The organism is Kitasatospora sp. NPDC023120, from assembly GCF_055560835.1.
Window position 1 is genome coordinate 1 of record NZ_JBVHHY010000047.1, and the last position, 41061, is coordinate 41061.

Below are 41061 nucleotides of genomic sequence, written 5' to 3' on the forward strand. Positions count from 1 at the left end.
GTGCTGTGGGTGGGGGGTTGGGCGTCGTTGGCAGTCTGAAAATCACCCGCAACGCCCCTCTCCGGACCACCCCCTGCGCCGCCCCCTCCCGCAGCACGTCCCTCTCGCCAGAGGGGAGGGGAGGGGAGGGGAGGGGAGGGTGGGGAGGGGGTGGTGATGCGGGGTGGTGCGGGTGGGGGGTGGTGGTGGGGGTGGTGCGGGGTGGGGGGTGGTGGTGCGGGGTGGTGGGGGTGGTGCGGGGTGGCGGGGTGGCTCAGGTGGTGGGGATTCCGGGGAAGGGTTGGTCGGGGGCGCCCCAGTGGTGGGCGCGGAGGGTGCAGTCGCGGAGGGCCAGGGCGGCGGGGAGGCGGTGGGGGGTGGGGACGGCGGCGACCAGGTCGGCGTAGATGGTGGTGAGGCGGGCTTCCAGGTGGGCGGCGAGTCTGGTGGCGTCGGTGGGGGTGGTCACCGGGAAGGGGAGTTGGTAGCCGGCGGCGGCGGGGGTGGGGGCGACGCCGAGGGAGGTGAGGAGGCGTTGCCAGGTGTCGCGTCGGGCCTGGTGGGCGGCGTAGGTGGTGCGGGCGTCGGTGCGGTGGGGGTCTTCGGGGAGGTGGGCGCCGACGATGCCGTAGCCGTAGATGGCGGCGTGTTCGGCGCTGAGGGCGTTCTGGAGGGCGGTGAGGGCGGCGCCCGGTGTGGGGCCGGGTGTGGCGGTGACGGAGGGTTGGTCGGGGGCCGGGGGGACGGGGGCGCCCAGGACCGTGGCGTGGACGGTGTTGGCGGCGGCGACGGAGGCGAGCAGGCGGGCGAGGGACGGGCTCGCGGCGTCGAGGTCGGCGAGGTGGGACTCGCCGGTCTGGCGTTCCAGCAGGGCCAGGGCGGTGGGGGTGGCGGTCACGGGTGGTGACGGGAGGGCCGAGGCGGGCAGACCTTCGGCGAGGGCGGCGCGGTGCTGGGCGTTCTCGGCGCGGAGGTCGGCGCGGGGCGCGGGCTGGGCGTCGTACCCGGCGAGGAGGGTGTCGGTGGCGGCGATCGCGCGGAGGCGGATGGGGGCGTCCGGGTCGGGGCGGGGGCTCGTGGTGCCGGGTGTGGGGCCGGTGTGGTCGGTGGTGCAGGCGGTGAGGGTGAGCAGTCCGAGGGCCAGGAAGGTCCGTCGGCTGGGCGGCTGCATCGGGGTCACTCCGGGGCGTGTACGGGAGGACGGCCTCCCCGCCTGCCCTCGTCAGCGTGAATGATTACAGAATCCCCACGTCCTCGGGCCTGGTTCGGGCACACCGGGTTACGGGCGGGCGGGTGTGAGCTTGCTCGCAGTGGGTGGTGTGCGAGCGGTCGGGCATGGTCCGGAATCGGTGGTTGGGGGCTTCACCGGATAGGCTTTGGGCCGAGCTGCCGTGACCCGGTGTGGCGCCGAGGGCGCGGGGCGACCTTCTGACAACAGCAGACGCGGCCGAGGAGTCCACCCGGATGAGCACCACCCACACCGACCGGCTGCGAGCGTTGCTGGAGCCGCTGGCCGCGCAGGCCGGACTGGACCTGGAGGACGTCAGGGTCACCAAGGCGGGCAGCCGCCGGCAGGTGCAGATCGACGTCGACACCGACGGCGGCGTGGACATGGACACCATCGCCGAGTTCAGCCGGGTGGTCGGTGAGGCCCTGGACGAGTCGGACCTGATGGGGGACGAGGCCTACCTGCTGGAGGTCGGCTCGCCGGGTGCGGAGCGTCCGCTGGTGCTGCCGCGGCACTGGCAGCGGGCGGAGGGTCGGCTGGCCAAGATCCACCTGGTGGACGGCGGGGAGATCGTCGCCCGGGTGCTGGAGGCCGACGAGGACGGCGCACTGGTCGAGGTGCAGCCGGTCAAGGGGCGCGGCCGTCCGAAGGAGCGCCGTCTGGAGTACGGCGAGGTGGCCCGGGCACGGGTCCAGGTCGAGTTCAACCGCAAGGAAGACGAGACGCTCCTGGACGAGGCCGCCGACTTCGACGAGGGGGACGACGGCGCCGAGTGACCCCCGGGTGCCGTACGACCATGACGAACGTGACGAAAGACGAGGAGGCGTAGCCGTGGACATCGACATGAGTGCCCTGCGCACGCTGGTCAACGAGAAGAACATCCCCTTCGACCTGCTGGTCGAGTCCATCGAGTCCGCCCTCCTCACCGCGTACCACCGCACCGAGGGCTCGCGCCGCCGCGCCCGGGTGCACCTGGACCGCAAGAGCGGCCACGTCACCGTGTGGGCCATGGAGGACCCGACGGAGCTGGACGAGGGCGTCGAGCCGAAGGAGTTCGACGACACCCCGAACGGCTTCGGCCGGATCGCGTCCAGCATCGGCATCCAGGTGATGATGCAGCGCCTGCGTGACGCCGCCGACGACCAGACCTTCGGCGAGTACGCGGGCAAGGAGGGCGACATCGTGACCGGTGTCGTCCAGCAGGGCAACGACCCGAAGAACGTGCTGGTCGACATCGGCAAGCTGGAGGCCATCCTGCCGCCGCAGGAGCAGGTCCCGGGCGAGGACTACCGGCACGGCACCCGGCTGAAGTGCTACGTGGTGGCCGTGCGACGGGGTGTGCGCGGGGCGTCCGTGACGCTGTCGCGCACGCACCCGAACCTGGTGAAGAAGCTCTTCGCGCTGGAGGTCCCGGAGATCGCGGACGGCAGCGTGGAGATCGCCGCCATCGCCCGTGAGGCCGGCCACCGGACCAAGATCGCTGTCTGGTCGCGCCGCCAGGGCCTGAACGCCAAGGGTGCCTGCATCGGTCCGATGGGTTCCCGGGTGCGCGCCGTGATGGGCGAGCTGCACGGCGAGAAGATCGACATCGTCGACTGGTCGGAGGACCCCCGCGAGATGGTCGCCGCCGCGCTGTCCCCCGCGCGGGTGACCAGTGTGGAGATCGTGGACGCGGCCCAGCGCTCCGCCCGGGTGATCGTGCCGGATTACCAGCTGTCGCTGGCGATCGGCAAGGAGGGGCAGAACGCCCGCCTGGCCGCCCGTCTCACCGGGTGGCGGATCGACATCCGGCCGGACACCGAGGGCCAGTCGGAGGACGGCGTCCGCCCCCAGTAGGAAAAAGTGGGTGGCGAAAAGCCGGTAGTCGGTGCTGTCCTAGCCGTCCCTGCGGGTCCCCCGGGATCTGTGGGGCGGCGCCATGTCGCTTCGGAGGGGTAGACTTGCCTTCGTCTGGCCGGACGCACGTCCGAGCACGCCCGGAACGCACCTGCGTGGGCTGCCGCAAGCGCGCGGCCAAGCACCAGCTGTTGCGTGTCACGGCGGTCGAGGGCGAGTGCGTCCCCGATCCCCGTGGCGCACTGCCGGGCCGGGGCGCTCACCTGCACCCCGATCCGGCCTGCCTCGACCTCGCGGTCCGCCGTCGGGCGTTCCCCCGGGCCTTCCGGCTCCAGGGCGCGCTCGACACCGAGCGGCTCCGCGAGTTCATCGGGGAGCGGGCAGGCGGAGCCTCTTAGACGGGCCACCTCCCGCGACGGCCGCCGCTCCACGCGGCGGAGAACCACCGCAACAAGCACAGCGCTCGGGCAGCCGCGCGCCGTGCCACCAGTCAGGTACCTCGCGATGTGGAAGTAGGTCGAGATTGCGATGAGCACTCGATGAGTACGCGATGAGTACGCGATGGGTACGCCCATGAAGTAGCGACAGTCCGGCGGACGAGACCCCCGGACTCATAGACAGGAGTGAAGTGGCTAAGGTCCGGGTTTATGAACTCGCCAAGGAGCTTGGTTTGGAGAGCAAGGCCGTCATGGCCAAGCTCACCGAGCTCGGTGAGTTCGTCCGTTCGGCGTCCTCGACGATCGAGGCGCCGGTCGTGCGCAAGCTGACTGACGCGCTTGGTGTGGCCCCCACCGGTGGTGGCGCTGCCAAGCCTGGCCCGCGGAAGCCCGCGGCGCCCCAGCCCGCGGCGGGTGCCGCGGGTGCACCCAAGCCGGGTGCTCCGACCCCGGGACCGCGCCCTGCCGCGGCCCCCGGTCCCCGTCCGACCCCGGCCGCTGCGGCTCCCGCCGCTCCGGCCACCCCCGCCGCCCCCGCTGCCCCGCGTCCGGGTGCGCCGACTCCGGGCCCGCGCCCGGCCGCGCGTCCCGCCGCTCCGGCGGCCCCGGCGGCTCCGGCCGCGCCCGCGGCCGAGTTCTCCTCGCCGGCTCCGGCGGGTGACGCCCCGCGTCCGGCCGCCCAGGCCCCGCGTCCGAGCGGTCAGGCCGGCGGCGGTGCCCGTCCGGGCCCGCGTCCGGCCGGCCCGCGTCCGGGCAACAACCCGTTCACCTCGGGCAGCGCCACCGGCATGGGTCGCCCCGGCGACCGCCGCCAGGGCGCCCAGGGTGGCGCTCCGCGTCCGGGTGGTCCCGGTGCCGGTGCTCCCCGTCCGGGTGGCGACCGTCCGCGTCCGGCCGGTGCCCCGGGTGCCGGTGCTCCGCGTCCGGGTGCTCCGCGTCCGGGTGGTCCCGGTGCCGGTGCTCCCCGTCCGGGTGGCGACCGTCCGCGTCCGGCCGGTGCCCCGGGTGCCGGTGCCCCCCGTCCGGGTGGTGCCCCGCGTCCCGACGGCATGCCGCGTCCGGCCGCGCCGCGTCCCGGCGGCCCGACCCCGTCCGGCATGCCGCGCCCGAACCCGGGCATGATGCCGCAGCGTCCGGCCGGCCCGCGTCCGGGTCCGGGTGGCCGCGGTCCGGGTGGCCCCGGCGGTCGTCCGGGTGGTCCGGGTGCCGGCGGTGCCCGTCCCGGTTTCCAGGGCCGTCCGGCCGGTCCGGGCTCGCGTCCGGCCGGTGGCGGCTTCGGCGGCCCGCGTCCCGGTGGCGGTGCCCCGGGTGGTGGCGGTGGCTTCGGCCCCCGTCCCGGTGGCTTCGGCGGTCGTCCCGGCGGCCCGGGTGCCCGTGGTGGCACGCAGGGCGCCTTCGGTCGTGGCCCGGGCGGTCGCCCGGCGCGCGGTCGCAAGTCGAAGCGGGCGAAGCGCCAGGAGTACGAGGCCATGCAGGCCCCGTCCGTCGGCGGTGTGATGCTGCCTCGCGGCAACGGCCAGACCGTTCGCCTGTCGAGCGGCGCCTCGCTGATGGACTTCGCGGAGAAGATCAACGCCAACCCGGCCGCGCTCGTCTCCGTCATGTTCAACCTCGGTGAGATGGTCACCGCGACCCAGTCGGTCTCCGACGCGACCCTCGAGCTGCTGGCCGGCGAGATGGGCTTCCAGCTGGAGATCGTCAGCCGGGACGACGAGGACCGCGAGCTGCTGGAGTCGTTCGACATCGACTTCGGTGCCAACGAGGGCGACGAGGACCAGCTGGCCCCGCGCCCGCCGGTCGTCACCGTCATGGGTCACGTCGACCACGGTAAGACCCGCCTGCTGGACGCCATCCGCAAGTCCAACGTGGTGGCCGGCGAGGCCGGTGGCATCACCCAGCACATCGGTGCCTACCAGGTCGTCACCGAGGTGAACGGCGAGCAGCGTCCGATCACCTTCCTCGACACCCCGGGTCACGAGGCGTTCTCCGCCATGCGTGCCCGTGGTGCCAAGTCCACCGACATCGCGATCCTGGTGGTCGCGGCCAACGACGGTGTCATGCCGCAGACGGTCGAGGCGCTGAACCACGCCAAGGCCGCCGGTGTGCCGATCGTGGTCGCCGTCAACAAGATCGACGTCGAGGGCGCCGACCCGACCAAGGTCCGCGGTCAGCTGACCGAGTTCGGCCTGGTGGCCGAGGAGTACGGCGGCGACACCATGTTCGTCGACATCTCCGCGCGCCAGGGCCTGCACATCGACCAGCTGCTGGAGGCCGTGGTCCTGACCGCGGACGCCTCGCTGGACCTGCGGGCCAACCCCGACCAGGACGCGCAGGGTATTGCCATCGAGGCCCACCTCGACAAGGGCCGCGGTGCCATGGCGACCGTCCTCGTCCAGCGCGGTACCCTCCGCGTCGGCGACTCGATCGTCGTGGGCGACGCCTACGGCCGCGTCCGCGCGATGCTGGACGAGAACGGCAACAACCTCACCGAGGCCGGCCCGTCCCGCCCGGTGCTGCTGCTCGGTCTGACCTCCGTGCCCCGCGCCGGCGACAGCTTCATCGTCGTCGACGAGGACCGCACCGCCCGTCAGATCGCCGAGAAGCGCTCGGCCCGCGACCGCAACGCCGCCTTCGCGCAGCGTCGGGTCCGGGTGTCCCTGGAGGACCTGGACAAGGCCATCGCCGCCGGCTCCATCGAGCAGCTCAACCTCATCATCAAGGGTGACGTCTCCGGTTCGGTCGAAGCCCTCGAGGACGCCCTCGTCAAGCTGGACGTGGGCGAGGAGGTCGAGCTCCGGGTCCTGCACCGCGGTGTGGGTGCCATCACCGAGTCCGACGTGGACCTGGCGATGGGCTCGGACGCCATCATCATCGGCTTCAACGTGCGCGCGGAGGGTCGTGCGCGCGCCGCGGCCGACAAGGAAGGCGTGGACGTCCGGTACTACTCGGTCATCTACCAGGCGATCGAGGAGATCGAGAACGCCCTCAAGGGCATGCTCAAGCCGGAGTACGAGGAGGTGCGCCTCGGCGCCGCGGAGATCCGCGAGGTCTTCCGCTCCTCCAAGTTCGGCAACATCGCCGGTGTCCTGGTCCGCGACGGCATCATCCGCCGCAACGCCAAGGCCCGCCTGCTGCGCGACGGCAAGGTCGTGGCGGAGAGCCTCACCATCGAGGGTCTGCGCCGCTTCAAGGACGACGCGACCGAGGTCCGCGAGGGCTTCGAGGCCGGTGTCACGCTCGGGTCGTTCAACGACATCAAGGTCGAGGACGTCATCGAGACCTACGAGATGCGCGAGAAGCCGCGCGCGTAAGCGAGTGGTGTCCGGGGCCGGTCGACGGGTGGTATTTCCGTCGACCGGCCCCGGTCTCGCTGTGTAGGGTCCGGGGAGCGGCCCTGTTCCGGGCTGCTCCCCGAGGCCTTCCAGGTCGGCGAGACCTGTCATACATGTTCGTGGGAACACTCACCTTCGACCTGCTGCTGGGCGACGTCCACTCGCTCAAGGAGAAGCGTTCGATCGTGCGGCCCATCGTGGCCGAACTGCAGCGCAAGTACAGCGTGTGCGCTGCCGAGACCGGGAACCAGGATCTGCACCGCCGGGCCGAGATCGGCCTCGCGGTGGTGTCCGGCGATGCCGGGTACGTCACCGAGGTCCTGGACAGCTGTGAGCGGTTGGTCGCCGGCCGCCCCGAGGTGCAGCTCCTCTCCGCGAGGCGGCGGTACCACAACGACGACGACGAATGAGAGCTGTGGAGCCGGCCGGCGGAAGTCGCCGTTCTCACACAGATCAGGACCGAGAGCGCCCGCAAGGCCGGGCGCGGGCCGGTACTTTGGGGCGTGGGCCCCGACGGGTGCGCAGCTCGCCCGGGTACCGGGCCCATTGCACGAGGAGGCAACGTGACCGACACCGCAAGGGCGCGCAAGCTCGCCGACCGCATCCAGGTGGTCGTCGCCCAGACCCTGGAACGGCGGATCAAGGACCCGCGACTGGGGTTCGTGACCATCACCGACACCCGGGTGACCGGCGACCTGCGCGAGGCCACCGTCTTCTACACCGTCTTCGGTGACGAGACCGAGCGCGAGGCCACGGCCGCCGCGCTGGAGAGCGCCAAGGGCGTGATCCGCTCCGAGGTCGGCAAGATCGGGGTGCGTTTCACCCCGACGCTGACCTTCGTCGCGGACGCGCTGCCGGAGAACGCCCGGAACATCGACGATCTGCTCGACCGGGCGCGGGCCATCGACGCGGCGGTGCGCACCACCGCCGCGGGGGCGGCCTACGCCGGTGACGCGGACCCGTACAAGGTTCCGGCGTCCGAGCGTGACGACGAGGACGAGTAGTCATGGCAGGTGAGCCGGCGAAGGCCGCCTCGCGAGCCGGATCGACCACGGGGGCGTCCTCCACCAGCACGGTGGAGGGTGCCCTCGCGGCGCTCCCGGGGCCGCGCGCCGAGGAGAGCGGGTTCGAGCTGCTCTGGCAGCAGGTGGTGACGGAGATCGGGCGGGCCCGTTCGATCGACCTGATCTGCCACATCTGCCCGGACGGCGACGCGCTGGGCTCCTCGCTGGCGGCCGCGCTGGCGCTGCGCGCCCTCGGCAAGCAGGTGCGGGTGTCCTTCGGCGACGACCCGCAGATCGTGCCCGAGTCGCTGGCCTTCCTGCCCGGCCAGGAGCTGATCGTGCCGGCCGCCGAGGTGCCGGACGTGCCCGAGCTGGTGCTCTGCTTCGACGTGGCCGCGGAGAGCCGGCTCGGCCTGCTGCACGACAAGGCCTTCGCCGCGCCCGTCCTGGTGGTGTTCGACCACCACGCCTCCAACCCGGGCTTCGGCACCCACCAGCTGATCGACCCGACCGCGCCGGCCACCGCCGTGCTGGTCGACGAACTGCTGAGCCGGCTCGGCGTCGAGCTCGACCGGGACCTGGCCACCTGCCTCTACACCGGTGTCGCCACCGACACCGGCTCGTTCAGGTACCGGGCGACCACGCCCGCCACCCATGAACTCGCCGGCCGGCTGCTGGCCACCGGCATCCGGCACGACCTGATCTCCCGGCAGCTGTGGGACACCTCCTCCTTCGGCTACCTCAAGGTGCTCGCGGGCGCGCTCGACCGGGCCGTCTACGAGCCGGAGGCGGCGGACGGGCTGGGCCTGGTGTGGACCTGGGTGCCGTACGAGGACCTGGCGCTGTTCAGCGTCACGGTCGAGGAGATCGAGGGGCTGATCGACATCCTGCGCCGCCCGGCCGAGGCCGAGGTGGCGCTGGTGCTCAAGCAGGACCCGGACGGCACGCTGCGTGGCTCCTCGCGCTCCAAGGGCGCGGTGGACGTCGCCCGGGCCTGCGCCGAGCTGGGTGGCGGGGGGCACGTCTACGCGGCCGGTTTCAGCGCCCGGGAGGACGTGGCCGCGGTGGTCGAGCGGTTCCGCGCCGCCCTGCGACCGGTACGTTGATCATCCGTTGATCGTCTCCTGACGTTTTCCGACGTTCTCAGAGAAAGAACCCGATGAAGCGCAAAGGCACCGGCCCGGACGGCCTGGTGATCGTCGACAAGCCCGAGGGCATCACCTCCCACGGGGTCGTCGCCAAACTTCGGTGGCTGGCCGGCACGAGGAAGGTCGGGCACGCCGGCACGCTGGACCCGATGGCCACCGGCGTCCTGGTGATCGGGGTCGAGCGGGCCACCCGGCTGCTCGGCCACCTGATGCTCACCGCCAAGACGTACGAGGCGACCGTCCGGCTGGGCCAGACCACCGTCACCGACGACCGGGAGGGCGAGGTCACCGCCTCGACCCCGGCCGGCGCCGTCACCCGGGAGGCGATCGACGCCGGGATCGCGGCGCTCACCGGCGAGATCATGCAGGTGCCGTCCAAGGTCAGCGCGATCAAGATCGACGGCAAGCGCTCGTACGCGCGGGTGCGCGAGGGCGAGGACTTCGAGCTCGCGGCCCGGCCGACCACGATCCACTCCTTCACCGTGCACGACCAGCGCGCGACGGTCGCCGAGGACGGCACGCCGGTGATCGACCTGGACGTGACCGTCGAGTGCTCCTCCGGCACCTACATCCGGGCGCTGGCCCGGGACCTGGGCGCCGGGCTGGGCGTCGGCGGGCACCTGACCGCGCTGCGGCGCACCAAGGTCGGGCCGTACGGGGTGGAGTCGGCGCGCACCCTGGAGCAGCTCGAGGAGAAGCTCGAGGTGCTGCCGATCGCCGAGGCCGCGGCGGCGGCCTTCCCGCGCTGGGACCTGGACGAGGCGTCGGCGGAGAAGCTGTCGCACGGCTCCCGGCTCAAGGCGCCCGGGCTGGGCGTGGACGGACCGATCGCGGTGTTCGGGCCGGACGGGCGTTTCCTCGCGCTGGTCGAGGAGAAGGGCGGGCAGGCGAAGCCGGTCGCGGTCTTCGTCGGCTGAGCCCCACCGCTGCTCGGAAAGCCCCCCGTCGGGAGTCCTCCTGACGGGGGGCTTCCGCGTACCGGGACCCTTTCACCCGAACGGGGAGCGTTCACTCGCGCGAGGGAGCGCACGAGGTGAACGCCCGTGGTGAGCGGCGTGGGCGCGGTGGGCGCGCCGCCCCGGCGGGCAGGCTCCCGGCGGTGAGCGAGCGACGGTCGAGGGGGCACTCATGCCGGGGTTTCAGGAGGGCGATCCGGAGCGGTACCTGCTGCGGATCCGCGACCTCAACGGGCGGCTGCACGGCTTAGGGTTCGTCGCCGACGCGCAGGGCTGGGTGCTGACCGCGCACGAGAGCGTGGCCGGGCTGGACCGGGTCGTCCTGCACACCCCCGGCGGGCAGACCCGGGTGCTCGGCCCGGACGCCGTCCTGCCGCTGCCCGAGCACGGGCTCGCGCTGCTGCGCACCGACGGGGTCGGCGGGCTGCCGGTGCCGCCGCTGCCGGTGGCCGCGGTCGGCGACGGGCACGAGGTGCTGCTGGCCGCGCTGGCGGGCGAGGACGGACGGGCGGTCGCGCTGCGCTGCGGGCTGCTCGGGGTCACCGGCGCCGGGTACGGCGGGCACCCGCTGGGCGGTGTGCTGCTGCTGGACGTGCCGGTGGTCGGCGGCGTCGCGGTGCCGGCCGGCTCGCCGGTACTGGACGCCCGCAGCGGGGCGGTGATCGCGCTGGCCGCGCCCGCGGTCCGGGGCCCGCAGCACGGCGGAGCGCTGCCGGCGGTCGGCGCCGGCGGCGGCGCGGTGGAGATCGCCGAGGCGCTGGCCGGGCTGCTGGCGCGCAACGCCGCGGCGGTGCCCGCGTACGGTCCCGCGCTCAACCTGGCCGGGGTGCTGCGGCTGACCGCCGTCCAGCTGGCGGCAGCCGGGGCCGGTCCCGGGCGGGTGGCCGCACTGGCCGCGGACCGGGTGGACCGGCCGGACGGCCTGGCCGGGGACGAGCCCGCCGCGACCGTCACCGCGCTGGTCGGCGCCTCCGGCAGCGGGCGCTCCACCGAACTGGCCGCGCTGGCCGCCCGCCGCACCGGCGGCGCCCACCCGCTGCCCACCCTCTGGCTGCGCGGCGCCGACCTGCGCGCCGGGGACCGTTCGTTCGCCGAACCGGTGGAGCGGGCGCTGGCCGCGGCGGCGGCCGAGCTGGGCACCCCGACACCCGCGCCGGAGCCACTGGCGGCGCTCTGCGCGGCGGCCGGGCGGCCGCTGCTGGTCGTCCTGGACGGTCCGGAGGAGGCCCCGGCGCGCCTGGACGAGCGCTGGCTGCGCGGCGCCGGGCAGTGGCTGACGGGCTGCGGGGCGCGGCTGTTGACCGCCTGCGGGGAGGAGCTCTGGGAGCGGCTGGCGGCCGAGCCCTGGGGCAGCGGCACGCCGGACGCCGCCCGCGCCGAGGATCCGCACCCGGACGGCGACCTGAGCAGCGCCCCCACCGTGCGGATGGACGGCGTCGGCCCGGGCGCGCCGAGCCTGGCCGGGCACCGGCTGGGCCCGCTGCCCGTCGAGGCCGCCGAGCGGGTGCGCCGCCGGTACGGGCTGCCGCCCGGCCGTCCGTCAGCCGCCGAGGACGCCCGGCACCCGCTGGCCGTACGGCTGGCGGGGGAGCTGTGGGCCGAGGGGCTGCGCGACGGGCCGGTGGGCCGGGGCGAGCTGTTCGGCGCCTTCCTGGACCTGCGCTGCCTGCGGGTGGCCCAGCGGCTGGCCGAGGACGGCCGGCCGCGCCGCCCGGGGGCCCACCGCCGGGGCGCCGCCCGGCCCGGCGGACCGCGCCAGGGGCGGGTGCGCCGGCTCGCGGCGGCGGTGGCGGGCCGGGTCCACGAGGCGGCCCGGCGGATGCTCGGCAGCGAGCCCGGCGGGCTGGACCGGGCCGTCTTCGAGGAGCTGTTCCCGGTCGACGGCGGCTGGGCCACGGCGGTGCTCGCCGAGGGTCTGTTCGTCCCCGCCGGGCCCGGATACCGCTTCGCCCACGGGGAGTTCGCCGACTGGCTGCAGGGCCTGCACCTGGACCTGGACGCGGCGCTGCGGCTGCTGCTCGGCGAGGCCGCGGACACGCCCCCCTCACCCGCCGGCGGTCCGGACGCGCCCGGCCGCGCCGCCGGGCCGAACCCCGTTCCCCGGCACCGGATCGGCCCGGTCGCCGCCGCGCTGCGCCGGGTGGCCGAGACCTGGGGCGCGCCCGCCCTGGACCCGTGGCTGCACCGGATCTGGCGCGCGCTGGACCTGCGCCCGCCCGGCAGCGAACCCGCCTGGTGGGCGGCCCGACTGCTCGCCGCGGGGCTGGCCGCCAGCCCCGACCCGGCCGAACACCGGGCACTGCTCGACCAGTTGGCCGGACGGATCGCCGAGCGGGCCGTGGCGGCGGGCGGGGCGGCGGCGCTCCCGGGCGCCGGGCTGGGCCACTTCGGCCCGGCGTTCTGGACCGGCCTCGGCCTGCCGGTCGAGGACGAACTCGCCCTGCTGCGGCGCCTGGTGGCCGCCGACGGCCCCGGGCAGCGCTTCCTCGGCACGGTGGCCGGGCGGCTGCGGTCCGACCCCGTCACGGTGTTCCCGCTGCTCTGCGCCTGGCTCGACGACCGGCGCGGCCTGCCGGGCCGTCCCGGCAGCACCGTCGCCGACCTCGCCCACGACCTGCTGCACGCCCACCGGCGGCTGGCCCTGGACGAGTTGGCCGACGCGCTGGCCGCCGCCGCGCACCCGCGGGCGGACGCGCTGCTCACCGTGCTCGCCGTCGAGGAGCCGTCCGCGCTCTGCCGCGCCGTGGACCGCTGGAGCCACGACCGGCGGCCCGAGCGGCACGTCGCGGCCGCCGTGCACGCGCTGCGGACCGCCCCGTACGCGACCGGGGCCGGGGCCGAACTGCTGCGGTTCACCGCGCTGACCCTGCTCGCCCGCGAGGACGAGCCCGGACTGCACGGCGCGGCGCTGGCCCTGCTGGTCGGCGATCCGGCGACCAGGGCCGAGCACCTCCCGGCCGCGCTCGCCCTGCACCGGGCGGGCGGCGACCCCTTCCTCACCCCGAGGGCGCTCGCCCCGGCCCTGGAGAGCGACCCGGAGCCCGTCCTCGCCGCGCTCGCCGACCGGCTCGCGGCGCCCGGCCCGGCCACCGCCGAGACGCTGCGGGTGCTGGCCGACGCCGCCGCCCCGGTGGCCGTGCGGCGCGGCGCCGAACTGGCCGCCCGGCTGCTGCGCGGTCACCCGGGGCTCGCCGGTCCGGTCGCCGCCGACTACCTGGGCCGTCGGCTGGCGCGCGCGGCGGCCGTCGGCCCGGCCGACCGGCTGGAGCTGCGGCTGCTGCTGGGTGCCGCGCTGGCCGCCCGTACGGCGGCGGTGCGGCGGCCGTTCGCCGAGGTGCTGTCCGTCCCGGTGCCCGACCCGGCGGCGGACGCGCTGCGCTGCGAGCTGCTGGACACCCTGCTCGCCGCCGAGAGCGACCCGGCGGTGCTGACCGCCGCCGTGGAGCGGCTGGCCGAGCACTGCGCGGCCGAGAACCCTGTCCGGGCCCGCGCGGTGCTGGCCCGGACCACCCCCGCGCTGCCGGGCGCCGACGAGCTGCTGGTGCGCTGCGCCGGACGCTCCGCGGCCTTCGCCCGGCTGCTCGTCCGCTGGCCGCGGGACGCCGCCCCGACCGCGCCGGACGGCCCCCGGCTGGCCCGGATGCGGGCCCTGGTGGCGGCCGGCCGGGATCCGCAGTACGCCGCCGCGGAGGCCGAGCGGACCGCGCCCGACCGGGCCGCGGGGCCGACGGGGCGCTCAACCCGTATTCCGGTGCCTGAGCCGGGGCAGGCGCATGGCACGCTATAGGGGTTCGGGTTTTGAGCGTTTGAGCGTACAGAGGGTACGCACCGTACGGAACAAGGAGCGGTCAGGTGCAGCGCTGGCGTGGCCTGGAGGAGATCCCCGGTGACTGGGGACGCAGCGTCGTCACCATCGGCTCGTTCGACGGGGTGCACCGCGGACATCAGCTGATCATCGGGCAGGCGGTCGAGCGCGCCCGCGAACTCGGCCTCCCCTCGGTCGTGGTGACCTTCGACCCGCACCCGCGCGAGGTGATCCGCCCGGGCAGCCACCCGCCGCTGCTCGCGCCGCACCCGCGGCGGGCCGAGCTGATCGCGGAGCTCGGCGTGGACGCGGTGCTGGTGCTGCCGTTCACCACCGAGTTCTCGAAGGAGTCCCCGGAGTTCTTCGTCCGGCAGGTCCTGGTGGACGCGCTGCACGCGCGGGTCGTCATCGAGGGCCCCAACTTCCGCTTCGGGCACCGGGCCGCCGGGGACGTCGCGCTGCTCGCCGAGCTGGGCAGGGCGGACGACTTCGAGGTCGAGGTGGTCGACCTGCAGGTGTGCGGCACGGCCGGGGACGGCGAGCCGTTCTCCTCCAGCCTGACCCGCCGGCTGGTCGAGGCCGGGGACATGGCCGGCGCCAACGAGGTGCTGGGCCGCCCGCACCGGGTCGAGGGCGAGGTGGTGCGCGGCGCGCAGCGCGGCCGCGAGCTGGGCTACCCGACCGCCAACGTCGAGACCGTGCCGCACAGCGCCATCCCGGCCGACGGCGTGTACGCGGGCTGGCTGACCGCCGACGGCGAGCGGATGCCCGCCGCGATCTCGGTCGGCACCAACCCGACCTTCGACGGCACCGCCCGCACCGTCGAGGCCTACGCAATCGACCGGGTCGGCCTGGACCTGTACGGGCTGCACGTCGCGGTGGACTTCCTGGCCTACCTGCGCGGAATGGAGAAGTTCGACTCCATCGAGGCGCTGCTGGACCGGATGGCCGACGACGTCAAGCGCGCCCGCGAGCTGACCGACGGGGTCTGACTCCCGCGATGACGCGCGAAGGGCCCGCCGACCTGCTGGTCGGCGGGCCCTTCCCGTGCCGTCACTGCTGCGGGGGCGCCTGCGGCGGGTAGCCGTAGCCGGGCGGCGGGGGCTGGTAGCCGTCCGGGGCGGGCGCCGGCGGCTGGCCCTGGGCGGGTGGGTAGCAGTCGTAGTCGTAGCCCGGCCGTGGAGTGCCCTGCTGTGGCTGCGGGTAGCCGTACCCAGGCGGGGGCGGCGGGACCTGGCCGGGCTGCGGCGCCCACGGTGCGCCGGGAGCGGGCTGCGGGGCCTGCGCCTGGCCCTGGTAGGGCTGCGGCTGGGGGGCGGGCGCCTGCGGCTGCTGCCAGGCGGCCTGCTGTGCGGCGGCCTGCTGGGCCCGGACGATGTCCTCGCCGACCAGGGTGGCCAGCTCGAAGTACGCCTCGCGGACCTTGGGCCGCATCATGTCGAGGTTGACCTCGGCGCCCGCCGCCAGGCTCTCGTCGAACGGCACCACGACCACGCCGCGGCAGCGGGTCTGGAAGTGGGCGACGATGTCCTCGACCTTGATCATCTTGCTGGTCTCGCGCACCCCGGAGACCACAGTGATGCTGCGCTGCACCAGGTCCGCGTAGCCGTGCGCGGAGAGCCAGTCCAGGGTGGTCGAGGCGCTGGAGGCACCGTCCACGCTGGGGGTGGAGACGATGATCAGCTGGTCCGCCAGGTCCAGCACCCCGCGCATCGCGCTGTACAGCAGACCGGTTCCCGAGTCGGTCAGGATGATCGGGTACTGGCGGCCCAGCACGTCGATGACCTGGCGGTAGTCCGAGTCGTTGAAGGTCGTGGAGACCGCCGGGTCGACGTCGTTCGCCAGGATCTCCAGGCCCGAGTGCAGGTCCTGCGAGGTGAACTGACGGATGTCCATGTAGCTGCGCAGGTGCGGGATGGCCGTCACCAGGTCGCGGATGGTCGCGCCGGTCTGGCGCTTCACCCGGCGGCCCAGGGTGCCGGCGTCCGGGTTGGCGTCGATCGCGATCACCTTGTCCTGGCGCTCGCTGGCCAGGGTCGCGCCGAGCGCGGTGGTGGTCGTGGTCTTGCCGACCCCGCCCTTGAGGCTGATCACGGCGATCCGGTAGCAGCTCAGCACCGGGGTGCGGATGATCTCCAGCTTGCGGGCCTTCTCGGCCGCCGCGGCCTTGCCGCCGAACTGGAACCGCGGCTGCTGGCGCTGCTGCTTGGGCTGGCTGCGCAGCAGCCGGTCCGAGGACAGCTCGACGGCGGCGGTGTAGCCGAGCGGCGCGCCGTGCGCGGTCTGCTGCGGGGCGGCGGCCTGCTGGAACGCGGCGGGCTGCGGAGCCGGCTGCTGCTGCCAGGGCTGCGCGGGGCCCGGCTGCTGCGGCTGGACGGGCTGTCCCGGCTGCGGCTGACCGGGCTGCGGCTGCGCGGCCTGCGGCTGGTAGGCGGCGGGCTGCGGCCAGCCGCCCTGACGCGGGTCCACCGGACCGGGCTGCTGCTGCGGTGCCGGGGCCTGCTGTGACTGCCCCGCCGCCTGCTGGGCAGCCCACGCGGCCTGCGGGTCCCACGCCGCCTGCTGGTCCTGCGGCGTCTGCGCGCCCTGCGGGGCCTGCGGCGGGACCGGCTGCGGGTAGGCCTGCGGCGGGACGGGCTGCCCGGGCTGGGCGCTCGCGGCGGGCGTCGGGGCCGCCGGGTACGGCTGCGGCGCGGACGGCTGCGCGAGGGCCTCCGCCGTCGGCCAGGCCGGAGCGGCGGGCTGCGGCTGCTCGGCGACGGGGGCAGGGGCGGGGGTCGGCGCAGGGGCAGGAGCGGGGGAGGGCGCCGGGGACGCCATCGGGAACGGGACGTGCTGCGCCTCGGCCTGGACCGGCGGCACCGGGGGCACCGGCGCGACGGGCACGGGCGCCGGGACGGCTGCCGGTACGGCGGCCGGTGCGGCCTCGGCCGGGGGAACCGCGGTCGGAGCCGGAGCCGGAGCGGTGACCGGAGCCTGGGCCTGGTGCGGTACCGGAGCCGGGGCAGCCGCAGCCTCCTCGGCGGCGGGCGCAGGTACGGGCGCGGGCGTCGGCGCAGGCGCGGCGGGCGGCGCGTCGGCCGATCCGCCCGCCGGAGCGGCAGCCGGAGTGGCTGACGCGCCCGCCGGCCCCTCCGTCTGCACGTACCAGGACGGGGGAGTGTAGTCAGGCGCGTCCGACCAGTCGTCGTCGTCCTCTGCCGCGTTGTCGCCGACGTAGACGCCGTCCCGATCGCTGCTCACTCTGGCTCCCTCGTGTTCGCCGCCGCTTGTTCAGCGGTGCCGTTGCCGCATCACAGACTAGGCCGTACGGCTACCCCTGTTGAAGGCGGCTTCGGTTCCGCGGCGGCCCGCCTGGTGCGGCGAGCCGCTGCTCAGTCCATCCGGCGCGGGCCGCCGAGCACCTGCTGTTCGGCCTGTCCGGCCACGGCCCGTACGTACTGACGCCGCATCCGGGTCGCCCACAGGGTGAGGTCGTCGCCGAGGGTGGGCAGCGTGGCCACGTCCTCCGGCGGGAGCGACAGCACCCGGCCCGTCAGCTCCGCCTCCTGCGGGGAGATCCGCTGCACGCCGACCAGGTCGGCGGCGTTGAGCACCCGGGCGGCGTTCGGGCCCAGGTAGGGCAGCAGCGTCAGGGTGGTCTGCCAGGGCGCGGCGGAGAGCCGGCTGCGCGGCGGGCGGGCGCCGAGGTCGCGCACCACCAGGACCGGCGAGGCCACCGAGGCGCCCTGCGGGCCGAGCCGGCCGACCTGGTGGATCGTCACGCACGGCTGTCCGCCGCCGGCGGCCTGGGCCATCGGGCCCCACAGCTGTCCGCGGGCGGTCTCCACCGCGACCCGGGCGCCGATCGCGGCCGCCCGCAGCGCGATGACCTGCGCCGTCCACATGCCGCCGACCAGCACCAGGTCGTACGCGCTGGGGCGGAAGAGGCCGAGCACGGCGGGCAGCCCCTGCGGGTCGACGCCGATGACCACGCCGTCGTCGCCGACCGGGAAGGACAGCGCGGCGAGGTCGGCCGGTTCGAGCACGTGCTTCTCCCGGCGCGGGCCGCGCAGTCCGAAGCCGGGCAGGATCCGCGGCCGGACCCGGCGCCGCTCGGCGCCGGGCTGCGGGCCGAGGGCGGGATAGGTCTGGTAGGCCATCAGGACGCTCCTCCCAGCGGCAGGGTGGCGAGCATGCCGGGGGCCTGCTCCAGGTCGAGCCGGACGAGGCCGAGGCCGGCGCTCTGTGCCCGGGTCTCCACCTGGCGGCCGACCTGGCCGACCTCGCTCTCGCTGCGCCCGGTCACCCGCAGGTGCCCGCTGACGGTCACCGAGCCGCCGGTGCCGTGGCCGGCGGTCAGGCTGAAGGTGCTGGCGAGGGCCGGGGAGCCGGTGATCAGGTTGACCAGGTCCGGGGCGCCGATCCGGCCGGGGGCGCCGCCGGGGCGGCCGAGCTGCGGCCAGCGGGAGACCCAGTAGGTGGTGTGCCAGCGGTCGTCGATCCGCCAGAACCGGTTGCCCTCCTGGGTGCGGCGGGTGGTGCCGCCGCCGCTGCCGGTGCCCTGCCGGCCGGCCACCGCGATCGGGTTGGCGCAGGTGGAGATGGCCAGCGCGGCGATCAGCTCGCGCTCGTCCAGCACGGTCGCGTTGAACCCGGCGCTGTTGAGCCGCCCGGCGAGCTGGTCGGTCACCCGCTGCAGCGCCTTGCGGGCGCCCTCCTCGCCGCCGCCGCGGGCGCGGACGGCGGTCGCCGCGCGCTCCGGGTCGAGCTTGAGGGCGACCCAGGTCAGCCGCAGCCCGGGGGTGGAGGTGCCGTCCGGCAGCTCGCGGTAGGCGCGGGCGGCCAGCGACTGCTCTGGCAGGTGTGGGGCCGGGGCGGGCTGGGTGTGCTGGACCAGCTGCACCGACTCCAGGGTGATGTCGTCCACCGTGAGCGCCGAGCAGATGACGTCCAGCGGCAGCGGCAGTGCGGTGCGCACCGGGCGCAGCGGCTGGTCCTTGGCCTGGACGAGCAGCACCGAGCTGAGGAAGGTGCCGTCGCCGACCATGCCGGTCTCCCGGCGGACGGGGCGGCCGCCGAACTCGGCCTCGGTGGCGTGGGTGCAGGTGCGCAGCCCCGGTTCGAGCTCCAGCGCCGGTGCCAGGGCCGGGTCGGTGCCGGCCGGCGGCAGCAGCGTACGGGCCTGCTTGCGGCGGGACTTGAGGGCGGAGCGGACCTGCAGCAGCTCGGGGATGGTCCGGCCGCGCAGCGGGACGACCGCGAGGACGAGCAGCACCAGCGCGACCGCGCCGAAGCCGGCCGCGACCGGGCGGCTGATCGTCCAGCCGACCGCGACCAGCGCGACGGCGACCTCGACCAGGACGAGCTGCTGCAGCTTCAACCGGCCGCCGAGCAACCCCGGTCGGGGATTGACCCGCACCTGGACGGCGCCGCCGCCACCGGTGTTCGGCTGCGGCAGGCCCGTCCCCGTCTCGGCGGGCGGGCCGCCGCGCTGCGCCCGGCCGGACCGGCGCGACCTCCCACCGCCCGCGCTGCGGCGGCGTCCTGGAGCGGTCTGGCTTGGCATCCCCCGGTGGCCCTCTCTGATCCGTTGTCGCGGCCCGGCTGGCTGGTTCGCGGACCGTACCCGTACCGTACTCACCGTCTGCTGCCGCATCGTAGAGGGTTCGTGCCGGTTCGCGCCCGGCGGGTGGACCAGAGGCAGGTCGGTCTGACAACGTCCGACAACGTCTGACTAGGGGGACGACGAGGATGGCATCGCGCCGGGACGAGCTCAACGCGTACACCTTCGCCCGCAAGCGAACGGTGGGCGCCTTCCTGCTGCCCGCCGGCGGCGGCAGCGACGAGGACGCGCCGCGTCCGGTGAAGGCGGTGCTGCCGAGCATCCTGGTCGGCGCGGTGGCGGTGGCGGGGTTCGGGGTCTGGGGGGTGTTCAAGCCCAGTGCGCCGCTGAAGTGGGACGACGGCAAGAACATCATCCAGGGCAAGCAGTCGACCACCCGGTACGTGGTGCTGACCGATCCGGACGGCAAGACCAAGCGGCTGCACCAGGTGCTCAACATGTCCTCGGCGCGGCTGGTGCTGCCCGTCGACGCCAAGGTCGTGGTGGTCGACGACGGGGTGCTCGACCGGTACCCCAACCACGGTCCGACCATCGGCATCCCGTACGCGCCGGACAAGTTGCCGACGAAGGACAACGCGAGCCAGTCGATGAAGTGGGCGGTCTGCGACCGCCCGGGCTCGGACGAGAAGCGGGAGACCGTCAACCAGGCGGTGTTCGTGGCGTCCGGTCCGGACGCGGCCGCGCTGGCGGCGAAGGACCGGATGCTCGGCCCGGACCAGCTGATGCTGGTGCAGCAGGCGGACGAGCAGCAGGTCTCCGCGGCGCCGGCGCCCGGTCAGCAGGCCGCGCCGGGCGCGAAGACCTACCTGGTGGACGCTCAGGGCCGCAAGCACGAGATCGGCTCCCCGCAGTCGGACGAGAAGGAGCGCAGGGCGCTGATCACCGCGGTCTTCGGGCCCAACGCGGTGCCGCAGCGGGTCAAGCGGGACTGGCTGGACACCCTGGTGAACGGCACCCCGATCACCTTCCCGCAGGTCGACGGGGCGGTGGACAGCCAGAACCCCAACTCCAACGTGGGGCTGGGGAACGCCGCCGACCGCAGGATCGGCCGACTGGTGCACTACCAGGACCGCCACTACGTGGTCGGCAAGGACCGGCTCTTCCTGGTGACCCCGTTCCAGGCGGAGCTGATCCGGCAGAACCCGGCGTTCCAGATGCTCTACAAGTACGACCAGGACAAGAAGCCGCGCAGCGACGAGATGACGCCGCTGGACCACTCGCAGAACGTCAGCGAGACCCCACTGCCGGGCACCGCGCCCGACTGGCCGCTGAAGTCCGGTGCGCCGGTGAACAACTGGCAGGACCGCCAGGACGCCCGGCTGGTCGTGTGCAGCACCTTCGACGGCGTCGCGGAGGACGGCAAGACGCCCAAGCGCAGTGTCTGGGCCGGGACTTCGTACCCGGCGCAGTACAACAACGGCGCTGGCGCCGCGTACGTGACCCCGGGTCACGGCCTGTTCTACCGGGCGCTGAACAACACCACCGGCGGCTCCGGCACCGACTTCCTGATCACCGAGACCGGGCTGCGCTACGCCGTCCCGGCGAACGGCGACGGCGGGCGCGGCGCGACCCCCGCGCCGGGCGGGCAGCCCGGGCAGAGCGGCGCCCCGAAGGTGCCGACCCCGCAGCCGAGCACCCCGAACCCGGGGGCACCGGACCAGCAGGGCGGCCAGCAGCCGGGCCAGCAGCAGGAGGAAGTCGGCGGCAACCAGGCCCGGTTGGGCTACTCCGGACTGCAGCCGCTGCCGGTGCCGCACGAGTGGTCGGACCTGGTCCCGGCCGGCCCGCCGCTGACCGCGAAGAGCGCCGCCCAGCCGCAGAACGCCTGACCGGCCAAGCCCGGCAACGGAATTGGCCGCAGTGTCATGGTCTGGTAACTACTCAGTGTTCGGTGTTGGGTGAGCTGCGTGTGCCGACTACAGTGCTGCTGGGCATCACACGGGTGATGCGGCGGTCGGGCCCTCGGGAGCCCTCCGTACACGCAATGTTGTCTCATGGGGGACGGTGGAGCATGGCTCAGGGTCAGTTCACGATGACTGCTCAGGAGATGCTGGCTTTCGCCAACAAGATCGAGCAGGCCATCGGCAAGATCGAGGCTGAGCGGGTCAAGCTCATCAGCACGGTCGAAGGTGTCACCAGTGGCTGGCAGGGTCAGGCGGCGAACGCCTACAAGAGCCTGCAGACCCAGGTCAACGGGGACATCGCGAAGCTCAAGGAGTCGCTCTCCGCGATCAAGCACGCGATCGAGCAGACCACCAAGCACTACGCGACCACCGAGGAAGAGCAGAAGGCGATGTTCGCCAACACCCAGGGCTGATCGCCGCATCCGCGCTGATCACCGGTCTGTTCCGAACCGCCGTTCGGCGGGGTGTCCGCCACTGATCGCGGGACGCTCCGCCCCCTCGTCAAGGGAGACAACGTGTCCGACCACATTCTCGTCAACTTCGAGACCGTCCACCACGCCGCCGAAGAGGTCAAGGCCGCGGCCGGCCGCATCGAGCAGATGCTCAGCGACCTGAAGAAGGACGTCACCCAGATCGCCCAGAGCTGGCAGGGCAAGGCCCAGGAGGGCTACCACGCCCAGCAGGTCAAGTGGGACTCGGCCGCCAGCGACCTGCACACGACCTGCAACCAGATCGCGTCCTCGCTGGAGAGCGCCGCGCAGAGCTACCGCACCACCGAGGACAACAACGCGAAGCTCTGGCACGCCTGACCAGGCGTTCCCGAACGGGAACGACAGGGGGCGGGTACCCGGACTCCGGGCACCCGCCCTTCGGCGCGCGGCACGGACGGACGACATGAGGGGTGGCAGGGTGGCCGGACGCGGGTACCGGAAGACGGCCGCGGCACTGGCCGCGCTCGCGGTGCTGGGCGGCCCGCTCGCCGCCCCGGCGCACGCCGACGGCGGGCCGGGGCTGGCCGCCGCGGGCGACTGCCCCAAGAACGCGCCCGACGTGCAGACCGTGCCGTGGTCGCTGCAGCGGCTGCTGCTGGACGAGCTGTGGCAGGGCGGGCGCACCACGGGCAGGGGCGTGAAGGTCGCGGTCATCGACACCGGGGTCGACCGGAACAACCCGCAGCTGGCCGGGCAGGTGCCGGCCACGGACAGCGGCCCGCAGCTGGTCGACAAGGTCCAGGAGGGCTCCAACCTGCTGGTCAACCGGGAGACCAAGGAGCCGATCCCGGGCAAGTCCTACGAGGACCCGGTGGGTCACGGCACCAAGGTGGCCGGCATCATCGCGGCCCGCAGGAGCGACCGGACCGGCTTCGTCGGACTGGCCCCCGACGCCCAGATCCTCTCGATCCGGCAGAACGACAGCGACGGCAACGGCGACGTCGCCACGCTCGTGAAGGCCATCCACGAGGCGGTGGCGGCCAAGGCCAAGGTCATCAACATCTCCCAGGACGTGCGCGGCGCCGGCGACGCCCGCTTCGGCGGCTACCTGGAGCTGAAGGCCGAGATCGAGGCCGCCGAGCTCGCCGGTTCCGTGGTGGTCGCCTCCACCGGCAACGACGGCAAGGAGGGCGACACCTACCCGGGCGCCTTCCCGACCGTGCTGGCCGTCGGCGCCTCCGACCGCAACAACGAGCGCGCGCCGTTCTCCCAGTACGGCTCCTTCGTGAAGGTCGCCGCGCCCGGCGTCGACATGCTGTCCACCGTGCCCGGGAGCGGGCAGTGCGTGGACAACGGCACCAGCTTCGCCGCCCCGTACGTCTCCGGGCTCGCCGCGCTGCTGGTCGGCGCCCACCCGAACTGGAAGCCTGCCCAGGTGCGGGCCTGGATCGAGCAGACCGCCCAGCGCACCCAGCGCGACCCGGACGTCTTCGTCGGCTGGGGCGTGGTGGACCCGGTCAAGGCCGTGACCAAGGCCCCCGACGTCGCACCGCTGACCGCCACCCCGGACGCCCCGGTGCAGCTCGCCGCCGCGCCGATCGTGCCGCGGCCGGTGGGCCTCGGCGAGACCCAGGCCGACCGCGACGGCCGCACCGCGACGTACGTCCTCGCCGTCGGCGCGCTGCTGGTCGCCCTGCTGATCGGCGGCGGCGTGGTGCTGCGCGACCAGCGTCGCAAGTCCGCGGACTGACCCGCCGGTCCATCCGGACGTCCCGGAAACTCCTCCGCGGCGGCTGTAACACCGCCGCCCGCCCACCGCACGCGGACACGGCGGTGCCCCGGGCTGGGGGAGGCCCGGGGCACCGTCTTGTGGGGGTGTGGGGGAGGGGTGGGGGTCAGTCCTGCTGGTCCTCGGGGAGGGTGATCACCCAGCGGGTGTCCTGCCGGGGACGCAGGTAGAACAGCCAGTAGAGGGTGGCGGCGGCGGTGATGCCGCCGGTCCACAGCAGGGGCTCGGTGTCCAGCTGGGTCATCACGTAGACCAGGACGGCGATCAGGACGACCGGGACGGCCGGCCACAGCGGCATCCGCCAGGCGGGGGCGTGCTTGTGGTGGGCGCGGCGGGAGAGCAGCGCGGCGACCGCGACCAGCAGGTACATCCCGGTGACGGCGACGCCGGTGATGTTGCTCAGCAGCTCGCCCTTGACGAAGCAGAGCGCGGCGCCGGGCAGGCCGACGGCCAGGGTGGCGATCCAGGGGGAGCCGAAGCGGCCGAGGGTGGCGAAGGCCTTGTTGACCGGCGCCGGCCAGGCCTTGTCACGGGCGGAGGCGAACAGCACCCGGGAGTTCTGGATGACCATGACGATGCCGGCGTTGATGATGGCCAGCGCGACGCACAGGCTGATGAAGGTGCCGACCGCGGAGTTGCTCCAGGCGGTGACCATGCCGGAGATGTCGCCGGAGGTCAGGGTCTGCAGGTCCGGGGCGCCCACGGTGATGGCGACGACCGGGATCAGGATGACGGCGGCGGAGATGCCGAGCGTCCACAGCACGGTGCGCGAGACGTTGCGGCGGGGGTTCTCCAGCTCCTCGGACAGGTAGACCGCGGTGGAGAAGCCCTGGGTGATGAAGAGGGCGATGCCGAGCGCGCCGACGATGGCGCCCACGCTCACCGTGGTGGTGGCGCCGCCGTCCCCGGCGACCACGCCGTGCAGCAGGCTGGGGGCGTCGGCGTTGGCGTGCGAGAAGCCGAGCACCGAGACCACGCCGGCCGCGATGACCTCCAGCACCAGGAAGATGCCGGTGATCCAGGCGTTGGCGCGCAGGTCGAGCAGGCCGGCCAGGGTGGCGGCGAGCATCACGGCGGCGCCGGTCATGGCCTTGTCGAGGTGCATCACGGGTGCGAGGTAGTCGGCGGTGCCGAGCGCGATGACCGAGGGGACGATCATCACCACGATCAGCGAGAGCACGAACACCAGCCAGCCCATCAGCCGCCCGGCCAGGGTGCCGACCATCGCGTACTCGCCGCCGGCGCTGGGGATCAGGGTGCCGAGCTCGGAGTAGCAGAAGGCGACGGCGACGCAGAGCACGGTGCCGATGGCGATGGCGAGGGCGGTGGCGCTGCCGATGCTGGAGAACAGCTCCGGCACGATCACGAAGAGCGTCGACGCCGGGGTGACGCAGGACAGCGTGAGCAGGGTGCCGCCCACGACGCCGATCGAGCGCTTGAGCTGCTGGGGCGCTGCCGCCTCGGCCGCCGTGGCGGCTACGGTCTGTGGCGGGCGAAGCGTGTCGGTCATGTGGCTTCCGATCGGCTCTGTGCGGTCCTGGAGAGGGAGCGGTATCGCCTCCGATGGCTGGCTGCTCGGGTTCTGGTCCGGTCGCTCCCGGGCCGCAATGGAACCTTGGGCGTATTGACCGCGTCAACGTCGGAACTGCTTCGGAATCCGTTGCGACCAAGGGCATAAACATGCGGTTCGATGATCACGTTCGGTCATTGCGTCGTATGTCCGACTTGTTACCTTGGCTCCAGAGCGCTTGAATCCAAGGTAAACAGAACGTTGCAGCCTGACATTCAAAGGCGGGTGTCGACTCGGATGGCGGCACGCCCAGGCGCCCCCGAAACGGCGCCGCAACTCCCCGACCGGGTACGGGAACCGCAGCACCCGCGCGGAAAGATCTAGGTAACGTTTCAGCACCTGGGACGCCGAAGGGGCCGGACTCCGGTGAGTCCGACCCCTTCGATCACGATCCGTGACAACCGGCCCGGCCGGGCCGGCGGTCATGCCACCGGCAGCCAGCCCGTCTGGACCATCTGCCCGTTGGTCGCGCGGCGCGACACGTACACACCGCGGCCCGGCGGCAGCGCCTGCGGCTTGACCGTGCCCAGCAGCGCGCCCTCGTCCCGGTTGCCGGAGAGGATCACGCCCTGGCCGCCCAGCTCGCGCATCCGCTGCAGCACCGGCTCGTACAGCGAGCGTCCCGCGCCACCCGCGCTGCGGGCCACGATCACCCGCAGGCCGATGTCCCGGGCGAACGGCAGGAACTCGGCCAGCGGCGCCAGCGGGTTGCCCGAGCCGGTGGCGACCAGCTCGTAGTCGTCGACGATCACGAACATGTCCTTGCCGCTGTACCAGCTGCGGTTGCGCAGCTGCTCGGCGGTCACGTCCGGGCCCGGCAGGCGGCGGGAGCAGGCCCCGCGCAGCATGTCCACGACGGCCGACATGGCCGGCTGCGCGGCGGCGTACTCCACCAGGTACTCCGGCGGCACCGTGCCCAGCAGCGCGCGCCGGTAGTCGCCGACCACGATGCCCGCCTGCTCCGGCGTGTAACGCTCGGTGATCTGCTTGATCAGCATCCGCAGCACCGCCGACTTACCGGACTCGGTGTCACCGAAGACGATGAACAGCGGGTCGGTCTCGAAGTTGACGAAGACCGGTGCCAGCTCCGCCTCGTCCACGCCGAAGGACACGCCGCGCTCCGGGTGCTCGAAGCCCTTCGGCAGCGAGTGCCCGTCCAGGACGGCCGGCAGCATCCGCACCTGCGGGGCGCGCGGCCCGCTCCAGGCGCCGTCGATCGCGCCGACCAGCCCGGCCACGCCCTCCTGCAGGTCGTCGACGCCGGAGGAGCCGTCCAGCCGGGGCAGGCCGGACAGGAAGTGCAGCCGCTCCGGGGTGACGCCGCGCCCGGCCAGCGGCGGGACGTTCTGCGCCACCCGGCGGTCCACCTCGGACTCCATCGCGTCGCCGAGCTTCAGCTCGGTGCGGTTCTGCAGCAGGTCCTTCAGCGCCGGGCGGACCTCCGCGTACCGGGCCGCGGTGATCATCAGGTGGACGCCGTAGCCGAGGCCGCGCTGGGCGATGTCGCCGATCACCGGCTCCAGGCCCTCGAACTCCTGCTTGAAGGTGTTCCAGCCGTCGATCACCAGGAAGACGTCGCCGAAGGCCTCGTCCGGAAGCTGCCCGGCCGCCCGGCGGGCCCGGTAGGTGCCGATGGTGTCGATCCCGGCGACCCGGAACAGTTCCTCGCGCCGGTTCATCACCCCGTGCACCTCGGAGACCATCCGGCGCACCTTGTCCACGTCCAGGCGCCCGGCCACCCCGCCGACGTGCGGCAGCCCGGCCAGCGACTGGAAGCTGCCTGCGCCGAAGTCCAGCAGGTAGAACTGCACCTCGCGCGGGGTGTGGGTGAGCGCGAACGAGGCCACCGCGGTGCGCACCACGGTCGACTTGCCCGAGCGCGGGCCGCCCACGATCAGGCCGTGGCCGGCCGCCCCCGCGTAGTCGACCTCCAGGATGTCCGTCTTCTGCTCGCGCGGCTTGTCCACGATGCCGATCGGCACCCGCAGCCGGCCCGCCGGGTAGCCGGGGGCGGTCAGCCCGCGCTCCGGCACGACCTGCAGCGGAGGCAGCAGGTGGTCCATGCTCGGCGCCTCCTCCAGCGGCGGCAGCCACACCTGGTGCGCGGCCGGGCCCTGGCCGGCCATCCGCTGGACGAACACGTCCAGCACGGTGTCCACCAGCGCGTCGTCCTGCTCCGGTGCCGCCGGCGCCTCCTCCTCCACCGGGTCCGGCAGGTCCACGAAGGCCGCGGTGAACTCCACCGGGCGCGCGGCGACCCGCCGCCCGCCGGTCGACCGCTGCTGCCCCGGCGCCCGGTACGGCCCGGAGACGTAGGCGGCCTTGAACCGGTCCATCACGTCCTCGCCGAACTTGAGGTAGCCGACACCCGGCACCGGCGGGAGGTGGTACGCGTCCGGCACGCCGATCGCCGCGCGCGACTCGGCGGCGGAGAAGGTGCGCAGACCGATCCGGTAGGAGAGGTAGGTGTCCAGGCCGCGCAGCTTGCCCTCCTCCAGGCGCTGCGAGGCCAGCAGCAGGTGCACGCCGAGCGACCGGCCGATCCGGCCGATCTGGATGAACATCTCGATGAAGTCCGGCTTGGCGGTGAGCAGCTCGGAGAACTCGTCGATGATCAGTACCAGCGAGGGCAGCGGGTCCAGCGCCGCACCGGCCGCCCGGGCGCGCTCGTACTCGTGGATGTTGGCGTAGTTGCCCGCCGAGCGCAGCAGCTCCTGGCGGCGGTGCAGCTCGCCCTCGATCGCGTCGCGCATGCGGTCGACCAGGGTGAGCTCGCCCTCCAGGTTGGTGATCACCGCGGAGGTGTGCGGCATGTCGGCCATGCCGGAGAAGGTCGCACCGCCCTTGAAGTCGGCGAGGACGAAGTTGAGGATCTCCGAGGAGTGCGTCATCGCCAGCGCCAGCACCAGGGTGCGCAGCAGCTCCGACTTGCCGGAGCCGGTCGCGCCCACGCACAGGCCGTGCGGGCCCATGCCCTCCAGCGCGGCCTCCTTGATGTCCAGGTAGACGTGCTCGCCGTTGGCGCCGACGCCGATCGGCACCCGCATCCGCTCGTGCTGGGCGCGCTGGCGCCAGCTGCGGTTCACGTCGAAGGAGCCCGGGTCGCCCGAGCTCATCATGTCGGTGAAGTCCAGGTTGGAAAGCAGCGGCTCGTCGTCCCCGCCGGCCGAGATCCGGTACGGCGCCAACTGCCGCGCCAGCGCCTCGGACTGCCACACCGAGAGCAGGTCCGGCTTGCCGGTGTAGGTCGCGCCGGAGGCCGAACGCAGCACCAGCTCCTCGGAGTTGACCGTCACCATCAGGTGCCCGCTGGGCTCGTCCACCTCGCCCGGGACCACCTCGATGACCGTCACGCCCTGCACGCCCTCCGGGCTCGCCAGCAGTGAGTCGTGCGGCACCCCGGCACCGTCCATGACGACCACCAGGTGCGGCTGGTCCGCCGCCGGCGACGCGTCCCGGACGAAGCGCTGACGCCCGGCCAGCTCGTCCTGCAGCAGGTGCTCCAGGTCACCCAGGTCGGGGGCGAACAGCCGGCGCGAGCCCGCGCCGTCGGCCTCCTTGCGGTGCTGGTTGTGCGGGAGCCACTTGGTCCACTCCCACTCCTCGGCCGCGCCGGGCGCCGCCGCGACCGCCACCATCAGGTCGTCCGGCGAGTGCAGGGTGGTCAACTGGGCGATCATCGCGCGCACGTTGCCGTACACCGAGTCCGGGTCCCCGCACACCGTGATGTGGTAGAAGGCCCGCAGCGACACCGCCAGCGGCAGGTCCTGCAGGGTGCCGTGCGCCTTCAGGAAGGAGTGCATGGCGGCCGCCGACAGCGGCTCCAGCTCGTCCATCGGCGCGGTCTGCGGCGCCACCAGCGGGGTGGACAGCTGCACCGGCCCGAGGCCCACCCGGATCTGCGCGAAGTCGCCGTCCCCGGTGCGCCGCTCCCACAGCCGCCGGCCGTCCTCGACGATCGACCACAGCTGGTCCGGCGCCGGGTTCAGGAACAGCAGCGCGCCGCGCTGGCGCTCCGCGGTGCGGCGCACCTGGCGGCGCGTCTGCTGCAGGTACTTGAGGTAGTCGCGCCGCTCGTCCGCCATCGCGGTGGAGCCGCCCTTGCGGGCCCGCACGATCTGGGCCAGTGCCATGCCGACCGTCGAGACGATCATCAGAACGCCCATGATCTTCATCGGGGCGGCCGCGCCGGGCGAGAAGAAGAACACCGCCGATCCGCCCATGCCGAGCATCGGCAGGATGCTCATCAGCCAGTCCTCGCCGCCCTGCCGGGGCAGTTCGGGCGGGCTCACCAGCTCCACCGGCTCGTCCGGCACGGTGGGCGGATAGGCCCTGGCCGGTCGCTTGACCGTGATCACACCCATGTGTCATCCACCCCGTGGCGTCGATCGATCACTTCGGCATCAGCCCTCACGCGACTGCGTATGGTCCGTACGGGAATCCGGCGGCTGAGGACGCCCCACACAGCGCAGCCCCCGTACCTTTGCGCAGGCGCCGATCCTAACGGTCGGCCCCGCGCCGCCCGCCAGGCCCCGGTCACCAGGCGAACGGGTAGGGTAACGCCGCGCCAACTCGCGGCCCGGTCGGGCCGGTTCCACAGCCACACCGAGCGCCGCCGTGCCTCGGCACCGTCAACAAGGGGGAGCGCCAAGTGCGTCGAAGGAACGAGGTGCGGGCATGACCAGTGCTGCCGCTACCGGCTACTGCCGGGTGACGGTCGTCGCCCCGGACCGCCGGATCGACGTCGCCCTGCCCGAGGACGTCCCGCTCGCCGACGTCTACCCCGAGGTGCTGCGCCTGGCCAACCAGAGCCAGCCGGAGGGCACCCCCACCGGCTTCCACCTGGTCCGCCGCGACGGCACCGTCCTCGACAGCGGCCTGCCACTGGCCGCCCAGCAGGTCCGCGACGGCGACCTGCTCGCGCTGCGCCCCTTCGCCGAGTCCCTCCCGCCCGCCGTGTACGACGACGTCGCCGACGCCATCGCCAGCGCCGTCGAGGCCGACCGCCGGTTCTGGACCGCCGAGCTGATGCGCGGCTTCGGCCTGATCGGCGCCGGGGTGCTGCTCACCCTGCTCGGCTTCGCGCTCTGGTTCTCCGACCTGCGCCACGACATGCACGGCCTGCCCGGCATCCTGGCCGGCGTCGCCGCCGTCGTGCTCACCGCACTGGCCGGCGTGCGCGCCCGGGTCTACCAGGACGCCCACGCCGCCCTGGCCCTCGGCCTCGGCGCGCTGCCGCACGCCATGATCGGCGGCAGCGGCATCATCGCCGTCGCCCACCCGTGGGACGGCCCCGGCCGGCTGCAGTTCCTGGCGGGCTGCGTCGCCGTCCTGGTGGTCGCCGTGCTGCTGGTCGGCCTGCTGCCGGAGAAGGACGCGGTGTTCGTCGCCGCCGCCCTGGTCGCCACCGCCGGCGCGCTCGCCACCTTCGCCGCCGTGCTGATGCCCGCGACCCCGGCCGGGCACATCGCCGCCGTCACCGGTGTCGCCGCCATCGCCGCCGTCGGCTTCCTGCCCAGCCTCTCCGCCCGCTTCGCCCGGCTGCCGGTCGGCTTCAGCGCCCCCGGCCAGACCCGCACCCGCAGCCGCGACTACGACGAGGAGGCCGAGCGCGCCGAGGCCGTCCAGTACGAGAAGATCGCGCACCAGGCCCGCCGCGGCCACGAGGTGCTGGTCGGCCTGGTCGGCGGCTGCGCGGCGGTCGTGGTGGGCGCCTGCGCCGTGCTCGGCTTCGCCGACCGGACCACCCCCGAACTGCTCGCGCTCGCCCTGAGCCTGGCCACCATGCTGCGCGCCCGGCTGTTCCGCTACACCGCGCAGGTCCTCAGCCTCACCGTGGCCGGTCTGCTCGGCCTGTGCCTGCTGATCGTCGGGCTGTCCCTGCACACCCCGCAGTTCTTCCTGCGGGTGTCCGGCTCCACCACCCAGCTCGACCTGCGCACGATCTGGCTCGCGGTCTCCATCGCCTTCGGCGCCGCGCTGCTGGTCGCGATCGCGCTGGTGGTGCCCCGGCTCGGCGTCTCCCCGTTCTGGGGGCGCATCCTGGACCTGGTCGACAGCCTCACCCTGATCTCGCTCGTCCCGCTGGCGCTCGCCGTCCTGAACATCTACCGGCTGGTCCGCGGCGCCACCGGCTGACCCGCACCTCTTCCGGGCCCGCCGACCGGCCGGGTGGGCGGCACTGCTACGCTTGGCCTTCGAGCGCAGCCGTGTGTCCGTCGCCCTCCGTGGGCTACAGAGCGCCGGCCGCGCTCGCGACACCGAGTTCTCGATGAGTCCTGTGTTGTCGACCAGGACCGCTCGGTAGACCCCGAAGGAGTTGCAGTGGCTCTCGCCCCTGACGTCAAGAAGCAGATCATCGCCGAGTTCGGCCAGAAGGAGGGCGACACCGGCTCCCCCGAGGTCCAGGTCGCCATGCTCTCCCGCCGCATCTCGGACCTGACCGAGCACCTCAAGATGCACAAGCACGACCACCACTCGCGTCGCGGCCTGCTGATCCTGGTCGGCCAGCGCCGCCGCCTGCTGCAGTACCTGGCCAAGAAGGACATCGAGCGCTTCCGTACGCTCGTCGACCGCCTGGGCATCCGCCGCGGTGCCGCCGGCGGCGCCCGCTAAGACCGCCGCTCGGGGCGGCTCCCCACACCGGGGAGCCGCCCTTCGCGCGTATGCCGCGGCCGTCGGGCCGCGGCGCCCGGACATAACAACTCGCGCGCACCTCCCCGGGTGCCCGAGGATTGCACCGTAGGGTTGTGGGCATGCCGGGTGATGGCGCACCAGCGCGCCACCCGGGCAGACAGACCCGAACCCCCCGCGGGACGAAGGCTTCAAACGGAAGCCGCCCGCATCCGAGAGAGCGTCCAGACGCGGACCGCCCGTCCGGCCCGGCAGCCGTGAGGCGCCGGTCCTCGGTAGTGGCCGCCGGAACCCCCGCAGACCGAGCGGGGCACCCCGGAGGCTTCGATCGAAGACCGGCCCGACTGCCCGTCCTCCCTGGCAGGGAGGACCCTAGGGCCAACCCCAGACAGCGCGCGGGGACGCTCTCCCGGAGACGTACGAAAGAGGAGATCTTCCAGGTGGAAGAGAACGTGTTCTACGCCGAGGCCGTGATCGACAACGGTTCCTTCGGCACCCGTACCATCCGCTTCGAGACCGGCCGTCTGGCCCGTCAGGCCGCCGGCTCCGCCGTGGCCTACCTGGACGACGACACCATGGTGCTGTCGGCCACCAGCGCGTCCAAGCAGCCGAAGGAGCACTTCGACTTCTTCCCGCTGACCGTGGACGTCGAGGAGCGGATGTACGCCGCGGGCCGCATCCCCGGCTCGTTCTTCCGTCGCGAGGGCCGGCCCTCCGAGGACGCGATCCTCACCTGCCGCCTGATCGACCGCCCGCTGCGCCCGTCCTTCGTCAAGGGCCTGCGCAACGAGGTCCAGGTCGTCGTCACCGTGATGGCGCTCAACCCCGACCACCTGTACGACGTGGTCGCGATCAACGCCGCCTCCGCCTCCACCCAGCTGGCCGGCCTGCCGTTCTCCGGCCCGATCGGTGGCGTTCGCGTCGCGCTGATCAACGGCCAGTGGGTGGCCTTCCCGACCCACAGCGAGCTGGAGTCGGCCGTCTTCGACATGGTCGTCGCCGGTCGCGTCCTGCCGGACGGCGACGTCGCGATCATGATGGTCGAGGCCGAGGCCACCGACAAGACCATCAAGCTGGTCGAGGGCGGCGCCGAGGCGCCGACCGAGGAGGTCGTGGCCTCCGGCCTCGAGGCCGCCAAGCCGTTCATCAAGGTCCTCTGCGCCGCGCAGTCGCAGCTGGCCGCCCAGGCCGCGAAGCCGACCGGCGAGTTCCCGGTCTTCCTGGACTACCAGGACGACGTCCTCGCCGCGCTGACCGCCGCCGTCAAGGACGAGCTCGCCCAGGCCCTCACCATCCCGGGCAAGCAGGAGCGCAACAACGAGCTGGACCGCGTCAAGGCGCTGGCCGCGGAGAAGCTGCTCCCCGAGTTCGAGGGCCGCGAGAAGGAGATCAGCGCCGCCTACAACGCGCTGACCAAGAAGATCGTCCGCGAGCGCGTCATCAAGGACAAGGTCCGCATCGACGGCCGCGGCGTCACCGACATCCGCACCCTGGCCGCCGAGGTCGAGGCCATCCCGCGGGTGCACGGCTCGGCCCTGTTCGAGCGCGGCGAGACCCAGATCCTGGGTGTCACCACGCTGAACATGCTGCGCATGGAGCAGCAGCTGGACACGCTCTCCCCGGAGACGCGTCGCCGCTACATGCACAACTACAACTTCCCGCCGTACTCCGTCGGCGAGACCGGCCGCGTGGGCTCGCCCAAGCGCCGCGAGATCGGCCACGGCGCGCTGGCCGAGCGGGCCATCCTGCCCGTGCTGCCCTCCCGCGAGGAGTTCCCGTACGCCATCCGCCAGGTCTCCGAGGCGCTCGGCTCCAACGGCTCCACCTCGATGGGCTCGGTCTGCGCCTCGACCATGTCGCTGCTGAACGCCGGTGTGCCGCTGAAGGCCGCCGTCGCCGGCATCGCGATGGGCCTGATCTCCCAGGAGATCGACGGCGAGACCCACTTCGTCACGCTGACCGACATCCTCGGCGCCGAGGACGCGTACGGCGACATGGACTTCAAGGTCGCCGGTACCCGCAACTTCATCACCGCCCTCCAGCTGGACACCAAGCTGAACGGCATCCCGGCGTCGGTGCTCGCCGCCGCGCTGAAGCAGGCCAAGGACGCCCGCCTGCACATCCTCGACGTGATGAACGAGGCCATCGACTCCCCGGACGAGATGTCCCCGAACGCGCCGCGCATCATCACCATCAAGATCCCGGTGGACAAGATCGGTGAGGTCATCGGCCCCAAGGGCAAGATGATCAACCAGATCCAGGAGGACACCGGCGCCGAGATCACGATCGAGGACGACGGCACCATCTACATCGGTGCCGCCGACGGTCCGGCCGCCGAGGCCGCCCGCACCACGATCAACCAGATCGCCAACCCGACCATGCCGGAGGTCGGCGAGCGCTACCTGGGCACCGTGGTCAAGACCACGACCTTCGGTGCGTTCGTCTCGCTCATGCCGGGCAAGGACGGCCTGCTGCACATCTCGCAGATCCGCAAGCTGGCCGGCGGCAAGCGCGTCGAGAACGTCGAGGACGTCCTCGGCGTCGGCGCCAAGGTCCAGGTCGAGATCGCCGAGATCGACCCGCGCGGCAAGCTCTCCCTGATCCCGGTCATCGAGGGCGAAGAGGGCGGCGAGGCCGCTTCCGAGTGAAGCGCCGCTAGCTGACCCCTGCGGCCCGTACGCCTCGAGGCGTGCGGGCCGCACCCCGTTGTCCACGCTTTCGTCCGTACGGGCCTTCCGCCACGTGCGTTTCCTCTGGAGGTACCCCCCGTGGCCCAGGCCCCGGCGGTAAAGCAGCGTCCCGGCAGCACCCGGACCCTGCTCAAGGGCGTCGACGGCGCCGGCACGGTGCGCCGCACCGTCCTCCCCGGCGGCCTGCGGGTCGTCACCGAGACCCTGCCGACGGTGCGCTCCGCGACCTTCGGCATCTGGGTCGGCGTCGGCTCGCGGGACGAGACCCCGCTGCTCAACGGCGCCACCCACTACCTGGAGCACCTGCTCTTCAAGGGCACCGAGCGGCGCAGCGCGCTGGACATCTCGGCGGCCCTGGACGCGGTCGGCGGCGAGATGAACGCCTTCACCGCGAAGGAGAACACCTGCTACTACGCCCGGGTCCTGGACAGCGACCTGCCGCTGGCCATCGACGTGGTCTGCGACATGCTCACCGGCTCGCTGATCCGCACCGAGGACGTGGAGGCCGAGCGCGGCGTCATCCTCGAGGAGATGGCGATGGCCGAGGACGACCCGGGCGACGTGGTGCACGACCTGTTCGCCAAGGTGATCTACGGCACCGGCCCGCTCGGCCGCCCGATCCTCGGCACCCAGGAGACCATCAGGACGCTCACCCGGGACCAGATCGCCGGCTTCTACCACCGGCGCTACCGGCCCGAGAACCTGGTCGTCGCCGCGGCCGGCAACCTCGACCACCGCAAGGTGGTCAAGCAGGTCGAGCAGGCTTTCGCCCCGGTGCTGGCCCGCTCCGCCGCAGCCCCCGCGGAAGCCCGCCGCGGCGTCAAGGCGCTGCGTACGGCCGGCAAGGTCGAGGTGCTCAACCGGTCCACCGAGCAGGCCCACCTGGTGCTGGGCGTGCCCGGCGTGCCGCGGCACGACGAGCGCCGCTGGGCGATGGGCGTGCTCAACGCGGCCCTGGGCGGCGGGATGAGCTCCCGGCTGTTCCAGGAGGTGCGCGAGAAGCGCGGCCTGGCGTACTCGGTCTACTCGTACTCCTCGTCCTACGCGGACAGCGGCCTGTTCGGCATCTACGCCGGCTGCCAGCCCAAGCGGGTCGAGGAGGTGCTGCGGATCTGCCGCGCCGAGCTGGCCAAGGTGGTCGCCGACGGCATCACCGAGGAGGAGCTGCAGCGCGCGATCGGGCAGATCTCCGGCTCCACCGTGCTCGGCATGGAGGACACCGGCTCGCTGATGAACCGGATCGGCAAGGCCGAGCTCAGCTACGGGCACCACCTGTCGGTGGACGACATGCTCGACCGGATCGCGGCGGTGACCCTGGAGGACGTCCACACGGTGGCCCGTGATGTGCTGGGCGCGTACCGGCCGTCGCTGGCGCTGATCGGCCCGATCAACGACAAGCGGGCCGCCAAGCTCGCCGACCTGCTGGTGTGAGAGGACTTTCGCTATGACGCTGCGTGTCGCCGTGATCGGCGCCAAGGGGCGGATCGGCTCCGAGGCGGTCAAGGCCGTCGAGGCCGCGCCGGACCTGGAACTGGTCGCCACCCTCGGCCGCGGGTCGAAGCCGGAGGAGCTGACCGAGGCCGGGGCGCAGGTCGCCGTCGAGCTGACCCACCCGGACTCGGTGATGGGCAACCTCGACTACTGCCTGCACCACGGCATCCACGTGGTCACCGGCACCACCGGCTGGACGGACGAGCGGCTCGCCACCGTCCGCGGCTGGCTGGACCGGGCCCCGGAGCTCGGCCTGCTGATCGCGCCGAACTTCTCCATCGGCGCGATCCTCGGCATGAAGTTCTCCCAGATGGCGGCGAAGTACTTCGAGTCGGTCGAGGTGGTCGAGCTGCACCACGACCGCAAGGCCGACGCCCCCAGCGGCACCGCCACCCGCACCGCGCAGCTGATCGCCGCCGCCCGTGCCGAGGCCGGCCGCCCGCCGCAGCAGGACCCGACCACCCACAGCCTGCCCGGCGCCCGCGGCGCCGACGTGGACGGGGTGCCGGTCCACGCCGTCCGGCTGCGCGGGCTGCTCGCCCACCAGCAGGTGATGTTCGGCGACACCGGCGAGACGCTCACCATCCGGCACGACTCGCTGCACCACAGCAGCTTCATGCCGGGCATCCTGCTGGGCGTGCGCAAGGTCGTCGAGACGCCGGGGCTGACCTTCGGCCTCGAACACTTCCTGGACCTGTGACCGTGCCCAACGTGTCGACCGTGCCGATCTCCAGGAGCGCGTCATGACCTCCCGTACCGGCTTCTTCGTCCTGTCCGGCGTGCTGCTGCTGGTCGCCCTGCTCTGCGTGGGGGAGGGCGTCCAGCTGATCGCCACCGGCAAGCCGCTGGGCATCGGCATCGGCCTGTGCGCCTTCGTGATCCCGCTGATCGGCGTCTGGTTCCTGCGCCAGACCGTCCGCTTCGGACGGGACAGCGAGCGGCTCGCCCGTGAGCTGGAGGCCGAGGGCGGCCTGCCGGTGGACGAGCTGAAGCGCACCACCGGCGGGCGGATCGACCGGGCCTCGGCCGACGCGGTGTTCGCCCGCCGTCAGACCGAGGCGCAGGACGCGCCGGGCGACTGGCGGGTCTGGTTCCGCCTCGCCGTGGCCTACGCCGACGCCGGCGACACCCCGCGCGCCCGCAAGACCATGCAGCACGCCATCAAGCTGCACAGCACCGAACCCGCAAGGAGTAACGCGTGAGCGACGAACCGACGGCCCCCAGCTTCCGCAGCGACGTGACGGTGGAGCTGGTCCGCAGCGCCGCCGCCGACTCGGACGTCATCTGGGCGGCCCGCGTCTCGACCGCGGGGGAGCAGTCCCTGGAGGCACTCTCGCAGGACCCGGAGAAGTCCAAGGGCCTGATCAACTTCCTGATGCGCGACCGGCACGGCACGCCCTTCGAGCACAACTCGATGACCTTCTTCATCAGCGCGCCGATCTTCGTGTTCCGGGAGTTCCACCGGCACCGCAGCGGCTGGTCGTACAACGAGGAGTCGGGCCGCTACCGCGAGCTGGAGCCGGTCTTCTACGTCCCGGCCGAGGACCGCAAGCTGGTCCAGGAGGGCCGCCCGGGCAAGTACGAGTTCACCGAGGGCACGCCCGAGCAGCACAAGACCACCACCGAGGCGATGGAGGCCGCGTACCGCGAGTCCTACGCCCGCTACCAGGAGATGCTGGCGGCCGGCGTGGCCCGCGAGGTGGCCCGCGCGGTGCTGCCGGTCGGCCTGTTCTCCTCGATGTACGCGACCTGCAACTCGCGCTCGCTGATGCACTTCCTGTCGCTGCGGACCAAGCGGGAGAACTCGGCGGTGCCATCCTTCCCGCAGCGCGAGATCGAGATGGTCGCCGAGCAGATGGAAGAGCAGTGGGCGCAGCTCATGCCGCTCACCCATGCGGCCTTCGAGAAGCACGGTCGAGTCGCCCCCTGACCTGGGACGACAGGCATATGGGCAGAGTGTCTGGCATGTCTGGATTGCGGCTTTTCTAGCCGCTCCCTACATTCGTGAACACGGATTCCGGTGCTGCCTGAACCCCCGAGCGGGCAGCACCGGAGTCCCATCCCACCGCCTGTTTCCGCCGCTCGGCGCCGCCGCCCCTGTCCGAACCCTGGACCGGTGTGGATACCGGCCCACCGCCTACGAGTAGCTTTGGACGCATGGCTCCGACCTCCACCCCCCAGACGCCGTTCGGCCGGGTCCTGACCGCGATGGTGACCCCGTTCACCGCCGACGGCGGACTCGACCTCGACGGCGCCCAGCGCCTCGCCACGCACCTCGTCGACTCCGGGAACGACGGCCTCGTCGTCAACGGCACCACCGGTGAGTCCCCGACCACCAGCGACGCCGAGAAGGCCCGACTGGTCAGCGCCGTGGTGGAGGCGGTCGGGGACCGCGCCCACGTGGTGGCCGGCGTCGGCACCAACGACACCCACCACAGCATCGAGCTGGCCCGGCAGGCGCAGGCCGCCGGGGCGCACGGCCTGCTGTCCGTCACGCCGTACTACAGCAAGCCCCCGCAGGAGGGTCTGTACCGGCACACCGTCGCCCTCGCCGACGCGACCGAGCTGCCGGTCATGCTGTACGACATCCCGGGCCGTAGCGGGGTGGCGCTGAGCCACGAGACGCTGGTCCGCCTCGGCGAGCACCCGCGGATCGTCGCCAACAAGGACGCCAAGGGCGACCTCGGCGCCGCGGCCTGGGCGATCGCCCGCTCCGACCTGGCCTGGTACTCCGGCGACGACGTCCTCAATCTGCCGCTGCTGTCCGTCGGGGCCGCCGGCGTGGTCAGCGTCGTGGGGCACGTCGTGGCGGGCGAGCTGCGCGCGATGATCGATGCCTACCTGGCGGGAGATGTGGTGAAGGCCACCAGCATCCACCAGCGCCTGCTGCCGGTGTTCAGCGGTATGTTCCGCACGCAGGGCGTAATCCTCACCAAGGCCGCCCTGGAGCTCCAGGGGCTGCCCGCCGGACCGCTGCGACTGCCGCTGGTCGGCGCGACGCCCGAGGAGATCGCGCAATTGAAGCAGGATCTCGCCGCAGGCGGGGTACACCTGTAGCAGACACAGACGTGCGCGCCCCGGCTCGCCGGACCCTCCCGGGTCTGCCGCTGGACCGGACCGAAGGCGCGAGAGTACCGACCCAGTAGGAAAACGACACTGAGTACGCACGCCATATGTCTCCAGGGGGAGGACCCCGGGCATATGGCGTGCGTCGTGAGGAGAGTCTTTTGAGCCACCCGCACCCCGAACTCGGCGCGCCTCCGGCCCTGAAGGAGGGCGCCCTCCGTATCACTCCGCTCGGCGGCCTCGGCGAGATCGGCCGCAACATGACGGTCTTCGAATACGGGGACCGCATCCTGATCGTCGACTGCGGTGTCCTCTTCCCCGAGGACGAGCAGCCCGGCGTCGACCTGATCCTCCCGGACTTCAGCTACATCCGGGACCGCCTCGACAAGGTCGACGGCATCGTCCTCACCCACGGGCACGAGGACCACATCGGCGCCGTCCCGTTCCTCCTGCGGGAGAACCCGGACATCCCGCTGATCGGCTCGAAGCTGACCCTGGCCCTGATCGAGGCCAAGCTCGCCGAGCACCGGATCCGCCCGTACGTGCTGGAGGTCAAGGAGGGCCAGCGCGAGCGCATCGGTCCCTTCGACTGCGAGTTCATCGCGGTCAACCACTCCATCCCGGACGCCCTCGCCGTGGCCGTCCGCACCCCCGCCGGGATGGTCGTGGCCACCGGTGACTTCAAGATGGACCAGCTGCCGCTCGACGGTCGCCTGACCGACCTGCCGACCTTCGCCAAGCTGGCGGAGGAGGGCATGGACCTGCTGCTGGTGGACTCCACCAACGCCGAGGTCCCCGGCTTCATCCCGCACGAGCGGGACATCTCGGCCGCGCTGCGAAACGTTTTCGCGAACGCCGACCGGCGCATCATCGTCGCCTCCTTCGCGAGCCACGTGCACCGCATCCAGCAGGTCCTGGACGCCGCGCACGAGTACGGCCGGAAGGTCGCCTTCGTCGGCCGCTCGATGGTCCGCAACATGGGCATCGCCCGCGACCTCGGCTACCTGAAGGTCCCCGGCAACCTGATCGTGGACGTCAAGCAGCTGGACGACCTCCCGGAGAAGGAGGTCGTGCTGATCTGCACCGGCTCGCAGGGCGAGCCGATGGCCGCGCTGTCCCGGATGGCCAACCGCGACCACCAGATCCGCATCGTCGAGGGCGACACCGTCGTCCTGGCGTCCTCCCTGATCCCGGGCAACGAGAACGCCGTCTACCGGGTGATCAACGGCCTGACCCGCTGGGGCGCCAAGGTCGTCCACAAGGGCAACGCCAAGGTGCACGTCTCCGGCCACGCCTCGGCCGGCGAGCTGCTCTACTTCTTCAACATCTGCAAGCCGCGCAACCTGATGCCGGTTCACGGCGAGTGGCGCCATCTGCGTGCGGCCGCCGAGCTGGGCATCGCCACCGGCGTGCCGCGCAACCGCGTGGTCATCGCCGAGGACGGCGTCTGCGTCGACCTCGAGGGCGGCGTCGCCCGGATCGTCGGCAAGGTGCGGGCCGGGTACGTCTACGTGGACGGCGCCTCGGTCGGCGACATCACCGAGGCCTCGCTCAAGGACCGCAAGATCCTCGGCGAGGAGGGCTTCATCTCGGTCTTCGTCGCGGTCGACTCGACCAACGGCAAGATCATCGGCGGCCCGACCATCCAGGCGCGCGGCTCCGGCATCGACGACAGCGCGTTCGTCCCCGTGGTCGCGAAGCTTCAGGAGGCCCTGGACCGCTCGGCGAGCGACGGCGTGCTGGAGCCCCGCCAGGTGCAGCAGCTGGTCCGTCGGACCATCGGCAAGTGGGTCGCGGACAACTACCGCCGCCGGCCGATGATCCTGCCGGTCGTGGTCGAGGTCTGACCCTCGTCCGTCCCGGCCTCGGCTGGCCTGTCGCCGGCCTGTGGCTGGTTTGACGTGGGGCGGCCCGGTGCGTAATGTTCTCCGGGTTGCCCCACGGGACGGCCCCTCGGAACGGGCTCGAATCTTAATTCGAGAACTACCGGGGAAAACGGACCGAGAAACTCTGCTAGAGTTCGGGAGCGCCGAAAGGCAAAAGCCGATTCGATGAATGAGGCTCCGGAAAACGGAGCGGAAAACATCTGATAAGCTGGAAACACGAAAGAACGAAGCCCGGAGGGTCCGCTGGAAGGCGGTCCGAAGGAAGCGTCCG

At 73.0% G+C, this 41061-nt stretch carries 29 protein-coding genes; 23 read left to right on the forward strand and 6 right to left on the reverse strand.

Annotated elements, in window-relative coordinates; translation table 11 throughout:
* Window positions 1-253: 253 nt before the first annotated feature.
* On the reverse strand, window positions 254-1150 hold the full coding sequence (locus ACZ3TI_RS38270; RefSeq protein WP_465734806.1) for a ferritin-like domain-containing protein: 897 nt from the start codon (window positions 1148-1150) through the stop codon (window positions 254-256).
* A gap of 293 nt (window positions 1151-1443) precedes the next feature.
* Between ACZ3TI_RS38270 and rimP the strand changes: the two genes are divergently transcribed.
* The 10 genes from rimP (at window position 1444) to ACZ3TI_RS38320 (ending at window position 14717) form a co-directional block, all read left to right on the forward strand.
* Window positions 1444-1983, forward strand: coding sequence for a ribosome maturation factor RimP (gene rimP / locus ACZ3TI_RS38275; protein WP_465734751.1), 540 nt, complete (start codon window positions 1444-1446; stop codon window positions 1981-1983).
* Between the two features lie 55 nt (window positions 1984-2038).
* Entirely contained in the window at window positions 2039-3043 is a 1005-nt protein-coding gene (gene nusA, locus ACZ3TI_RS38280; protein WP_465734753.1) for a transcription termination factor NusA, read from the forward strand.
* A gap of 155 nt (window positions 3044-3198) precedes the next feature.
* Window positions 3199-3441, forward strand: a complete 243-nt coding sequence (locus ACZ3TI_RS38285) for a YlxR family protein (RefSeq protein ID WP_465734755.1) — start codon at window positions 3199-3201, stop codon at window positions 3439-3441.
* 230 nt (window positions 3442-3671) lie between these two features.
* Complete coding sequence (infB, locus tag ACZ3TI_RS38290) at window positions 3672-6791, forward strand: translation initiation factor IF-2 (RefSeq protein WP_465734757.1); 3120 nt, start codon at window positions 3672-3674, stop codon at window positions 6789-6791.
* A 134-nt stretch (window positions 6792-6925) separates the two neighbouring features.
* Window positions 6926-7222 carry a DUF503 domain-containing protein gene (locus tag ACZ3TI_RS38295; protein ID WP_224284125.1) on the forward strand — a complete coding sequence of 99 codons (297 nt, stop codon included), beginning with the start codon at window positions 6926-6928 and terminating at the stop codon, window positions 7220-7222.
* A gap of 153 nt (window positions 7223-7375) precedes the next feature.
* Window positions 7376-7816 (forward strand): 30S ribosome-binding factor RbfA, encoded by a 441-nt coding sequence (gene rbfA, locus ACZ3TI_RS38300; RefSeq protein ID WP_465734760.1) that lies wholly within the window; start codon window positions 7376-7378, stop codon window positions 7814-7816.
* A gap of 2 nt (window positions 7817-7818) precedes the next feature.
* Window positions 7819-8922: a DHH family phosphoesterase gene (locus ACZ3TI_RS38305; RefSeq protein ID WP_465734762.1), complete on the forward strand. Its 1104-nt coding sequence runs from the start codon at window positions 7819-7821 to the stop codon at window positions 8920-8922.
* A 53-nt stretch (window positions 8923-8975) separates the two neighbouring features.
* The gene (truB, locus tag ACZ3TI_RS38310; RefSeq protein WP_465734764.1) at window positions 8976-9881 is read left to right on the forward strand and encodes a tRNA pseudouridine(55) synthase TruB; all 906 of its coding nucleotides are present in this window, start codon (window positions 8976-8978) and stop codon (window positions 9879-9881) included.
* A gap of 211 nt (window positions 9882-10092) precedes the next feature.
* A complete protein-coding gene (locus ACZ3TI_RS38315) occupies window positions 10093-13707 on the forward strand; it encodes a serine protease (RefSeq protein WP_465734766.1) in 3615 nt (1204 codons plus the stop codon).
* Window positions 13708-13772: 65 nt separating this feature from the next.
* A complete protein-coding gene (locus ACZ3TI_RS38320) occupies window positions 13773-14717 on the forward strand; it encodes a bifunctional riboflavin kinase/FAD synthetase (protein ID WP_465734768.1) in 945 nt (314 codons plus the stop codon).
* Between the two features lie 61 nt (window positions 14718-14778).
* Here the strand turns inward: ACZ3TI_RS38320 and ACZ3TI_RS38325 are convergent, their stop codons facing one another.
* The 3 genes from ACZ3TI_RS38325 to eccE all read right to left on the reverse strand — a co-directional run bounded on the left by ACZ3TI_RS38325 (window position 14779) and on the right by eccE (window position 19273).
* On the reverse strand, window positions 14779-16968 hold the full coding sequence (locus tag ACZ3TI_RS38325) for a MinD/ParA family ATP-binding protein (protein ID WP_465734770.1): 2190 nt from the start codon (window positions 16966-16968) through the stop codon (window positions 14779-14781).
* Window positions 16969-17099: 131 nt separating this feature from the next.
* Entirely contained in the window at window positions 17100-17867 is a 768-nt protein-coding gene (locus ACZ3TI_RS38330; protein ID WP_465734772.1) for a hypothetical protein, read from the reverse strand.
* On the reverse strand, window positions 17867-19273 hold the full coding sequence (gene eccE, locus ACZ3TI_RS38335; RefSeq protein ID WP_465734774.1) for a type VII secretion protein EccE: 1407 nt from the start codon (window positions 19271-19273) through the stop codon (window positions 17867-17869). Before eccE ends, ACZ3TI_RS38330 begins: the two co-directional genes overlap by 1 nt.
* 185 nt (window positions 19274-19458) lie before the next feature.
* On the opposite strand from eccE, the gene eccB reads away from it, so the two are divergent.
* The 4 genes from eccB to ACZ3TI_RS38355 all read left to right on the forward strand — a co-directional run bounded on the left by eccB (window position 19459) and on the right by ACZ3TI_RS38355 (window position 23415).
* On the forward strand, window positions 19459-21159 hold the full coding sequence (gene eccB, locus ACZ3TI_RS38340; RefSeq protein ID WP_465734775.1) for a type VII secretion protein EccB: 1701 nt from the start codon (window positions 19459-19461) through the stop codon (window positions 21157-21159).
* 182 nt (window positions 21160-21341) lie between these two features.
* Window positions 21342-21647 (forward strand): WXG100 family type VII secretion target, encoded by a 306-nt coding sequence (locus ACZ3TI_RS38345; RefSeq protein ID WP_465734777.1) that lies wholly within the window; start codon window positions 21342-21344, stop codon window positions 21645-21647.
* Window positions 21648-21749: 102 nt separating this feature from the next.
* Complete coding sequence (locus ACZ3TI_RS38350; RefSeq protein WP_465734779.1) at window positions 21750-22043, forward strand: WXG100 family type VII secretion target; 294 nt, start codon at window positions 21750-21752, stop codon at window positions 22041-22043.
* An 85-nt stretch (window positions 22044-22128) separates the two neighbouring features.
* Window positions 22129-23415, forward strand: a complete 1287-nt coding sequence (locus tag ACZ3TI_RS38355; RefSeq protein ID WP_465734782.1) for a S8 family serine peptidase — start codon at window positions 22129-22131, stop codon at window positions 23413-23415.
* A 145-nt stretch (window positions 23416-23560) separates the two neighbouring features.
* Here ACZ3TI_RS38355 and ACZ3TI_RS38360 read toward each other — a convergent pair whose 3' ends face one another.
* Both ACZ3TI_RS38360 and eccCa read right to left on the reverse strand, forming a co-directional pair.
* Window positions 23561-24964, reverse strand: a complete 1404-nt coding sequence (locus tag ACZ3TI_RS38360) for an APC family permease (protein ID WP_465734784.1) — start codon at window positions 24962-24964, stop codon at window positions 23561-23563.
* A 482-nt stretch (window positions 24965-25446) separates the two neighbouring features.
* The gene (gene eccCa / locus ACZ3TI_RS38365) at window positions 25447-29388 is read right to left on the reverse strand and encodes a type VII secretion protein EccCa (protein ID WP_465734786.1); all 3942 of its coding nucleotides are present in this window, start codon (window positions 29386-29388) and stop codon (window positions 25447-25449) included.
* A 313-nt stretch (window positions 29389-29701) separates the two neighbouring features.
* Here eccCa and eccD point away from each other — a divergent pair, with 313 nt between their 5' ends.
* From eccD to ACZ3TI_RS38410, 9 genes are all read left to right on the forward strand, one after another.
* Window positions 29702-31162: a type VII secretion integral membrane protein EccD gene (gene eccD, locus ACZ3TI_RS38370; RefSeq protein ID WP_465734788.1), complete on the forward strand. Its 1461-nt coding sequence runs from the start codon at window positions 29702-29704 to the stop codon at window positions 31160-31162.
* A gap of 186 nt (window positions 31163-31348) precedes the next feature.
* The gene (rpsO, locus tag ACZ3TI_RS38375) at window positions 31349-31639 is read left to right on the forward strand and encodes a 30S ribosomal protein S15 (protein WP_465734790.1); all 291 of its coding nucleotides are present in this window, start codon (window positions 31349-31351) and stop codon (window positions 31637-31639) included.
* 458 nt (window positions 31640-32097) lie between these two features.
* The gene (locus ACZ3TI_RS38380; protein WP_465734792.1) at window positions 32098-34305 is read left to right on the forward strand and encodes a polyribonucleotide nucleotidyltransferase; all 2208 of its coding nucleotides are present in this window, start codon (window positions 32098-32100) and stop codon (window positions 34303-34305) included.
* A 120-nt stretch (window positions 34306-34425) separates the two neighbouring features.
* Window positions 34426-35778 carry a M16 family metallopeptidase gene (locus ACZ3TI_RS38385; RefSeq protein WP_465734794.1) on the forward strand — a complete coding sequence of 451 codons (1353 nt, stop codon included), beginning with the start codon at window positions 34426-34428 and terminating at the stop codon, window positions 35776-35778.
* Between the two features lie 13 nt (window positions 35779-35791).
* Window positions 35792-36538, forward strand: a complete 747-nt coding sequence (gene dapB, locus ACZ3TI_RS38390) for a 4-hydroxy-tetrahydrodipicolinate reductase (protein WP_465734796.1) — start codon at window positions 35792-35794, stop codon at window positions 36536-36538.
* A gap of 43 nt (window positions 36539-36581) precedes the next feature.
* Window positions 36582-37040, forward strand: a complete 459-nt coding sequence (locus ACZ3TI_RS38395) for a tetratricopeptide repeat protein (protein ID WP_465734798.1) — start codon at window positions 36582-36584, stop codon at window positions 37038-37040.
* The gene (gene thyX, locus ACZ3TI_RS38400; protein ID WP_465734800.1) at window positions 37037-37768 is read left to right on the forward strand and encodes an FAD-dependent thymidylate synthase; all 732 of its coding nucleotides are present in this window, start codon (window positions 37037-37039) and stop codon (window positions 37766-37768) included. The genes ACZ3TI_RS38395 and thyX overlap by 4 nt, the downstream gene beginning before the upstream one ends.
* A 227-nt stretch (window positions 37769-37995) precedes the next feature.
* Window positions 37996-38895, forward strand: coding sequence for a 4-hydroxy-tetrahydrodipicolinate synthase (dapA, locus tag ACZ3TI_RS38405; protein WP_465734802.1), 900 nt, complete (start codon window positions 37996-37998; stop codon window positions 38893-38895).
* A 170-nt stretch (window positions 38896-39065) separates the two neighbouring features.
* Window positions 39066-40751, forward strand: coding sequence for a ribonuclease J (locus tag ACZ3TI_RS38410; protein ID WP_465734804.1), 1686 nt, complete (start codon window positions 39066-39068; stop codon window positions 40749-40751).
* The last annotated feature ends 310 nt before the right edge of the window (window positions 40752-41061 follow it).

Bases quoted from the DNA above. Each gene is read 5' to 3' on its own strand.
- ACZ3TI_RS38270 (WP_465734806.1), bottom strand. From the start codon at position 1,150: ATGCAGCCGCCCAGCCGACGGACCTTCCTGGCCCTCGGACTGCTCACC.
- ACZ3TI_RS38315 (WP_465734766.1), top strand. From the start codon at position 10,093: ATGCCGGGGTTTCAGGAGGGCGATCCGGAGCGGTACCTGCTGCGGATC.
- truB (WP_465734764.1), top strand. From the start codon at position 8,976: ATGAAGCGCAAAGGCACCGGCCCGGACGGCCTGGTGATCGTCGACAAG.
- eccD (WP_465734788.1), top strand. From the start codon at position 29,702: ATGACCAGTGCTGCCGCTACCGGCTACTGCCGGGTGACGGTCGTCGCC.
- dapA (WP_465734802.1), top strand. From the start codon at position 37,996: ATGGCTCCGACCTCCACCCCCCAGACGCCGTTCGGCCGGGTCCTGACC.
- ACZ3TI_RS38355 (WP_465734782.1), top strand. From the start codon at position 22,129: ATGAGGGGTGGCAGGGTGGCCGGACGCGGGTACCGGAAGACGGCCGCG.
- rimP (WP_465734751.1), top strand. From the start codon at position 1,444: ATGAGCACCACCCACACCGACCGGCTGCGAGCGTTGCTGGAGCCGCTG.
- ACZ3TI_RS38345 (WP_465734777.1), top strand. From the start codon at position 21,342: ATGGCTCAGGGTCAGTTCACGATGACTGCTCAGGAGATGCTGGCTTTC.
- ACZ3TI_RS38360 (WP_465734784.1), bottom strand. From the start codon at position 24,964: ATGACCGACACGCTTCGCCCGCCACAGACCGTAGCCGCCACGGCGGCC.
- dapB (WP_465734796.1), top strand. From the start codon at position 35,792: ATGACGCTGCGTGTCGCCGTGATCGGCGCCAAGGGGCGGATCGGCTCC.
- ACZ3TI_RS38305 (WP_465734762.1), top strand. From the start codon at position 7,819: ATGGCAGGTGAGCCGGCGAAGGCCGCCTCGCGAGCCGGATCGACCACG.
- eccB (WP_465734775.1), top strand. From the start codon at position 19,459: ATGGCATCGCGCCGGGACGAGCTCAACGCGTACACCTTCGCCCGCAAG.
- ACZ3TI_RS38395 (WP_465734798.1), top strand. From the start codon at position 36,582: ATGACCTCCCGTACCGGCTTCTTCGTCCTGTCCGGCGTGCTGCTGCTG.
- ACZ3TI_RS38330 (WP_465734772.1), bottom strand. From the start codon at position 17,867: ATGGCCTACCAGACCTATCCCGCCCTCGGCCCGCAGCCCGGCGCCGAG.
- ACZ3TI_RS38295 (WP_224284125.1), top strand. From the start codon at position 6,926: ATGTTCGTGGGAACACTCACCTTCGACCTGCTGCTGGGCGACGTCCAC.
- eccCa (WP_465734786.1), bottom strand. From the start codon at position 29,388: ATGGGTGTGATCACGGTCAAGCGACCGGCCAGGGCCTATCCGCCCACC.
- eccE (WP_465734774.1), bottom strand. From the start codon at position 19,273: ATGCCAAGCCAGACCGCTCCAGGACGCCGCCGCAGCGCGGGCGGTGGG.